This window comes from Streptomyces sp. NPDC096013, assembly GCF_044763565.1.
In the GTDB taxonomy this organism is placed as follows: Bacteria; Actinomycetota; Actinomycetes; order Streptomycetales; family Streptomycetaceae; genus Streptomyces.
The window spans coordinates 56,025-111,949 of the sequence record NZ_JBIWGK010000015.1; the positions used below are offsets into that span (position 1 = coordinate 56,025).

49 protein-coding genes and 4 pseudogenes (2 of these 53 cut by a window edge) are annotated in these 55,925 nt (G+C 68.7%); 18 read left to right on the forward strand and 35 right to left on the reverse strand.

The genetic code is table 11. From position 1 onward, the window contains the following. Both ACIRB1_RS36685 and dctA read left to right on the forward strand, forming a co-directional pair. On the forward strand, nucleotides 1–83 hold the final stretch of the coding sequence (locus ACIRB1_RS36685) for a PrpF domain-containing protein (RefSeq protein ID WP_403468553.1). The gene continues 1,036 nt to the left of window position 1, outside the view; 83 of the gene's 1,119 nt are visible here — the last part of the coding sequence; the start codon falls outside the window, past its left edge; its stop codon occupies nucleotides 81–83. After that, on the forward strand, nucleotides 80–1,513 hold the full coding sequence (gene dctA, locus ACIRB1_RS36690) for a C4-dicarboxylate transporter DctA (protein ID WP_403468554.1): 1,434 nt from the start codon (nucleotides 80–82) through the stop codon (nucleotides 1,511–1,513). The genes ACIRB1_RS36685 and dctA overlap by 4 nt, the downstream gene beginning before the upstream one ends. 610 nt (nucleotides 1,514–2,123) lie before the next feature. Here the strand turns inward: dctA and ACIRB1_RS36695 are convergent. From ACIRB1_RS36695 to ACIRB1_RS36705, 3 genes are all read right to left on the reverse strand, one after another. After that, entirely contained in the window at nucleotides 2,124–2,483 is a 360-nt protein-coding gene (locus ACIRB1_RS36695) for a hypothetical protein (RefSeq protein ID WP_352182761.1), read from the reverse strand. Nucleotides 2,484–2,650: 167 nt separating this feature from the next. Then, a complete protein-coding gene (locus ACIRB1_RS36700; protein WP_352182762.1) occupies nucleotides 2,651–2,800 on the reverse strand; it encodes a hypothetical protein in 150 nt (49 codons plus the stop codon). Nucleotides 2,801–2,851: 51 nt separating this feature from the next. Beyond that, entirely contained in the window at nucleotides 2,852–3,826 is a 975-nt protein-coding gene (locus ACIRB1_RS36705; RefSeq protein WP_403468555.1) for an LLM class flavin-dependent oxidoreductase, read from the reverse strand. Between the two features lie 86 nt (nucleotides 3,827–3,912). Between ACIRB1_RS36705 and ACIRB1_RS36710 the strand changes: the two genes are divergently transcribed. From ACIRB1_RS36710 to ACIRB1_RS36720, 3 genes and pseudogenes are all read left to right on the forward strand, one after another. After that, a complete protein-coding gene (locus ACIRB1_RS36710) occupies nucleotides 3,913–4,719 on the forward strand; it encodes a helix-turn-helix domain-containing protein (RefSeq protein WP_403468556.1) in 807 nt (268 codons plus the stop codon). A gap of 137 nt (nucleotides 4,720–4,856) precedes the next feature. Next, nucleotides 4,857–4,969: pseudogene (locus ACIRB1_RS36715) on the forward strand (IS5/IS1182 family transposase); the annotation flags it as partial. Between the two features lie 761 nt (nucleotides 4,970–5,730). Continuing rightward, nucleotides 5,731–6,069, forward strand: coding sequence for a MerR family transcriptional regulator (locus ACIRB1_RS36720; protein ID WP_352182765.1), 339 nt, complete (start codon nucleotides 5,731–5,733; stop codon nucleotides 6,067–6,069). Nucleotides 6,070–6,298: 229 nt separating this feature from the next. Here the strand turns inward: ACIRB1_RS36720 and ACIRB1_RS36725 are convergent, their stop codons facing one another. The 4 genes from ACIRB1_RS36725 to ACIRB1_RS36740 form a co-directional block, all read right to left on the reverse strand. Next, nucleotides 6,299–8,323 carry a hypothetical protein gene (locus ACIRB1_RS36725; RefSeq protein ID WP_403468557.1) on the reverse strand — a complete coding sequence of 675 codons (2,025 nt, stop codon included), beginning with the start codon at nucleotides 8,321–8,323 and terminating at the stop codon, nucleotides 6,299–6,301. Between the two features lie 71 nt (nucleotides 8,324–8,394). Next, nucleotides 8,395–9,231, reverse strand: coding sequence for a carbohydrate ABC transporter permease (locus ACIRB1_RS36730; protein WP_403468558.1), 837 nt, complete (start codon nucleotides 9,229–9,231; stop codon nucleotides 8,395–8,397). 124 nt (nucleotides 9,232–9,355) lie between these two features. Beyond that, nucleotides 9,356–10,270: a sugar ABC transporter permease gene (locus tag ACIRB1_RS36735; protein ID WP_352182767.1), complete on the reverse strand. Its 915-nt coding sequence runs from the start codon at nucleotides 10,268–10,270 to the stop codon at nucleotides 9,356–9,358. Further along, on the reverse strand, nucleotides 10,267–11,628 hold the full coding sequence (locus ACIRB1_RS36740; RefSeq protein WP_352182768.1) for an ABC transporter substrate-binding protein: 1,362 nt from the start codon (nucleotides 11,626–11,628) through the stop codon (nucleotides 10,267–10,269). Before ACIRB1_RS36740 ends, ACIRB1_RS36735 begins: the two co-directional genes overlap by 4 nt. A 362-nt stretch (nucleotides 11,629–11,990) precedes the next feature. On the opposite strand from ACIRB1_RS36740, the gene ACIRB1_RS36745 reads away from it, so the two are divergent. Continuing rightward, nucleotides 11,991–12,803: a FadR/GntR family transcriptional regulator gene (locus ACIRB1_RS36745; protein WP_403468661.1), complete on the forward strand. Its 813-nt coding sequence runs from the start codon at nucleotides 11,991–11,993 to the stop codon at nucleotides 12,801–12,803. Between the two features lie 189 nt (nucleotides 12,804–12,992). On the opposite strand, the gene ACIRB1_RS36750 is transcribed toward ACIRB1_RS36745, so the two are convergent. After that, on the reverse strand, nucleotides 12,993–13,874 hold the full coding sequence (locus tag ACIRB1_RS36750) for a GNAT family N-acetyltransferase (protein ID WP_403468559.1): 882 nt from the start codon (nucleotides 13,872–13,874) through the stop codon (nucleotides 12,993–12,995). Nucleotides 13,875–14,076: 202 nt separating this feature from the next. Here ACIRB1_RS36750 and ACIRB1_RS36755 point away from each other — a divergent pair, with 202 nt between their 5' ends. Next, nucleotides 14,077–15,267, forward strand: a complete 1,191-nt coding sequence (locus ACIRB1_RS36755; RefSeq protein ID WP_403468560.1) for an expansin EXLX1 family cellulose-binding protein — start codon at nucleotides 14,077–14,079, stop codon at nucleotides 15,265–15,267. Nucleotides 15,268–15,395: 128 nt separating this feature from the next. Here ACIRB1_RS36755 and ACIRB1_RS36760 read toward each other — a convergent pair whose 3' ends face one another. Next, complete coding sequence (locus ACIRB1_RS36760) at nucleotides 15,396–16,097, reverse strand: FadR/GntR family transcriptional regulator (RefSeq protein WP_352182772.1); 702 nt, start codon at nucleotides 16,095–16,097, stop codon at nucleotides 15,396–15,398. A 378-nt stretch (nucleotides 16,098–16,475) separates the two neighbouring features. Between ACIRB1_RS36760 and ACIRB1_RS36765 the strand changes: the two genes are divergently transcribed. Continuing rightward, nucleotides 16,476–18,707 carry an alpha-L-fucosidase gene (locus ACIRB1_RS36765; RefSeq protein ID WP_403468561.1) on the forward strand — a complete coding sequence of 744 codons (2,232 nt, stop codon included), beginning with the start codon at nucleotides 16,476–16,478 and terminating at the stop codon, nucleotides 18,705–18,707. 94 nt (nucleotides 18,708–18,801) lie between these two features. On the opposite strand, the gene ACIRB1_RS36770 is transcribed toward ACIRB1_RS36765, so the two are convergent. The 4 genes from ACIRB1_RS36770 to ACIRB1_RS36785 are packed head-to-tail and all read right to left on the reverse strand — an operon-like array spanning nucleotide 18,802 to nucleotide 22,226. Next, nucleotides 18,802–19,521 carry a FadR/GntR family transcriptional regulator gene (locus ACIRB1_RS36770; protein WP_403468562.1) on the reverse strand — a complete coding sequence of 240 codons (720 nt, stop codon included), beginning with the start codon at nucleotides 19,519–19,521 and terminating at the stop codon, nucleotides 18,802–18,804. Next, the gene (locus ACIRB1_RS36775; protein WP_403468563.1) at nucleotides 19,512–20,543 is read right to left on the reverse strand and encodes an aldo/keto reductase; all 1,032 of its coding nucleotides are present in this window, start codon (nucleotides 20,541–20,543) and stop codon (nucleotides 19,512–19,514) included. The genes ACIRB1_RS36770 and ACIRB1_RS36775 overlap by 10 nt, the downstream gene beginning before the upstream one ends. Before the next feature lie 22 nt (nucleotides 20,544–20,565). Further along, nucleotides 20,566–21,603 carry a sugar kinase gene (locus ACIRB1_RS36780; RefSeq protein WP_403468564.1) on the reverse strand — a complete coding sequence of 346 codons (1,038 nt, stop codon included), beginning with the start codon at nucleotides 21,601–21,603 and terminating at the stop codon, nucleotides 20,566–20,568. After that, nucleotides 21,600–22,226: a bifunctional 4-hydroxy-2-oxoglutarate aldolase/2-dehydro-3-deoxy-phosphogluconate aldolase gene (locus ACIRB1_RS36785; RefSeq protein WP_403468565.1), complete on the reverse strand. Its 627-nt coding sequence runs from the start codon at nucleotides 22,224–22,226 to the stop codon at nucleotides 21,600–21,602. The genes ACIRB1_RS36780 and ACIRB1_RS36785 overlap by 4 nt, the downstream gene beginning before the upstream one ends. Before the next feature lie 11 nt (nucleotides 22,227–22,237). Here ACIRB1_RS36785 and ACIRB1_RS36790 point away from each other — a divergent pair. Then, nucleotides 22,238–22,467, forward strand: a pseudogene (locus ACIRB1_RS36790) (RNA-guided endonuclease TnpB family protein); the annotation flags it as partial. A gap of 33 nt (nucleotides 22,468–22,500) precedes the next feature. On the opposite strand, the gene ACIRB1_RS36795 reads toward ACIRB1_RS36790, so the two are convergent. From ACIRB1_RS36795 to ACIRB1_RS36840, 10 genes and pseudogenes are all read right to left on the reverse strand, one after another. Further along, the gene (locus tag ACIRB1_RS36795; RefSeq protein ID WP_403468566.1) at nucleotides 22,501–23,262 is read right to left on the reverse strand and encodes an SDR family oxidoreductase; all 762 of its coding nucleotides are present in this window, start codon (nucleotides 23,260–23,262) and stop codon (nucleotides 22,501–22,503) included. Next, on the reverse strand, nucleotides 23,259–24,308 hold the full coding sequence (locus tag ACIRB1_RS36800; RefSeq protein WP_403468567.1) for a zinc-binding dehydrogenase: 1,050 nt from the start codon (nucleotides 24,306–24,308) through the stop codon (nucleotides 23,259–23,261). Before ACIRB1_RS36800 ends, ACIRB1_RS36795 begins: the two co-directional genes overlap by 4 nt. Beyond that, on the reverse strand, nucleotides 24,305–24,742 hold the full coding sequence (locus tag ACIRB1_RS36805; protein WP_403468568.1) for an RbsD/FucU domain-containing protein: 438 nt from the start codon (nucleotides 24,740–24,742) through the stop codon (nucleotides 24,305–24,307). The genes ACIRB1_RS36800 and ACIRB1_RS36805 overlap by 4 nt, the downstream gene beginning before the upstream one ends. Nucleotides 24,743–24,754: 12 nt before the next feature. Further along, nucleotides 24,755–25,642, reverse strand: coding sequence for an amidohydrolase family protein (locus tag ACIRB1_RS36810; protein WP_403468569.1), 888 nt, complete (start codon nucleotides 25,640–25,642; stop codon nucleotides 24,755–24,757). After that, on the reverse strand, nucleotides 25,635–26,960 hold the full coding sequence (locus tag ACIRB1_RS36815) for an L-fuconate dehydratase (protein WP_403468570.1): 1,326 nt from the start codon (nucleotides 26,958–26,960) through the stop codon (nucleotides 25,635–25,637). Before ACIRB1_RS36815 ends, ACIRB1_RS36810 begins: the two co-directional genes overlap by 8 nt. A 93-nt stretch (nucleotides 26,961–27,053) precedes the next feature. Then, a complete protein-coding gene (locus tag ACIRB1_RS36820; protein ID WP_352182783.1) occupies nucleotides 27,054–28,094 on the reverse strand; it encodes an ABC transporter permease in 1,041 nt (346 codons plus the stop codon). After that, a complete protein-coding gene (locus ACIRB1_RS36825; RefSeq protein WP_403468571.1) occupies nucleotides 28,087–29,652 on the reverse strand; it encodes a sugar ABC transporter ATP-binding protein in 1,566 nt (521 codons plus the stop codon). Before ACIRB1_RS36825 ends, ACIRB1_RS36820 begins: the two co-directional genes overlap by 8 nt. Before the next feature lie 47 nt (nucleotides 29,653–29,699). Then, a complete protein-coding gene (locus tag ACIRB1_RS36830) occupies nucleotides 29,700–30,761 on the reverse strand; it encodes a sugar ABC transporter substrate-binding protein (protein WP_403468572.1) in 1,062 nt (353 codons plus the stop codon). Nucleotides 30,762–31,723: 962 nt separating this feature from the next. Continuing rightward, a pseudogene (locus ACIRB1_RS36835) lies at nucleotides 31,724–32,788 on the reverse strand (arabinofuranosidase catalytic domain-containing protein); the annotation flags it as partial. Between the two features lie 215 nt (nucleotides 32,789–33,003). Further along, nucleotides 33,004–33,518 (reverse strand): annotated as a pseudogene (locus tag ACIRB1_RS36840) (arabinofuranosidase catalytic domain-containing protein). A gap of 836 nt (nucleotides 33,519–34,354) precedes the next feature. Between ACIRB1_RS36840 and ACIRB1_RS36845 the strand changes: the two are divergent. Beyond that, on the forward strand, nucleotides 34,355–34,900 hold the full coding sequence (locus ACIRB1_RS36845; protein WP_403468573.1) for a TetR/AcrR family transcriptional regulator: 546 nt from the start codon (nucleotides 34,355–34,357) through the stop codon (nucleotides 34,898–34,900). A 4-nt stretch (nucleotides 34,901–34,904) separates the two neighbouring features. On the opposite strand, the gene ACIRB1_RS36850 is transcribed toward ACIRB1_RS36845, so the two are convergent. Next, complete coding sequence (locus ACIRB1_RS36850; protein WP_403468574.1) at nucleotides 34,905–35,474, reverse strand: TetR/AcrR family transcriptional regulator; 570 nt, start codon at nucleotides 35,472–35,474, stop codon at nucleotides 34,905–34,907. 487 nt (nucleotides 35,475–35,961) lie between these two features. Next, nucleotides 35,962–37,461 carry an MFS transporter gene (locus tag ACIRB1_RS36855; RefSeq protein WP_403468662.1) on the reverse strand — a complete coding sequence of 500 codons (1,500 nt, stop codon included), beginning with the start codon at nucleotides 37,459–37,461 and terminating at the stop codon, nucleotides 35,962–35,964. Between the two features lie 436 nt (nucleotides 37,462–37,897). On the opposite strand from ACIRB1_RS36855, the gene ACIRB1_RS36860 reads away from it, so the two are divergent. Next, complete coding sequence (locus ACIRB1_RS36860) at nucleotides 37,898–38,776, forward strand: alpha/beta fold hydrolase (RefSeq protein WP_403468575.1); 879 nt, start codon at nucleotides 37,898–37,900, stop codon at nucleotides 38,774–38,776. A gap of 396 nt (nucleotides 38,777–39,172) precedes the next feature. Here the strand turns inward: ACIRB1_RS36860 and ACIRB1_RS36865 are convergent, their stop codons facing one another. Beyond that, a complete protein-coding gene (locus ACIRB1_RS36865) occupies nucleotides 39,173–39,550 on the reverse strand; it encodes a MerR family transcriptional regulator (protein ID WP_403468576.1) in 378 nt (125 codons plus the stop codon). Between the two features lie 75 nt (nucleotides 39,551–39,625). Here ACIRB1_RS36865 and ACIRB1_RS36870 point away from each other — a divergent pair, with 75 nt between their 5' ends. Next, a complete protein-coding gene (locus ACIRB1_RS36870) occupies nucleotides 39,626–40,375 on the forward strand; it encodes an SDR family oxidoreductase (protein WP_403468577.1) in 750 nt (249 codons plus the stop codon). A gap of 255 nt (nucleotides 40,376–40,630) precedes the next feature. On the opposite strand, the gene ACIRB1_RS36875 is transcribed toward ACIRB1_RS36870, so the two are convergent. Both ACIRB1_RS36875 and ACIRB1_RS36880 read right to left on the reverse strand, forming a co-directional pair. After that, on the reverse strand, nucleotides 40,631–41,389 hold the full coding sequence (locus ACIRB1_RS36875) for a hypothetical protein (protein ID WP_403468578.1): 759 nt from the start codon (nucleotides 41,387–41,389) through the stop codon (nucleotides 40,631–40,633). Nucleotides 41,390–41,474: 85 nt separating this feature from the next. Continuing rightward, a complete protein-coding gene (locus tag ACIRB1_RS36880) occupies nucleotides 41,475–42,140 on the reverse strand; it encodes a TetR/AcrR family transcriptional regulator (protein WP_403468579.1) in 666 nt (221 codons plus the stop codon). Between the two features lie 77 nt (nucleotides 42,141–42,217). Between ACIRB1_RS36880 and ACIRB1_RS36885 the strand changes: the two genes are divergently transcribed. Further along, nucleotides 42,218–43,357, forward strand: coding sequence for a glycosyltransferase (locus ACIRB1_RS36885; protein WP_403468580.1), 1,140 nt, complete (start codon nucleotides 42,218–42,220; stop codon nucleotides 43,355–43,357). Nucleotides 43,358–43,850: 493 nt separating this feature from the next. On the opposite strand, the gene egtA is transcribed toward ACIRB1_RS36885, so the two are convergent. Next, nucleotides 43,851–45,095: an ergothioneine biosynthesis glutamate--cysteine ligase EgtA gene (egtA, locus tag ACIRB1_RS36890; protein WP_403468581.1), complete on the reverse strand. Its 1,245-nt coding sequence runs from the start codon at nucleotides 45,093–45,095 to the stop codon at nucleotides 43,851–43,853. Nucleotides 45,096–45,975: 880 nt separating this feature from the next. Beyond that, nucleotides 45,976–46,722, reverse strand: a complete 747-nt coding sequence (locus tag ACIRB1_RS36895) for an SDR family NAD(P)-dependent oxidoreductase (protein WP_403468582.1) — start codon at nucleotides 46,720–46,722, stop codon at nucleotides 45,976–45,978. Between the two features lie 183 nt (nucleotides 46,723–46,905). On the opposite strand from ACIRB1_RS36895, the gene ACIRB1_RS36900 reads away from it, so the two are divergent. Together ACIRB1_RS36900 and ACIRB1_RS36905 are read left to right on the forward strand one after the other, a co-directional pair. Continuing rightward, nucleotides 46,906–47,814 (forward strand): LysR family transcriptional regulator, encoded by a 909-nt coding sequence (locus ACIRB1_RS36900; RefSeq protein WP_403468583.1) that lies wholly within the window; start codon nucleotides 46,906–46,908, stop codon nucleotides 47,812–47,814. 512 nt (nucleotides 47,815–48,326) lie between these two features. Next, complete coding sequence (locus tag ACIRB1_RS36905) at nucleotides 48,327–48,806, forward strand: hypothetical protein (RefSeq protein WP_403468584.1); 480 nt, start codon at nucleotides 48,327–48,329, stop codon at nucleotides 48,804–48,806. 231 nt (nucleotides 48,807–49,037) lie between these two features. Here the strand turns inward: ACIRB1_RS36905 and ACIRB1_RS36910 are convergent, their stop codons facing one another. The 3 genes from ACIRB1_RS36910 to ACIRB1_RS36920 all read right to left on the reverse strand — a co-directional run bounded on the left by ACIRB1_RS36910 (nucleotide 49,038) and on the right by ACIRB1_RS36920 (nucleotide 51,548). Next, the gene (locus tag ACIRB1_RS36910; protein ID WP_057613992.1) at nucleotides 49,038–49,304 is read right to left on the reverse strand and encodes a metal-sensitive transcriptional regulator; all 267 of its coding nucleotides are present in this window, start codon (nucleotides 49,302–49,304) and stop codon (nucleotides 49,038–49,040) included. A 95-nt stretch (nucleotides 49,305–49,399) separates the two neighbouring features. Next, entirely contained in the window at nucleotides 49,400–50,461 is a 1,062-nt protein-coding gene (locus ACIRB1_RS36915) for an MMPL family transporter (RefSeq protein WP_403468585.1), read from the reverse strand. Then, nucleotides 50,427–51,548 carry an MMPL family transporter gene (locus ACIRB1_RS36920; RefSeq protein ID WP_403468586.1) on the reverse strand — a complete coding sequence of 374 codons (1,122 nt, stop codon included), beginning with the start codon at nucleotides 51,546–51,548 and terminating at the stop codon, nucleotides 50,427–50,429. The genes ACIRB1_RS36915 and ACIRB1_RS36920 overlap by 35 nt, the downstream gene beginning before the upstream one ends. A gap of 109 nt (nucleotides 51,549–51,657) precedes the next feature. Between ACIRB1_RS36920 and ACIRB1_RS36925 the strand changes: the two genes are divergently transcribed. After that, nucleotides 51,658–52,044 carry a DUF302 domain-containing protein gene (locus ACIRB1_RS36925; RefSeq protein ID WP_403468587.1) on the forward strand — a complete coding sequence of 129 codons (387 nt, stop codon included), beginning with the start codon at nucleotides 51,658–51,660 and terminating at the stop codon, nucleotides 52,042–52,044. A 347-nt stretch (nucleotides 52,045–52,391) separates the two neighbouring features. Here the strand turns inward: ACIRB1_RS36925 and ACIRB1_RS36930 are convergent, their stop codons facing one another. Further along, a complete protein-coding gene (locus ACIRB1_RS36930) occupies nucleotides 52,392–53,789 on the reverse strand; it encodes an MFS transporter (protein ID WP_403468588.1) in 1,398 nt (465 codons plus the stop codon). After that, nucleotides 53,786–54,631 carry an alpha/beta hydrolase gene (locus ACIRB1_RS36935; protein ID WP_403468589.1) on the reverse strand — a complete coding sequence of 282 codons (846 nt, stop codon included), beginning with the start codon at nucleotides 54,629–54,631 and terminating at the stop codon, nucleotides 53,786–53,788. The genes ACIRB1_RS36930 and ACIRB1_RS36935 overlap by 4 nt, the downstream gene beginning before the upstream one ends. A gap of 92 nt (nucleotides 54,632–54,723) precedes the next feature. On the opposite strand from ACIRB1_RS36935, the gene ACIRB1_RS36940 reads away from it, so the two are divergent. Both ACIRB1_RS36940 and ACIRB1_RS36945 read left to right on the forward strand, forming a co-directional pair. After that, nucleotides 54,724–55,662, forward strand: coding sequence for a LysR family transcriptional regulator (locus ACIRB1_RS36940; RefSeq protein WP_403468590.1), 939 nt, complete (start codon nucleotides 54,724–54,726; stop codon nucleotides 55,660–55,662). Between the two features lie 156 nt (nucleotides 55,663–55,818). Then, a protein-coding gene (locus ACIRB1_RS36945) for a Chromate resistance protein ChrB (RefSeq protein WP_403468591.1) crosses the window boundary here: on the forward strand, nucleotides 55,819–55,925 show its 5' portion. The gene runs 460 nt beyond the window's last position; the window shows 107 of its 567 coding nt (coding positions 1–107); its start codon is at nucleotides 55,819–55,821; the stop codon falls past the right edge of the window.

Here is a 55,925-nt window from a genome sequence, read left to right on the forward strand (position 1 = left end):
CCACAGTGCTGCTGCACCGCGCCGCCCGCCGCATCGCCCGAGCCGAACTCCTCGTTCCCGTCCTGGAAGGACACCCCGCATGAGCCGCAACGACGCTGCCCCGGGTACCCGCAACGCTCCGCCGAGCCGCCTGCGCAGGCTGCTGTCCCCGCTCTACGTCCAATGCCTGATCGGTGTCCTGGCCGGGGCCGCCGTCGGCTGGCTGTGGCCGTCGTTCGGAGCCGAACTCAAACCCCTGGGCGACGGGTTCATCGCCCTGGTCCGCATGATGATCGCGCCGGTCATCTTCTGTACCGTCGTCCACGGCATCGCCTCCGTGGGCAACGCGCGCGCCGTCGGCCGGGTCGGTCTCAAGGCGCTGATCTACTTCGAGGTCCTGACGACCGTCGCCATGGTGATCGGTCTGGTCGTGGTGAACGTCGTCCAGCCCGGCAGTGGGCTGCATGTCGACCCTTCGACCCTGTCGACCAAGGGGCTGCCGCCTGAGGCGACCGCGAGCCACGACAGCCTTGCGGCTTTCGTCCTCTCCACGATCCCGGACACCCTGCTCAGTGCGCTGACCGGCCACGAGATCCTGCCCGTGCTGCTGGTCTCGGTGCTCTTCGGTTTCGGCCTGAACGCCGCCGGTGACGCGGGCACGGGTATCACCCAGAGCATCCAGCGGCTGTCCAAGGTCCTGTTCACGCTCATCCGCTGGATCATGCGGCTCGCCCCCATCGGCGCCTTCGGTTCCATGGCCTTCACCATCGGCAACTACGGCCTGGACACGCTGCGCCACCTCTTCCTGCTGGTCGGTTCCTTCTGGCTCACCGCTCTGTTCTTCGTCCTGGTCGTGCTCGGCACGGTCATGCGCGTCAACGGCCTGCGCCTGTTGCCCTTCCTCCGCTACATCAAGGAGGAACTGCTGATCGTCCTGGGCACCTCGTCCTCCGAGCCGGTGCTGCCGCGGCTGATGGCCAAGCTCCAGCACGCAGGCGCGTCGAAGACGGTCGTCGGGATCACGCTGCCCGCCGGGTACTCCTTCAACCTCGACGGCACGGCCATCTACCTGACGATGGGCTCGGTCTTCCTCGCCCAGGCCCTCGGCATCGACCTCAGCCTCACCCAGCAGCTGTCCATGCTCGCCGTCATGCTGCTCACCTCCAAGGGCGCGGCCGGTGTCACCGGCTCCGGTTTCATCTCCCTGGCGGCCACCCTCAGCGCCGTACCCCACGTGCCCGTCGCCGCCCTGGCCCTGATCTTCGGCATAGACCGCTTCATGTCCGAGGCCCGCGCTCTGACCAGCGTGGTCGGCAACAGCGTCGCCACTCTCGCGGTGGCCAAGTGGGAGGGACAGCTGGACGAGGAGCGTGCCAAGGCCGTCCTGCGCGGCGACCTCGCGTTCACCGCCGCTCCCGAGGACGATGACACCTCCGCCCCGCAGACTGCCCCGGGCGGCGGAGCCAAGCCCCAAGCGGCCGATCCCGAGGCAGCGTCCGGAAGGGACCGTGAACCGGTTCCCGCCGTCGGCTGACCTCCCTTCTCCGGCCTACGGGACAGGCCTGTGGCGTCCCGGCCGGTCTCGAACCAGCGGAACATCGCGGTCAGGTCCTTGATCAGGGGCACGAAGCGGCCGGTGACGGCTCCCGCGGCGCGGGCGACGGCGGACGGGACGGCCACCTCCTTGATCTTCTTTCCAGCCCGGCGGCCCATGATGTCGGCCACCTCCCGCATGCTGACCGGACGGTCCCAACCGATGTGGATCCGCTCACCGTTGGCTGCCTCGGCGTCGGCGGCGGCAGCCAGGTAGGCCGCGAGGTCGGAGGAATGGACGAAGGTCAGCGGGACGGTGGCCTTGCCGACCCACACCATGCGGCCCTTGACGACCGGGTCGCCCGCCATGGTCGCGACCTGGTCGAGCAACGATGACCACGCTCGACTTCACCCGCGCCCTTCCCCGTGGCCGGACCCCTAGGCATCCTCAGCGCGGTCCGGCAGGCTTCTGCGACGCTCCGCGCGCCCGTACGTGGCTGTTCGAGAGAGCGGGCATGAGTCGACATCTGAACAGCAGTGGGCCCGGCCGGTGGAAGCCGGCCGGGCCCACGCTGCGTTCCCCTACGACGGGTCCGTGTTGCCGTGGTTGGTCAGTGGTCGGAATAGCTGAAGTCGCCCACGGTCCAGGCGCTGACGTCGTCGATCGCCACCCGGTACATCCCGCCCGTCTCCGGGATTCCCACCGGGCCCTGGAGAATCCGGGCGACGTGGAAGTGCAGATGAGTGGGCGGCCCGTCCTCTTTGGTGGGGGCGTCGAAGACGGCGGAGAACTCTCCCAGGCGGGCGGAATCCGTCAGCACCTCCGACACCCTGCGCCTCCACACGGCTTCGGGAGCGAGGCGGCCGGTGATGACAGCACCACCGGTGACCACGGTCAGGGACATCTGGTTGCTCTGCCCGGACTCCACCACGGTGGCGACGTCAATGAGCAGCTGGTCAGGCTTCGACATGGGGAGGATTATATTTGCCGCCCGCCGGGCTGCGTCAGCGGCGGCGTCACCGGACGAGGAGGGCGCTGACGGTCTTGCCGGCGCGGGCAGGGCGGTTGACCGTCGTCGCCCGTGCGAGGCGGTTGACCATGGGTCAGGCGAAGCGGCCCGTGCCGCGGTTCAGGTCGTCAAGTCGTCAGGTCCAGAATGCGGGTGCCGCCGCAGTGACGCAGGGCGTTGGTGACGAGTTCGGACAGCGCCAGCGTCACGGTGTCGGCGTCCTCCGTCACGATCGGCTGGTCGGGATGTTCGAGGAAGTCCCGGACGCTTTCCCGCACGCCGGGTAAGGGCCGTCCCGCAACGATCACTCGGAGCCGGTCAGGCCAAGCTCAGCAGCCTGCCGAGGCAGCGGCGTGATCCGCTGCCTTCTGAACAGCGGGGATCAGGACTGCAAGGCGTTCGAGTTGGTCACGCTGTGAGCGCAGGTCCAGGGCGCCGAGTCGTGCGACGATGTGCCGGACACCGGCGACGACGTACTCTCCCAGGCGCTGGAGCACTTGGTCGGCAGAGCCGGTGACAACGGCCTGTGTCCTCTCCAGTTCTTCCAGGGGCATGCCGTAGGTGGCCCGTGCGTAGGCGTCGAGCGCTCGGCGGCCGCTCTCAATGTCGTCGTCGATCCGTACCGAGACAAACAGCGCGGGTGTGATGTCTTCAGCCGCACGCCCGGCCCCGGCTGCCACTTGGCGGACATTGCGAAGGCCGGACGCGTAGTCGGTGGGGTCGGGCGGATAGGGCAGCCATCCGTCGTACGTCCGGCCGGTGCGGGCCTGCGCTGCGGGGGTCGCGCCACCGAGCCAGATGGGCGGGCCGCCGGCTTGGGACGGCCTGGTCGTGGGCGGGATGTCATCGAACCGGAGGATCTCGCCGTGGAAGGAGTCGGCGCCGTTCCACAGTGCCCGCCACAGCGCGACAGTCTCGTCCAGGCGGGCGAAGCGCCTTTCCCAAGGCAGCTCGGACAGCGTGTAGAGGGGCCGCCCGAAGCGACCGGGGAAGCCGGCGCCGACGGTCACGGTGAGCCGGCCACCGGACAGCACGTCAATCGACCCAAGTGCCTGCGCGGCCTGGATCGGCCGACGCAGGAACGGCATCAGTGCAGCCGTACCCAGGGTCACGGCCTCGGTCGCCGGGGCGAGGGCCGCCAGCATCGTGAGTGCCTCGATGCGCGGGCTGATCAGGGAGTCGTTTACGAAGAGCGAGCGGAAGCCCAGGCGTTCGGCCTGGCGGCCGAAGGCGACCAGCTCGCGAGGGTCGTCAGCCGCGCCCCACTGGGCGGTTCCGGTCGGAAGCAGTACACCGATGTCCATGTCGTTGATGTTCGCGACCGGTGCGAGAGGCGACAATTCCCTGCGGGGAATGGCCTGGGACCCTCCGCCGCCGTTACAACAGGTCCGTGGACTTCCCTCGTGCACTTCGCGAACGGCGTACCCGCCGTCAACTCAGCCAGCTCGACCTGGCCTTTCGGGCGGGCACCACGCAGCGTCATCTCAGCTTCATCGAATCAGGCAGGTCCGTCCCCGGCCGGAACATGGTCGTGCGCCTGGCCGAGTCGCTGGAACTGCCGCTGCGGGAGCGCAACGAGCTGCTGTTGGCAGCCGGGTACGCACCCGCCTACCCCGAGAGCTCACTCGACGACCCGGTTCTGGCTCCCGTGCGTACGGCGATCGATCACATCCTCCGCGGGCATCTGCCGTATCCGGCGTTGGTTGTGGACCGTGGCGGCGACCTGATTGCCGCGAACACCGCATTCGGCCTGATCACCGAAGGGGTTGCCCCCGAGCTGGTGGGCCCGGGCAGGAACGTTTACCGCCTCGCGTTGCATCCCGACGGCCTGGCTCCCCGCATCCGCAACCTCGCCGAATGGGCGCGCCACATCCTGGCCCGCCTCGGACACCTGGAAGAGTTGCGCGCCGAGCTGACTGGGTACGTTCCCCAACTGGATCCGTCTGCCGGGCTGCTCGGTTTCGCAGTTCCGCTCCGCCTGCGGTCCTCGTACGGTGAGCTGCACCTGATGACGACCGTGACCACCTTCGCCACCGCTGTCGACGTGACACTTGCCGAGCTGAAGCTGGAGGCGTTCCTGCCGGCCGACGCGGCGACAGCCGAGGCACTCTCGGCGGCCGCCGGGCACATGGGTGCCTCTGCTGCTGCGGATCAGGCCACCAGGTCCCACTCCGGCCGGCCGTCCCGCATGAGCTGACCGGCACCGGGAGGATGTTGCACGACTCGGCCGTACGGGATGGCCGGCAACGGCTCGCCTGGGTCCTGACGCGCCTGTTCGGCCAGGCGGAATGCCCAGGATGCGAGAGCGTCTTCGGCATCGCAGACGAGTACGGGGACGCCGTGCTGATCGTGGACGGCACTCTGGTCGCGACCCGGGACGCGCAGTGGCCGAGCAGTCGACGAACTATCGGTACTCGACCAACCGCCAGGTCGTCATCGACGCGGACGATGGCGAGGCCGACGCTCATGGTGTTCGTCAGGTATCCCCGGTCTCTGGATCGTTGACCGGTTCCGCCTCCGGAGTCCTCTCGCCCTCTCGCGGTTCCTTCATCAGGCCGGGGTAGCCACCGCCCCTGAGCCCGCCGCTGTTCGAGGCGGATTGCCTCACTGTCGAACGCACGGAAATCTATGTTTGTCGGAGTAGACATTGCCCTTGGGGCGTAGTTATAGTTCTCTCGTAGCCCAGAGAGACAGCAGGGCCCGGCAGACACGAACTGCCGGGCAGCAGTACACGCAGTTTCAGTTCGCAGTACCCAGCAGTGAAGTGAGTGAGCAGCACCTCGGTGAAGGCGTCGGCTGCGGGCGCGCGCACCGGGAAGTTCGGCAGTGGGGTTCCAAGCCAGAGCAGACGCAGGATGGGCGACGGGGCTGGCTGTCGAAGTGCGGTGCTGTCAGAGGCCGCAGAGCAGTCGCATCACCAGCACTACCCGCTAGGTAAGCAGTTGATCCCTGAGGGAAGAACGGAGGAGTGAAGCGCCATCGGGATCGCCCGGGCCGACATCTTGAACCCGGGTACCGCAGGACATCGATAGTGAGGTGGTCTCCGGTCAAGCAACCGCGATCCCAGCACCCCGGCGGCATCTGAGCCGGGGCCGCGGAAACAGAGGGCCGGCGCAGCACGAGGGCCGGCAGATGGTGTAGTAGTTCCTTCGGGGCCTTGGTGCCAGTGGCACCAAGGCCCCTCCACGCGTTCCGCAGAGAGGTGCAGATGACAGCAGATGACTTGTTCGGCCGTATCGACGACGAGGATTACCCCGCCTACACGATGGGCCGGGCCGCCGAACTGCTCGGCACCACGCAGGGCTTCCTCCGCGCCATCGGCGAAGCCCGCCTGATCACTCCGCTCCGTTCCGCCGGCGGCCACCGCCGCTACTCCCGCTACCAGCTGCGCATCGCCGCCCGCGCCCGCGAACTCGTCGATCACGGCACCTCTGTCGAGGCCGCCTGCCGCATCATCGTCCTCGAGGACCAGCTCGAAGAAGCCCAGCGCATCAACGCCGAATACCGCCGCACCGCGGAAGCGGCGAACCCGACGACCACGGCCTGAGACAGGACTGCCCGCGCCGACGGGCGCCGCCGTACGCTCCGGTCCCGGTCTGCGACAGGATCGCTTTCCCCGGCGACGCGGGGAACAGGCACGCAAGGTCTTCGCCGCCTGTCGTGCCCGATACGCTCCATGGCCCACGCTGTTGCCGTGGGCCATTCGCGTCCGGTGCTGCCGGGACCGGGGCGATCATCCGCCCTACCCATGGGAGAGATGGTGTGGGCGATGCGCTTCACTTCTCGACCTCCTCCTCGGGAAGACCGGCGCCGGGCCCTACGGCCGTATCCGTTGTGAACGGCGTGAGGTAACTCGGTGTCCGCGTGCGCAGGCGCATCTTGAGCGTCAGCCGTATGCGGGTGGAGGCGGGCAGGACGACGGTGAGCAGGTTGCTGTCCACGGGTACGTCTGCCTCGGTGACGGTCGGTTCCTCGTGGCCGTAGTCGTACATGTCTCCGGCCCACGAGTCGTCCTCGCAGGCCGTGTGGCGCACCGAGGTGATCGTGTGTTCGGCGAAGGCGCCGGCTTGGACGACGACCGTCCGCGTGCGGTCGGCGGACAGGTTGACGAGCTCGACGACGGTGGCTTCTGGGTCGATGGAGGTGACCAGGGCCGCCACCTCGTGCGGCAGGCCGGCGCGCCGCGCCTCGCCGTCGTAGTAGCGCACCCGTGCTTGTTGCAGACCCCCGTTGTAAAGGACTTGGGGGCCGCCCCATGTCAGTTGTACGAGTGCCTCGGTGACGACGGGGTTCGACTGCTGCCACATGTGGATGTCTTCCTCGGCCACATCCCGATCGCGGTAGCGGTCCATGCGGACGAGGCGGTGGCGGACCTGCGCCTGGGCCGCGGCGAGGATCCTTTCCGGGTAGTCGGGATCGTCGCCGGCGAGGAAGGCGAACCACGCCTCCTCGTGCCCGGACTCCTCCTTGGAGCGGAAGGCGCGCACGTGACGCCAGTCGAATCCGCTGGCCGCGCGCAGCCGTTCCAGCCGGGCCCGGTCGGCCGGAGCGGCCGTGTGATGCCACAGCGCCACAGGTACGGCGGGCGTGACGGGGTTGTGGTCGAACCATCCGGAGTTGTTGCGGCGGAAGGGGATGTGCAGCGTGGGTGTGTGGATGCCCGGACCGAGTTGGGCGAGCCACTTGGAGGGGAGGCTGGAATCGGCGTCGGCGAAGGCCATCACTTTGCCATGGCCGATGAGAGTGTCGAGGCTGGTCCTGACCATGGAGAGGTAGTCGTCGTCACCGGTGACCGTCGCTGCCGCCAGTGCCGCCACGCATGCGGCGTGGCCGACGCTGTGCCAGCCGTGCGGCCAGGACCAGCCGTAGTGGCCGCCGTACCAGCGTCCTTCGAGGAGGCTGCCGACCACGCCGTCCGGGCCGACGTTGTCGGGCAGCAGGCCGCCGTTGGCCATCGTGCGTCCACGCCAGGCGTCGACGTACTCGACGATCCAGTCGCGGTGGCGTGCCTCGCCGGAGAGGATCCAGGCGTTGAGGACCAGTCCGGCCGCGGCGAGGTTGACCGCTGTGTCGCCCCTGCCCATGCGGTCGCGCATCTCACTGCCGAGGCGCGGGTCCTCGGACAGCGGCGGCAGGGGGGCGTCGGCGGGGAGGGCCCAGTCGAGCGGAAAGCCGTACAGCTCGGCTTCCTTGGGCAGCCAGGGGTAGACGTTACTGTCGGACAACCCGCGGCGCTCGGGGTCGCTGCCGTTGTGCGGGCGCGTGATGACACGGTGGTCGGGGTCGTAGTTGCCCTTCGCCGGATCGACGTACAACTCGGCGAAGCGCAGGGCCCGTTGTGACCAGCGTTCGGGGGCCGCCATGCACAGGAAGTACAGCAGCAGCAGGCTCTCGCCCTGGTGGAACCAGTCGTAGCCGCGCTCGAACTCGTCCTGGAGCATGCCCAGTTCGGTCAGCTGCCGGGTGACACCCTCCCAGTGCCGCTCGGCGGCAGGCAGCAGGTCGTCCGCGCCGCCGAGCAGATACAGCTGGGGCCAGTTGAAGAACGTCTCGTAGAAGTCGTCCACTCCGTCACGGGTGGTGAGTCGTCCGTCGTAGTTCAGACGCCCGTCCGGGCCGGTGAAGTTTTGCTCGAAAAGGCGCCAGGCGTGGTCGAGCAGTTCGAACAGTGCGCGCTGTGCCAGCGCCCAGCCGGGGGGTTCCAGCAGGGGCACGCTGGCTCGCACTCCGGCCAAGGACACCGGGCCGCCGGGGGAGGCGGTCTCCCCGTCGGCAGGACGATCGGCGGAACCGAAGGGCATGGAAACGTCTCCGTTCGGGAGGGGAAGGCCGTGGAAGCATGCGGAGGCCGCCGGGACGACGGTCCGCGGCGTCATTCCTTGGTGGCGCCCGCGAGCATTCCGGCGACCAGGAAACGCTGCGAGAAGAGGAAGACGACCAGGACCGGCGTGATCGCCACCAAGGTGGCCAGGGCGAGTTGGGGCCGTTCGATGGCGAGTGATCCGACCGTCGGGTTGAAGGAGGGCACGCTGCTGAGCAGGGTGCCGACGCCCACCTGCACAGGCATCTGGTCGCTCGCGGGCAGCATCACGTAGGGGAGGAAGTAGTTGGTCCAGTTGGCCACGAAGCTGAAGAAGCCGACGAGTGCCACCACGGGCGATGCGAGGGGAAGGGCGATGTGCCGGAAGACCCGGAACTCGCCGCATCCGTCGATGCGGGCGGCCGCCAGGAGATCCCGTGGCACGGCGGTGCTGAAGTAGATGTACGTCAGATACACCCCGAACGGATAGAACGAGTACGGCAGGATGATCGACCACATCGTCCCGATCAGACGTACGGCGTTGAGCTCCAGGAAGAGGGGGACCACCAGCGTCGCGTTCGGCATCAGCATCACGATCAGCGTGGCGACGAGCAGGGTGTGACGTCCACGGAACTCCGTCATCGCCAGCGCGTAACCGGCCGGCACGGCGACGCACAGGGTGATGACCAGGGAAATCCCCGCGTAGATCGCCGAGTTGCGCAGCCACAGCAGGATCGCGTCGTCCTGGAAGGCGGTCAGCGCATGCCAGTTGGCCCTGAGCGCGTGCCAGGAGCCGAAGGACAGCGGGTTGCCGTGCACGAGCTGGTGATCCGTTTTGGTGGCGGCGAGGGCGAGCCAGAACACGGGCAGTACGAAGAACACCGTGAACGCGGCCAGTACGACGGCCACCAGTACCTGGGAGCCGTAGCGCCGGACGGGACGGCGGCTGATGCGGGCAGACCTGCGCGGCGTGGGGCTCGGGCTGACGCCGGTGCTCCCGGGACGTGGACGTACACCGGAGTGTGTGGGGGTCTCATTCGGCATCGAAGAATCCCGACCGTGCGACGAAGAGGGCTGCGGCCGACAGACTGACGACCAGGAGTTCGACGGAGACGGCGGCGGCGCCGTTGACGTTGTTCATCTGGAAGGCGAAGTCGTACGAGAGCTGGTTGAGCGAGTAGTCGCGTCCCGCCACTCCCACGCTGGCCAGGGACAGCAGCTGCGGCTCGACGAAGAGCTGGGCGCCGCCGGCGAAGGCGAGGATCACCATGTAGACGATCCACTTGCGCAGCAGAGGTATCTGCACCCGCCAGGCGGTCTGCCAGGCGCCCGCCCCGTCGATGCGGGCGGCCTCCATGACGTCCTTGGGGATGTTGTTGAGCGCGCCGTAGATGACGACGATCCAGCCGCCCGCGCCGGTCCAGAACGCGATGATCGTGAACAGCAGGGGCAGATGGCCGGGTGCGATGACCTCGCCGAACGTGTGGTAGCCGAGCGCGCCCAGCAGGGAGGTGACCGGGCTGACCGTGGGGTCGAGCATGAACAGCCAGACGAGCACGCTCGCGGCACCGGCCAGGGCGCCGGGAATGTAGAAGAGGAACCTCAGGGTCTTCCCGGCGCCCCGGGAGGCGAGGCGGTGCAGCAGCAGCGCCAGGCCGACCACGATCACCACGAGCGAGACGAGCCAGAACAACAGGTACAGCCCGACGTGCCCGAGGGCCGGCACGAAGCGGAAGTCGCGCATCGTGGTGGCGAAGTTGTCGAAGCCGGTGAAGGTGCCCTGGGCGTTGCTGAAGGCGAAGTAGACCGCGTAGGCGGTCGGCACGACACCGAACGCGATCAGCAGGACGACGTAGGCGGCGACGAAGGCGGCTCCCGCCCTGCTCTGCCGCCGGGTGCCCTGGGGGCGTCGGCGGACCGGAGCGGCGGGGGAGTGGGGCAGGGTCACTGGGAGACCTTGTATCCGTTGGACTTGGCGTACTTGACGATGGAGTCCTGCCAGGTAGGCAGCAGCGAGACGATGGTCTTGCCCTGCGTCAGACCGGGCTTGACCGTCGCGGCCCAGATCGCCTCCTGGCTGAACTGCCCCGACCCCCAGCCCGGCCAGACCTGGGTGGAGGCCTCCTTCAGTGCGTCGATGCTGCCTTCGTAGTAGCCGGAGGCGTTCTGTTGCGTCAGCCAGGTGCTCGCAGCAGGGGCGTAGGCGGGGAAGCCGGGCGCGACCTTGCCCTGGTAGGCGTCGTCCGTCGTGACCCAGGTGAGGAAGTCGGCGGCTGCCTTGATGTGTTCGGAGTGCTGGGACAGCAGCCAGGTACCGCCACCGACGTTGCCGGTGGACGGTGAGGTCTCACCGCTCCACTGGGGTATGGGTGCTGCCGCGATCTGCTTGGCGGGCGTCTTGAAGGTCCCCTCGAACAGGGCGCCGCCGTACCAGGAGGGGCCGGGCATCATCAGTACCTTGTCGGCCTTGTTCTTGCCGAAGTCGGTGCTGAAGACCCCGCTGATGGACATGGACTTCTTCTCGATCAGTACGTCCATGAGCTGGGCCATCTTCGTGCACTGGGCGCTTTTGGTGTTCACGGAGACGGACTTGGCGCCGGTGATGTGGTTGGCGCCGCACTTGCTCGCCCACAGGTAGATCTCCGGAGTGAAGGAGTCACCGGCGTCGCCCACCAGGTAGCCGGGGTGTTCGGCGGCCACCTTCTCACCGAGCTGCTGGTACGCCTCCCAGGTCGTCGGCACCGCGTAGCCGAACTGCTTCATCAGCGGCGCGTTGTACCAGAGCACGGCCTGGGAGAGGTCGTTACGCAGGCAGTAGACCGTGCCGCCCACCGTGCAGACGTCGTTGGCCCCCTCGGCGAACTTTCCGAGGGTTCCCGCCGGGACGAGTCCCTTGTTCAGGGGGGCCGCGAAGTGGGCGTCGACCGCCCAGGTCACCTCGTTGTTCTGCGAGCTGAAGACGACGTCCGGCCAGCCCTTGCCGGTGCGGTTGAAGAGCTGCACCTTCGTCTGTAGATAGTTCGATCCGTTGGCGTCCCCGTCGTAGGTGACGATGTTCAGCTTCACGTCGGGGTGGAGCTTCTGGTAGAGCTTCGCGGCGGCCAGGCGGGTCGAGTCCACCCACACGGTCAGGGCCCCGCTCTTCTGCGCCACTTGGTTGAAGCCGTCCTTGCTGTTCGTGGCCGTGGTGCCGCCGCCGCAGGCCGTGGCCGTCGCGACCAGGGTGGCCACGCACCCCGCGAGGAGAACCGATCGCCTTGTGGCCAGCGCTCGGCTTCGGACAGGGGACTGCTTCATCGCGGTCATGAGTGACTCCATTACGTGGCTGGCGTCCGGGTGAACGGCCTGGGCGAGCGTGGTGGCATCGCGGGCGGCGGCGTCCCACGAGCGGCTTCGTGGACGGTTGTTACGGGTTGCCGCTCAGAATTAGGCGCCTTATCTGCCCACGGGTCAAGGAGATGTACAGTCACAAAATCGGAATTCCTGCCCGATCGGCTGGCGGTTATGTACCTAATAATTCGGTAAATGGCGAATTCGTCATCAAGATCGCCGCTTGCCTGCATCACCTGGAGCAAGATGAGTACGATTCATTTCACGAGGAAGTGTTCAGTAGAGTGACGACGCAGGGACGGGCTCGCTCTGTGGGACCAGCGATGGAGGTAGGACAGATGAACGACACGTCCGCGACCGGGACTTCGTCGGCGTCCGACAGGCTGACGGCTCCGGGCGGAGGGGCGGAGGTGCGGCGCGACTACCGTCCGGGCTATGAGCTCGTCGCTGAGCGCATCCTTGAGTTCATCGCCGAGTCACGTCTGGTCCCCGGCGACCGACTGCCCACGGAAAACGATCTGGCCGCACGGCTGGGCACCAGCAGGGCAGTCGTGCGCGAAGCCGTCAAGATCCTCTCCGCCCTCGGACGAATCCGCGCGCACAAGGGCCGTGGCCTCTTCGTCTCGGACGATGAGGGCATGCTCAGTGCCAGTCGCTGGGGCGGGTTCTTCCGGCCCACAGACCTCGACCACATCTTCATGCTGTTCGAGTTCCGCAGGATCCAGGAGATGGCCGCGGCCGGCATCGCGGCGACGAGTGCCACCCCTGCCGAACTGCGGGCGATGGAGGTGGCCGTGGAGATGTGCCGTCACGGATTCGCCCAAGGGCAGGTCGACGTCTTCAACCGGGCCGACGACGACTTCCATGCCGCGGTCGCCGCGGCCTCCCACAACAGCTTCCTGGTCGACGCCGTGCGCGACGCGCGCCGGTTGCAGAGACAGTCCAGTGCCATCGGCACACTCGACAGGCTCAGCGCTCATTCCGAGGCCGCCATCGAGGAGCATGCGGCCATCTACGAAGCAGTACGGGACGGCCGACCGGAGGCCGCGGCTCAGGCCACCGCCGTACACCTCGACAGGACGCTTGAGGACTACCGTCAGGAAATCCAGCGGAGGGTCTTCGGGCACCGGGAGGACGGACCGGTTGGCTGAGAGCCGCCCGCCGAAGTGAAACACCGCCTCCAGGGAGCGCGTGAGCACGAGCCGCCTGATGGTGCCGGCTCGGCCCCGCGATCAGGACGTGACCAGTCGAGTATCGAAAGTGACGTGACCTGAGTCGAGTATCGAAAGCACGGATGGGCCGGGCCAGGTGATGTCCAGGTCCGGCCCCTCCGTCCGCCGCTACAGGTCGAGTTGGTACTGGTGTGTCGTGTGCGTGGGCGTGTAGCCGAGACCGTCGTTGATCCGCCGCATGTGCGTGTTGCTGTCGGCGGTGTCGGTCAGGAGGCCGCCCAGGTGTGGATAGCGCTCACGGGCGTCTCGGATCGACTCGGACTTCATCCATCGGCCGAGGCCGTGTCCGCGGTGCTCGGGCAACACGCCGGTGCCGTAGTGCTGGCCGTCGCCTCTGCCGTCGCCCGGCACGACCAGTTCGGTGAACCCGGCGATCGAGTCGTCGGAGACGTCGACGGCCACGACCGTGTGCAGGTGGTCGCCACGCTGTTCGACAGCTTTCGCCGCGGCCCGGACACGGTCCACGTCCCAGGTCACCGTGCCGTAGTCGGTGTCGTCCATGGGCATGTCGTCCATGGCACGACGCGAGTCGGCGAACGTCTCGGCGAGGCCGTCGGGCACGGTTCCCTGCCATGACATCAGCCGGTAGCCGGAATGCGGACGCTCGATGATGCGGGCGAGGGCGGTGGTGTCCGCGTCGGCCAGCGGCAGGCGGGAGAACCTCAGGGTGAGGACCTTCTTGAATCCGCGCGCCGGCAGGAAGTAGTCGCCTGGCGATCCGGCCTCGGCCTGTGCGATGACGCAGCGTCGGGCATCGGCCCGGGCAGCGGCCACGACGGCGTCGACAAGCCGGGAACCGACACGCCGGCGTCGCTCCGCGGGATGGACCTGGACGGTCAGTTCGGCCAGGTGCTTCTGTCCGGGACTGTCGAACAGGCGCAGAAAGGCGGTTCCGATGGGGATGGAATCGGCGTCGGTCGCCAGCCAGGCAAGACGCCGGCTGTTCGGGCCGTGAGCGGGGTCGGTCAGTGGGGTGATGCGAAACGACAAGGTGTCTCCGTCGTGAGGAAGCGGGCGGGGTCAGTACGCGGGCTCAACCGCTGGGCACTCCTGCGCATGTGCTCCACACCTCCTCGTCGACAGCACGGTCCCGAACAACATCGGACGGCTCGGAGAACCTAGCTGGCCCATCGGCGCCTCGGCAAAGGGTTAACGAGAGCCGGTGCGGGCGCGCGGGCACAGCCGCTCATCGATGGCCGCGACCGGCACGGGCGGGCTGCCGACTTGTCGTATCAACCTGAGGACCGGCGCGACCCCACATCGGCTTGGTGTCGGCCGCCAGCCTGTCGCCTGCCAGTTGAGCGATCGCCGACCGGGCCGAACGCTCGGCGATCCGCACGAACAGAGCCGGGCGAAAAGATTTCGGCAACCATTTCGCTCCCTGTGGCAACTGAACGACGCACCGTCGATTCGACCCTTTGAACGGACAGGCATGAAGACAGCAAGGCAGGCTGCGCGGCAGCGCCGGCGTAGACACAGGCTGATCGTCGGCATCACGGCGGCGCTGGCCACCGCTGGGGTTGTCGTCTCCCTGGTGGTGGCGTCGCTCTCCGACCATGCGACCGATGCGACGGTGGTCGCGGTCGCCCCGCGAACTCCGACGGAAACACCGGCCACCACAGGCACCCCGGCGCCGACGCCGACGCCCACCGCGACGGCAAAACCCACGTCGACGGGTACTCCGACGCCGACGGCTGCCGCGAGCAAAGCGTCGGCACGGCCGTCGGCCACCAGGACCGACCGCACCACGTCGACTTCCGCGGCCCCGGCAGGACGAATCCGTCCCAGCACGACCTACCAAGGGGTAGCCACCGTCTACCAGGCCGGAAACGGCGACGGAGCATGCTTGTTCGGTGCCAGCGACGACATGATGATCGCGGCGATGAACACCACCGACTACGAATCCTCCCGGGCCTGCGGGGCGTATGTGCTCGTCCGCACGGCGAACGGCGCCTCGGTCACGGTGCGGATCACCAACGAGTGCCCCCTGCCCTGCGCACCCGGACAACTCGACCTCAGCGAGCAGGCTTTCGCCAAGCTGGGAGATCCCAAGCTCGGCAGGATTCCGATCTCCTGGACACTGATCAGCCCCACCACTTCCCAGAAGATCTCCCTGCGGTACAAGGCCGGTTCGAGCCAGTACTGGTGCGCCCTTCAGGTGATCGGTCATCGCAATCCGATCGCCCGCCTGGACATCCGCGTCGGAGTCGGCTGGCGGCAACTGCCTCGGACCGACTACAACTACTTCCTCTCATCCGACGGTGGCGGCTGCGGCGGCGCTGTCAGGATCACCGACATCTACGGGGAACGTCTGACGGTCGGAGGCATGGCGATACGACCGGATGTCGTGCAGGCGACGGGGGTTCAGTTCGCCCGGCACTGAGCGATGACGTAGGTGTGCGGGTGGTACCGGCCGGGTCGGTACCACCGACGCAGGGTCGGCGGTACCGGACGGGGTGGCGTTCCGTGAAGCGCCCCGATCGGCAACGGGGCCACGGTTGCTGGGAGTCGCTACGCCGGACCGGCGTTCGACCGCAGGTGCTCCCGCAGCCAGTGCTCGGTGTTGCTGACGTGCAGCAGAGCCGCGGCCTGACTCACCGCGGAGTCGCGGGTGAGGAGGGCGTTGTAGATGGCCTCGTGCTCGGCGAGCGTGCGCCCGGAGGACTGGTCGTCCAGTTGGCCGCGCCAGATCCGGGCGCGCAGGGTGCGGCCCGAGATGCCTTCGAGCAGGGCGAGCAGGCTCTCGTTGCCGGTGGCCGCCACGACGGAGCGGTGGAAGGCGGCGTCGTGGGCGTTGAGCCGCTCGACGTCGTCGCTCGCCGACCGCATCGCGTCCAAGTGGCCCTTGACCTCCGCCAGTTGGTCGTCGCTGATCCTCGTGGCGGCGAGTCCGGTGGCGAGTGGTTCGAGCAGTCGCCGGACCTCCATCAGATCCAGCAGGGCACCCGTGTCGCTCTGGAGAAGCTCCACCGCGCCGCCGAGCCCGTCCAGCAGCAGGCTGGGCTGGAGACTGGTCACATACGTGCCGTCGCCCCGGCGTACCTCAAGCACCCGGGCCACGGCCAGCGCCTTGACCGCCTCGCGGGCGAGGTTGCGGGAGAGGCCGAGCTGCGCGGCGAGTTCCGGCTCCGGGGGCAGTTTCGCGCCAGGCGCCAACGCGCCGGAGCGGATGAGCTCACGGATCTGCCCGATGGCCCTGTCGGTGAGGGACAACGTGAGCTCCTTCCGTGAGGGGGCGTGCCGTCTGGTGGCGGATGGCCGGGTCGGCGTGCCAGGGGTGGCGCTGATCATACCGGGGAGGCGTCGGGGTCCGCCGTCGGTGCGCTGCCCCTCCGGGTGCGGCGTCATGGGATGTCACCAGCATGGCTCCAGACCCCCAAGACATTCTATGTTTGCTGGTGAACAAAAAACATCAAATGCCTAATTGCCGGACAAATTGCCAGGTGAGAGGCTCTTTTCATCCCTGCACGCCCGTTGACATGGTGGCGACATATGGCGGACCTTCTTCCGTAACAACCGGCGCGGCGCGTGGTGACTGTCGCTCCGGTCCCGCCTCTTCCGTCTGCCTCCGTCCGACACAGGGATGCCCCCATGCCCAGTTCGATCAACAGACGTCAGTTCCTCGCCGGCGCCACCTGCGTGGCCGCGGCGGCCGTCGCGGGGGGAGTGTTCGGCGCTGGCACCGCGCAGGCCGCTCCCAGCACCTACACGCCCGCATGGAGTTCGGTGAACCAGCACCCGCCCGCCCCGGAGTGGTTCCAGGACGCCAAGTTCGGCATCTACTTCCACTGGGGCGTCTTCAGCGTCCCCGCGTACGACAGCGAGTGGTATCCCCGCAACATGTACATCGGCGGGAGCAACGCCAACACGCATCACATCGCGACCTACGGCGACCCCTCGGTATGGCCGTACCACAACTTCATCAACGGAGCGAACGACAAGGCGGGCCACTTCACCCAGTTCGCGCCCAAACTCAAGTCCGCCGGGGGGAACTTCGACCCCGACGAGTGGGCCCAGCTCTTCGTCGACGCCGGAGCGAAGTTCGCGGGACCCGTCGCGGAGCACCACGACGGGTTCTCCATGTGGGACTCGCAGGTCAACGAGTGGAACTCGGTCGCCAAGGGCCCCAAGCTCGACCTGCTGAAGCTGTTCACCACGGCGATCCGCGCCAAGAACCTGAAGCTGCTGGTGGCGATGCACCACGCCTACAACTTCAACGGCTACTACGACCACGTGCCCGCCCAGACCGACCCCAGCCTCAAGAAGCTCTACGGGCAACTGGGCTCCACCGCCGAGAACCAGCTCTGGTACGACAAGCTCAAGGAGGTCATCGACCGCGCCCAGCCGGACATCCTCTGGGAGGACTTCGACCTGCCCAAGGTCGACGAGACACAGCGCCTGAACTTCCTGTCGTACTACTACAACCAGGCCAACTCCTGGGGCAAAGAGGTCGTCGCCACCTACAAGGACGGCTACAACGGCCACGGCGAGGTCTTCGACTACGAGCGCGGCGGCCCCGCCGACCGGACCGCGCCCTACTGGCTCACCGACGACAGCATCTCCAGCTCCAGCTGGTGCTACACCCAGGGCATCGGCTACTACAGCACCCAGCAGATGCTGCACTCCCTGATAGACCGGGTCAGCAAGAACGGCAACATGCTGCTGAACATCGCGCCGATGGCCGACGGCACGATCCCCCAGGGACAGAAGGACGTGCTGCTCGGCATCGGCGACTACCTGAAGCGCTTTGGGGAGTCGATGTACGCGACCCGCGCCTGGACGCAGTACGGCGAAGGCCCGACCCGGATGGGCGGGGGCGCGTTCACCGCACCGCTCGTCGGCACCGCGCAGGACATCCGCTTCACCCGCAACAAGGGCAACACGGTGCTGTACGCCACCGTGCTGGGCTGGCCCGGTAGTTCACTCAAGATCAAGACGCTGAGCTCGGACCGCATCAACGTCTCCTCGCTCACCTCGGTGAAGCTGCTGGACTCGACCGCCGGCACCTACATCAACCTCGCCGCGCCGACGCAGGACTCCTCCGGGCTGACCGTGGCGCTGCCCTCCTCGGCGCCGTACAGCGCGGGCGCCTACGTCCTCAAGCTCAGCTTCTCCGGCCCGATCCCCCCGCTGCGGCCGGCGGTCGGCGCCGTGGTCCACCAGGACGTCAACTACTCCGGGAACTACGCGGTGCTCGACCCCGGCACCTACACGGCAGAGCAGCTGCAACTGGCCGGGGTGGACCCGCAGAGCATCTCCTCCCTGAGACTGGCCGGCGGGAACCAGATCGTCGCCTACAGCGGCGACAACTTCACCGGTACCTCCTGGACCTTCACCGCCGACAGCCCCGATCTCAGGGTCACCGGCCAGAACGACCAGATCACCTCCCTGAGGGTGCAGTTCAATCCGGCCGCCTATTTCCGCATCACCAACGTCACCGACGGCCTTGCCCTGGACAGCGGTGGGAACGTCGCCTCGGGGTCCAATCTGAAGCAGTACACCTGGGACGGCAGCCCCAACCTCCAGTGGCAGCTCGTCGAGGTCGGCGGCGGCTACTACAAGCTGGTCAACCGGAACAACGGAATGGTCGCCGACGGCTGGGGCGCCACGTCCAACGGCTCCCCGGCCCAGCAGGCGGCGTGGAACGGCAGCAACAACCAGCAGTGGACGGTCACCCACCGGGGCGAAGGCATGTGCGCCATCGCCAACCGGGCCACCGGACTCGTCCTGGACGGCGGCGGGAACGTGGCCTCCGGCTCCGTCACCAAGCAGTGGACCGACGGCAGCAGCACCAACCTGCTGTGGACCCTCACCGCCCAGTGACATAGGCGCGCGCGGTCAATCGAGTGGATGCCCGGACGCACGGCCGTCCGGGCATCCACTCGCTCTCCGTCGAGGCGGGACGGGTTTCTCCTTCTCACGCACGGGATTTCGTCACGGGCGAGACCTCCGCGGACTTCAGGTGTTCCCGCAGCCACTGTTCGGTGCTGTGCACGTGCACCAGTGCCGCGGCATGGCTCAGCGAAGCGTCCCGCTCAGCCAGCGCCGCGTAGATCGCCTCGTGCTCCGCGAGAGTGCGGGCCGCCGCGCGGGAGTCGACCAGACCACGCCAGATCCGCACACGCAGAGTGCGGCCCGAGATGCCCTCCAGCAGCGCGATCAGCGTTTCGTTGCCCGTGACGTCGACGATCGCCCGGTGGAACGCCACATCGTGCGCGTTGAGCCGCTCGACGTCGTCGCGCGCCTCACGCATGGCGTCCAGATGCCGCTTCACCTCGGCCAGTCCGTCGTCCGACAACCGGGTGACGGCCAGGGCGGTGGCGGCGGGCTCCAGCAGGCGCCGCACCTCCATGAGGTCCAGTACGGCACCGGGGTCGCCTTGCAGCAGCTCCACCGCTCCGCCGAGGCCTTCGAGGAGCAGGCTCGGCTGGAGGCTGGTGACGTAGGTGCCGTCGCCCCGCCTGATCTCCAGGACCCGCGCCATGGACAGTGCCTTCACCGCCTCACGCGCGAGATTGCGGGAGAGCCCGAGCTGGGCGGCGAGTTCCTGCTCCGGGGGCAGCTTCGCCCCCGGAGGAAGGGCCCCGGAGGCGATGAGCTCGCGAATCTGTGTGATCGCCTTGTCGGTCAGGGACACCCGGCGCCCCGCTCACCCGGTGCGGAGACGCCGGCCTCGTCAGCGAGGGGGGTGTCGGGCCGGAGAAGTCCTCGGGAGCGCAGGTCGTACCAGAGATCCTGCGGGAGGTCCTGCCGGTGCAGCCCCGCATTGCGCCGGACCTGTACTGGGTCGCGCATGCCGACGGTGACGTTGACGACGCCGGGATGAGTGAGGGGGAAGGCGATGGCGGCGGCGGGCAGGGTGGTGCCATGCGCCTCGCAGACATCGGCGATGGCACGCGCACGGTCGACGAACTCGGACGGTGCCGCCCGGTAGTCGTACTTCATGCCTTCGACGGGCCGATCGCGCGAGAGCAGGCCGGAGTTGAAGACACCGACCGCGACAACGCTCTTGCCATGTTCCTGAGCGGCGGGCAGGACGTCGTCCAGGGCCGACTGGTCGAGCAGGGTGTAGCGGCCGGCCAGCATGACCATGTCGGCGGCGGTCTCGCGCAGGAAGCGGGCGAGCATGGCGGACTGGTTCATGCCCGCGCCGATCGCACCGATGACGCCTTGGTCGCGCAGCGCGGCGAGGGCGGGCATGGCTTCGTCGGTGGCCTGTCGCCAGTGGTCGTCGGGGTCGTGGAGGTAGACGATGTCGAGCCGGTCCAGGCCGGTGCGGGTGAGAGTGTCGTCGATCGAGCGCAGGATGCCGTCACGGCTGAAGTCCCACTGGCGGCGCAGGTCGTCACGCACGACGAAACCCTCGGTGTCGACTCCTTGCGGGTGCTCGTTGGGCACCAGGAGGCGGCCGGCCTTGGAGGAGACGACGTACTGGTCGCGGGGGTGGTCGCGCAAGGCGGCGCCCAGGCGACGTTCGGACAGGCCCAGGCCGTAATGGGGAGCGGTGTCGTAGTAGCGGATGCCCGCGTCCCACGCTGTGTCGACGGCGCCGGCGGCCTCCTCGGCGGTGGTGACGCGGTAGAGGTTGCCGATGACGGAGGCGCCGAAGCCGAGCTCGGTCAGCTCGACGGCGGTGTGGGGGATCTTTCGGCGGCGCAAGGAGGGCTCCTCAAAGGGTCGTTCAGCGTCGGATGTGTGCCGTGGCGCTCGCGAGGAGCGCTTCGACCTCGGCGAGCGTGGCCATGGAGACATCACCGGGCGTGGTCATGGTGAGGGCGCCGTGCGCGGTGCCGTAGGCGAGGGCGCGTTCCAGGCCGGTACCGGTGAGCAGCCCGTAGATGAGGCCCGCGGCGAAGCCGTCACCGGAGCCGATGCGGTCCAAGACGTGCAGGCCGGGCATGTGAGGGCCGCTCACCACGCCGGTCTCGGGGGACCAGGCGAGCGAGGACCAGTCGTTGACCCCGGCCGAGGGCACCTCGCGCAGGGTGGTGGCCAGCACCGTCGCCCGCGGCAGCTGGGAGGCGATCGCGGCGAGGGCGTCGGGTACCTCCTCGTCGGCCAACCGCACGGCGCCCGGCCGCGGACCCGTGAGCCCGAGCGCACCCACGACGACGTCGGCGTGCCGGGCCAGGCGCAGGTCGATCTCGCGGGCGCGGTCGGCGCCGCCCCGGCCGTCCCAGAGGCTGGGCCGGTAGTTGGGATCGTAGGAGACCGTGACACCGTGGCGGCGGGCGGCCGCCATGGCCTCGTCGGCGACGTCGACGGTGGTGTCGGAGAGTCCCGCGAAGATTCCGCCCGTGTGGAACCAGCGCACCCCGGCGGAGAACACCGCGTCCCAGTCGACGTCCCCCTTGCACAACCGGGAGACAGCGGTGTTTGCACGGTCGCTGACGCCCAGCGCGCCGCGGATGCCGAAGCCGCGCTCGACGAAGTTCAGGCCGTTGCGGGCCGTGCGTCCCATACCGTCGGCCTCGACCCAGCGGATGTGCGAGGGGTCGACGCCGCCCTGGAGGATCAGGTCCTCGACGAGACGGCCGACCGCGTTGTCGGCGAGGGCCGTGACGACGGCGGTGCGCAGGCCGAAGCAGCGGCGCAGTCCGCGGACGACGTTGTACTCCCCGCCGCCTTCCCAGACCTGGAAACTCCGGGCGGTGCGAATCCGGCCCTCGCCGGGGTCCAGGCGCAGCATCACCTCGCCCAGGGCGATCACGTCGGTCATGTTGTCCTCCCCACTGCCTCGGCGGTCAGCCGGCGGATCTCGTCGTACTCTCCGCGTTCGAGATGGCCGGGGGTGGCGATCCAGCTGCCGCCCACGGCGAGGACGGAGGGGTGGCCGAGGTAGGCGGGCAGGTGGCCGGGGCCGATGCCGCCGGTCGGCACGAAGCGAACCCGGGGGAAGGGCGCCGCGAGCGCGCGGAGCATCGCCATGCCGCCGAGCGGTTCTGCGGGGAACAGCTTGACCGTGTCGACGCCCGCCTTCAACGCACGCATCAACTCGGTCGCCGTCGCCACGCCCGGCACGACCGGCACCCCCAACTCGCGTGCCGCGCCGATGACTTCGTCGTCGAAGCCGGGCGAGACGAGGAAGCGGGCCCCGGCCGCCACGGCCTGTTCCGCCTGCTTCGCGGTGAGCACGGTCCCGGCGCCGACGGTCAGAGCACCGTGCGCCGCCATCGCCTTCACCACACGCTCGGCGTCCGACGTGCGGAAGGTGACCTCCGCACAGCGGGCGCCGCCGGCCGCGAGCGCGTCGGCCAGGTGGCCGGCACTCGCGACGGACGGCACAGTGAGCACGGGCAGGAGGCGCGAGCCCGCCAGCACGGTGGCGAAGTTGGTGGTCATGGGGTTCTCCCGCCATCGGCGACGCGGCCAGGTCGGAGGTGCGGAGCATGCACGAGGACAGGGCGCGGTGGTACGGCCGCGCGGTGATCGCGGTCGACCGCCGGTTCCGGGACATGAACGCGGCGAAGAACATCCTGGTTGTCGGGCTGACGGCGTCTGTCTGTGGAGCTGGCGTACGACCTCAACGGAGCACTCCGGGCGGGCAGTCGGCGATGAAGGGGAACACCTGCGGCGCGAGCCGCGGGAATCCCCCTCCATCAGGAGAGGGGGGGAGTCAGCGGCCGAGCCATCCGCCGTCGACGGGCAGGATCGTGCCGTGGATGTAGTCGGAGGCGGGGGATGCGAGGAAGACGGTGGCGCCGGCGAGGTCGTCGGCGGTGCCCCAGCGTCCGGCGGGAATGCGTTCCAGGATGGCCTTGCTGCGCACGGGATCGTCCTGGAGGGCTTGGGTGTTGTCGGTGGCGATGTAGCCGGGCGCGAGGGCGTTGACGTTCACGCCGTGGGGGGCCCACTCGTTGGCCAGTGCCTTGGTCAGTCCGGCGACGCCGTGCTTGGCGGCGGTGTAGCCGGGGACGTTGATGCCGCCCTGGTAGCTGAGCAGCGAGGCGGTAAAGATGATCTTTCCTCGGCCGCGGGCCGCCATCGTGGCGCCCACGGCCCGGGTGAGCGTGAACTGGGCGCTGAGGTTGACCTGTAGCACCAACTCCCAGTCCGCGTCACTGTGTTGCGCGGCAGGATCGCGGCGGATGGTGCCCGCGTTGTTGACGAGGATGTCCACCGGGCGTTCGCGTCCGGCGAGGTCCTCGCCCAGGGCGTGGACGGCGGCCGGGTCGGCGAAGTCGGTGCGGATCGCCTCGAAGGAGCGCCCGGCGGCCAGGACGTCCTTCTCCACCTGGCTGCCGGACTCCTCCAGGGTGGCGCTGACGCCGATCACGTCCGCGCCGGCCTGAGCGAGCGCGCGGGCCATCGCCCGGCCGATGCCACGGCGGGCGCCGGTGACGACCGCGAGCCTGCCGGTCAGGTCGAAGATGCTCATACGGCGGCCTCCTGTGCTTCGCCGGTTGCGGTGCAGTCGACGAGGATCTTCATCACGTCGGCGCCGCTCTCCAAAGCCTCGAAGGCGGCCGACGCCTCGGTCAGCGGCACGACCTTGCTGATCAGCCGGTCGGCGGGGATGGTGCCGTCGGCGACCAGGGTCACGGCCCGTTCGAAATCGCCGCGCTCGTACAACCGGGCGCCGACCAGGGTGAGTTCACGCCAGAAGAAGCGGTGCAGGTTGACCTCGCGGGGCCGTGGGTGGATGGCGACCAGGCACAACCGACCGCGCACGCCGAGGACATCGACCGCGGTCTCGACGCCTGCCGCGGCGCCGGATACCTCGAAGGCTACGTCCGCGCCGGCCCCGCCCGTCCACTGCTGGACGAGTTCGGTGATGTCGTCGGCGGCCGGGTCCCATGTGCTGAGGCCCAACTCCTCGGCGAGCAGGCGGCGGTGGGCGTTGAGTTCCACCACCCGCACCTCGGCGCCGGCGGCGCGGGCGACCAGGGCGATGAGGATGCCTACGGGTCCGCCGCCGACCACCACGGCCTTCTCGCCGTCCCGTACTCCGGCGCGGCCCACGTCGTGCACCGCGACCGCGGTCGGCTCCACGAGAGCGGCCCGGTCCAGGGGCAGGCCCCCGGGCAGCCGGACGAGGGTGGAGGCGGGCACGGTCCAGCGCTGCTGCATCGCGCCGGGCGAGTCGATTCCGATGAAGTCCAGGTGCTGGCAGACGTGTTGGTGGCCGGCGCGACAGGCCGGGCAGGTCCCGTCCCAGCGCAGCGGCATCACGGTCACTGCGTCCCCGGGCCGCCAGCCCTCGACGCCGGGTCCGACGCGGACAATCCTGCCCGCCATCTCGTGTCCCAGTACGGCGGGCGTGGCGACCCGGGCGTCCATGTCCCCGTGGAATATGTGCAGGTCGGTGCCGCAGATGCCGACGAAGGCGGGGGCCAGTTCCACCTCGCCGGGGCCGGGAGACGAGCCGGCCGCGGGCGCGGTGTCGAGGGTACGTGCCGAGGTGTAGCGAACAGCGAGAGTCATCGTGGGGTCAGGGTCCCTTCCGCGCGGACGCCGATGGTCAGCAGCAGGTTGGCGTAGGTACGGGTGTCGCCGGTGACGACGGCGAGGGCCAGGTCGGGGGAGCGGGCGGCGTCGTAGAACGCGAAGCGGCTGAGCGTGTCGACGGGGACCGGTGCCAGTCGGGAGCGGTGGTCGGCGATGGCCGGTGGCTCCGGCTCGCCCTCGGGCGGCACCATCACCTGCGCCGATTCCACGGGCAGGGCGCGCAGCAGGACGTCCAGGACGGTGGTGACGTCGAGGGTGCCGGGTGCCAGGTTGAGGTGGACGGTTCTGGCCCGTTCACCGACGGCGGTGCTGGCGGGGTAGTGGCCGTCGGCGAGCAGGACACGGGCGCCGTGCCCGGCGCCGGCGAGTGCTTCGAGGATGCCGGGGTGCAGGAGTTCCGTCAGGAGCACGCGGTCTTCTCCTTACTTCTCGTTCTGGTGGTCGGTCAGCCGGTAGAAGGCGGTCGCGGTGTCGTGGAGCACTGCCTGCTTCTCGTGCGCAGAGCAGTCGTCCAGGAGGTGTTCGACCGCTTCGGCCCAGCGCGCCCAGCCTCCGGCGAGGACGCAGACGGGCCAGTCGGAGCCGAACATCAGCCGTTCGGGGCCGAAGGCCGCCAGCAGGGTGTCCCAGACGGGACGGATGTCGTCGAGGGACCATGTGCGGTGGTCGGCTTCGGTGATGAGCCCGGAGACCTTGCACCGCACCTGGGGGTGGGCCGCGAGTGCGCGCACCCCGTGGCTCCAGTCGGAGAGCGCCTGGTGTCCGATGGGTGGTTTGCCCGCGTGGTCAAGGACGAGCGGGAGGTCCGGGAAGCGCTCGGCGAGGCGGATCGCCTGGGGGAACTGATGGCTGCGGATCAGCACGTCGTAGCCGAGGCCCCGGTGCTGTGCGGCGCGCAGGCCCCGCTCGACGGACGGCTGTTGCAGCCACTCGGGGTCGGTCTCGCCCTGCACGAGGTGGCGCAGGGCCCGCAGGTACCCGCCGCCGGGGGCGGATCGCAGTGCGTCGAGTACGTCGCCGATCGCCGGGGAGGTCAGGTCCGCCCAGCCGACCACCGCGGCGACCAGGGGTTCCTGGCCGGCGAGGGCGAGCAGTTCCGTCGTTTCCTCCGTGGAGGCGACGCACTGCACGACCACCGTGCCGGTCAGCCGTCGCCCCGCCAGGGGCCGGTCGGCGGCTCGCCGCAGGTCCTCGATGCCGTGGCTGCGGCGGATCGCCTCGTGGCCGGTGTCGTCGAGCCAGGGCTGGGGGCGCTGGTCCAGGTCCCAGACATGATGGTGGGCGTCGACCAGGGGGAGGAGGTCAGACACGGGCGGACCAGACCGGGCCGTCGGGGTAGCTGTACTCCTTGAGTGAGGCGGGGTGCATCTGCGCGCTCAGTCCGGGCTGTGCCGGGGCGAGGTAGTGACCGTCGACGACGCGTACCGGGTCGACGAAGTGTTCGTGCAGGTGGTCGACGTACTCGATGACCCGGTCCTCGGTGGTGCCGGAGACGGCGATGTAGTCGAACATCGACAGGTGCTGCACCATCTCGCACAGGCCGACGCCGCCCGCGTGCGGGCAGACCGGCACGCCGAACTTCGCGGCCAGCAGCAGGATGGCGATGTTCTCGTTGACGCCGCCGACGCGGGCCGAGTCGATCTGGACGATGTCGACCGCGCCGGCCTGAAGGAGCTGCTTGAACACCACGCGGTTGGCGATGTGTTCGCCGGTGGCGACCTTGATGGGACTGAGCGCCTCGCGGATGGCGGCGTGGCCAAGAATGTCGTCGGGAGAGGTGGGCTCCTCGATCCAGTACGGGTCGTAGGGGGCCAGGGCCCGCATCCAGTCGATGGCGGGCTGCACGTCCCATCTCTGGTTGGCGTCGACGGCGATGCGGATGTCCGGGCCGACGGTCTCGCGGGCCGTGCGCAGCCGCCGTATGTCGTCCTGAAGGTCGGCTCCGACCTTCAGCTTGATCTGGGTGAAGCCGTCCGCGACGGCCTCACGGGAGAGACGGGCCAGCTTCTCGTCGGAGTAACCGAGCCAGCCGGGGGTGGTGGTGTAGGCGGGGTAGCCGCGTTCCAGCAGATGGGCGCTGCGCTCCTGGCGTCCGGCCTCGGCGCGGCGCAGGATCTGAAGCGCCTCCTCGGGGGTGAGGGCGTCGGACAGCCAGCGGAAGTCCACCTGCGCGACCAGCTCCTCGGACGACATCTCACCGAGGAAGCGCCACACAGGCTTGCCCGCGCGTTTGGCGGCGAGGTCCCAGGCGGCGTTGATGACCGCGCCGATCGCCATGTGGATGGCGCCCTTCTCCGGTCCCAGCCACCGCAGTTGGGGGTCGTGGACCAGGGAGCGGGAGAACGTGCCGAGGTCGGAGCAGACCTGTTCCACCGGCAGGCCGACCACATGCGGGGCGAGGGTGGCGATGGCGGCGGCCTGGGCGTCGTTGCCGCGTCCGGTGGTGAAGGCCAGGGCGTGGCCCTCCAGTCCGTCGCCCGCATCGGTGCGCAGGACCACGTAGGCGGCGGAGTAGTCGGGCTCGGGGTTCATGGCGTCCGAGCCGTCGAGGTGTTCGGAGGTGGGGAACCGCACGTCCAGGACGTCCAGAGCGATGATGCGGGCGGATGAGGGCACGGGGGAGGACATGGCGGCAACTCCTGTGAGGGGCAAGGGAGATCGGTCCCCTTGCGACGAGACGTGAACGCGACGGAGGTCGAGCGGCCGGTAAGGCCGCCCGGGTCACTCCTGGACCTTGCCGCCGGTGATGCGGGAGATGGCGAGGGCGACCAGGATGATCAGGCCGTTGAGGGCGCCGATCCACTGGGCGGGGATGCCGGCCAGCGTGAGCACGTTCTGGATCATGAAGAGGAGCAGGATGCCGCAGAACGCGCCGAACATCGTGCCCTTGCCGCCGTTGAGGCTGATGCCTCCGATGACGGCGGCGGCGAAGACCGTGAAGATGTAGCCGTTGCCCTGTGCGGAGGCGACCGAGGCCAGCCGCCCGGAGAGCATCAGCCCGGCGAGGGCGGCGAGGACACTGCCGGTGACGATGACGATCCACAGCACCCGGTCGGTACGGATACCGGCCGCCTTCGCGGCGTCGACGTTGCCGCCGATGGCGTACAGGGAGCGGCCGAAGCTCGTCCAGCCGAGCACCACGATGGCGATCGCGAACAGGGCCAGACAGATCCAGATGGAGGCGGGCATGCCGAACCATTCGGCGGTGCCGATGTAGAGCATCGACTGGGGCAGCTGGAAGAAGGTCTGGCCGCCGGAGATGCCGGTGAGGAGGCCGCGCAGCACGATCAGCATGCCGAGCGTGACGATGAAGCCGTTGAGGCCGAAGCGGATGATCAGCAGCGAGTTGATCACGCCGACGAGCGCGCCCACGGCGAGGGTGATGGGGATCGACCAGGCGCCGGAGAGCAGGCCGAGTCCGTGGCCGGCACCGGCCGGGACGACCAGCCAGGCCGCGACACCGGGCGCCAGACCCATGGTGGACTCGAGGGAGAGGTCCATCTTCTTGACGATCAGGATCATCGTCTGGGCGAGGACCAGCAGAGCCATCTCGGACATGGTTTGCAGGACATTGATGAGGTTGTCCGTCTGGAGGAAGACCGGGTTGACGATCTGGCCGACGATCGCGATGACGACGATCGCCGGGACGAGCGCCAGATCACGCAGCCGGGCCAGCGGGATCCGGCCGCCGAGCAGTGCGGTGCGCTTCTGTCCGGGTTCCACGGCCTGGGCGGCGGTGTCCGCGAGGACGGTGTCAGGCATTGAGGTCCACTCCTTCCATCGCGGCCACGAGGTCGTGGTCGTGCCAGCCGCGGGCTATCTCGGTGGTGACCCGGCCCTGGAACATCACCAGGATCCGGTCGCACATGCGGAGGTCATCGAGTTCGTCGGAGGCGATGAGCACTCCGGTTCCCGACTCGGCGGTCTCCTCGACCTTGCCGAGGAGGAACTCCTTGGAGCGCACGTCCACCCCGGCGGTCGGGTTGATCAGGACCAGCAGGCGGGGATCGTTGGCCAGAGCGCGGGCCATGACGACCTTCTGCTGGTTGCCGCCGGACAGGCTGGAGACGGGCAGGTCGGGTCCCGGCGTCTTGATGGCCAGGTTCTCGATCATGCCGCCGGCGAGCCGGTCGCGGCGGGCGCGGCTGAGGAAGCCGTTCTTCCCGATCCGTTTCGGTACGGACAGGGTGGCGTTGTCGGCGATCGACATGTCGGGGACGAATCCCTGGTGGTGCCGGTCCTGAGGGACGAACCCGGCGCCGGCCGTGAGCGCGGCGGGCACGCTGCCCGGGCGGGGCCGGTGTCCGGCGATCTCCAGGTTCCCGGTCGCCGCTGCCCGCAGTCCTACGACGGTCTCGGCGACCTCGGTGCGTCCGCTGGCGGCGGCTCCCGCGAGGCCGACGATCTCACCGGCACCCACCTGGAAAGTGACTCCGGTGTACGTGTCGTCACTGCCCAGCGCGTTCACGGACAGTGCGGGTGCGGTGCTCCGGTCCAGGGTGGTGGAGCGCTCCTGCCGCAGGCCGGCGGCGGCCTCGCCGGTCATGGCGGCGACCAGTTCGGCACGGGGCAGGTCGGCGACCGGGGCGGTCACGATGTGCCGGGCGTCGCGGAACACCGTCACCATGTCGCAGATCTCGTAGACCTCCTGGAGGTGGTGACTGATGAAGAGAAAGGTGACGCCCTGGCGTTGCAGATCGCGGATCCGGTCGAAGAGTCGGCTGATCGCCGCCGCGTCGAGCTGCGCGGTCGGCTCGTCGAGGATGATGAACCGCGCCCCGAAGGACAGTGCCCGGGCGATCTCCACGAACTGCCGCTGCTCGACGTCGAGTTCACCGGCGAGTGTCTGCGGGTCGACGTCCACCGACCAGGTCGACAGCAGTTCCTGTGCCCGGCGGCGGACGCCGCCCCAGCTGATGAGCCGGCTGGGGCCGTGGTGGTGCCGGTTCAGGAAGAGGTTCTCGGCGACGGACAGCGTGGGGATGATCGTCGACTTCTGGTAGACGCAGGCCACGCGCTGTCGCCAGGCGTCACGGTCGCTGAGTCGTGGTGCGGGCTCGCCTCCGAAGGTGACCGTTCCCTCATCGGGGGCGTGCAGGCCGGTCAGGACGGACACGAGGGTCGACTTGCCGGCGCCGTTGCGGCCGACGAGCGCGTGGGTCTCGCCGGGATTGATGGTGATCCGGACGCCGTTGAGGGCCACCGTGGGGCCGAATCGTTTGACTATGCCCGCCGCCTCGACGACGGGCACGACCGCGGGGGCCCGCCCGTCGCCCGCCGGGGCGGGTGCGGGGTTGGCTTCTCGCTCCCCGTCGCTCATCTCAACCGCCTAGTGATGGTTAGCCGTTGGGTCTCTGAGGGGGCGGGTCAGCCGAGGTTGTTGCCCCACAGCGAGGGGTCGTCGCTCTTGACGCTGGCAACACCGCCGTAGGCAGCCCCGTCGGCGGTGACCAAGGGGGCGGAGAGCTGGTCCTCCAGCAGTCCGTCGCGGACCTGGATGATCGTGCTGTCGTGGTCCGTCTTGCCCGGCTTGAACGTCTTCCCGTCGATCGCGGCCTTGACGTAGTAGAGGGCGTACTTGGCGTACAGGTCGGCCGGCTGGGAGACGGTGGCGTCGATCTTGCCGGCGGCCATGTCCTTGAGCTCCTCGGGGATGCCGTCGTTGGACACGACGAAGACGTGCTTCTTGTCCTTCGGCCCGACCAGCAGCCCCTTCTGCTTGAGCACCTGAAGGGTGCCGGACAGGGCGAAGCTGGACTCCATGTAGACGCCCTTGATGTCCGGGTGCGCGGTCAGGTCCGTCTGCAGTTTCTGCGCGGCCACCGCCCCGTCCCAGTTGGTGGCCTCGCCGAACACCTTGATGCCGGGGTAGTTCTTCTTTATGCAGTCGTTGAACGCCTCGGTGCGGTCACGGCCGTTGATCGAGTCGAGGCCGCCCTCCAGCATGACGACCTTGCCCTTGCCGCCGAGCTTCGTACCGAGGAACCGGCATGCCTTCTCGCCGTACGCGCGGTTGTCGGCCCGCACCACCATGAACACCTTGCCGCTGTCGGGTCGGGTGTCGACCGTGACGACCGGGATCTTCTTCGCATTGAGCTGCGCCAGGGTCGGCGCGATGGCGGCGGTGTCCTGCGGGGCCATCGCCACACCCTTGACGCCCTGGCTGATGAACGTCTGCACGTTGGCGGTGAGCTTGGCGACGTCGTTCTGGGAGTTCGTGGTCTTCAGGGACAGGCCCAGCTGCTTCGCGGAGTCGGGCGTGTACTTGATGTACGAGTTCCAGAAGTCGGTGTCGGACCGCGGGTAGTCGACGCCCACGAGCGGCTTGCCCCCCGACGAAGAGGTGGCGGAGCCGCTGTCGCAGGCGCTGAGCAGGGTCAGTGCGCAGATGACGGACGCGGTGGAGCTGAGTGCGGTTCTGAGTCTCATGGCTACTTCCTCGCGCTGGTCCCGGAGCGGGGTTGTTACGCCGATGCGACAGGTGGATGTCGCTGACGGAGAGATGGGATGTTTATAGGTCGGACTCGACCGGATGTCCAGGGGGTGCGTTGAAACTTCTGGAAGGTGCGCCAAGACCGTGCAGGTGGTGGGTTTTAGTGGAAGCGGAGGGGGGATCCATCCCATGGATGTTGCCTATCCGTGATGGGATGTCTCTCGTGTCTGAATCCCGCGTGTCGCGCACGCGGTCCTTGCCGAGGTATCCGATGGGGGTACGGGAGCCGATAGGGGTGATACGCCGCAGGTGGGATGGCGTCATGTGGACGGAGAACATGACGACTCCTAGCCGGGGGCAGTCCTGCCGCGGCTGCGTAGCCGCGCGGCGGCCGCCAGGCCGTCGGTGTCCCGGGACCTGCACTCGCCAAGTGGGAGCCGATCATCGGCGCTGCCTCGGCGGCCCAGCCGATCTCGACCGACGTCACGACCGCCGAGCACCACGCAGCCACCGACTACGGCACACAGGTCACGATGCGCTGGTAGGCCAGGACCGGCCCCTCAGCTGGTCCGGCGGTGCTGTTCTTCCCGGGACGCCTACGCCGCTGGCGCCGGCTACACGAACACGCCGACGAACTAGGCATCGACCGGGGCCGCATCGCAGTGATGGGCGTGAGCGTCGGGGTGGACCGGCCGCGGCTCTGTCGATCCACCCCCGAGAACGCGGTGGTCCGGCAAGCACCCGGCAGGTCCTGCTCATGCCGAAGGGGCGCCGGTCGGGCTGAGTTTGGTCGCATAGGCGAGCCGGGTCCGTGCGGGGTGTGGACTCCTGGTGTGCCGCGCAGGGCCGCGTCTCCGTTCTGCGGGACCCGGAAGTCGTCGGTCGAGCGGATCGCGGCTCGTGGGCGAACGAGCCGCGATCGCAGGGGAGTTGTCTGACCCGTGCGGTTCTACCTTCCGTAGCCGGCCGCTGTGATGCTGGTCTGTACCGCGTTCTCGGTGGCGTCCGACGGGTAGCCGGACGTCATCACGCCCTCGTAGAAGGTGCCGACCGCACCGTGACTGTTGTCGCCGCCGATCCCGAGGATGATGGCTCCCTCCTTCTTCATCGGGTTGTAGCCCGCGACGTTGGGGCGGACTCCGTTGTAGAACGTGGAGAGGCCCCCAGACTGGGCGTTGCCCCCGCGAATGGCCCAGCGATTGGTGCCGCCCTTGATGATCGCGGTGAGGTATCGGTTGCTGATCGAGGGGTCGTTGGCGTTGTAGTGCTGGTTGACTCCGGAGAACAGGCCGTTCTCCAGGTCGGCCATGATCCAGGGGCCGTTGCCGCTGCCGTAGCCCCAGACCTTGATGTTGCCGAAGTAGATGGCCTCCATGGTGCCGTTGCCGTTGTCCCGGCTGTTGGTCTCGGCGTTGCCGTAGTCGAAGCAGCAGCCGCCGTTGTAGTGCGTGCCGTCGAGGACGGCGTACATCCCTTCCGCCTGGTCGCCCTTGGCGACACCGTTGGTGTTGTTGTTGCGGTATCCGGTGCCGGAGGCCACGTAGACGCCGTACGCCTTGTGTCCGGCGACCGTGGTGGGTGCCGCGGTCGCGTTGGCGAGGTTGTCGTAGCCACCGGCGGCCGGGCCGGAGAATCCGCCGGGGGGTGCCTGGGTGAGGCGGTTGTTCCGGCCCGACTGGTCGTAGATGACGGTGATGAGACACGTGGTGCCCGCGCAGAACGAGTCCTGCGTGGCGGCGTTGGCGACGCCGCCCGCGTTGAGGACGCCGATGTCCCGGGTGGCGTTGTCGGAGGCGCGGCGCACCTGGTACAGGGGGCCGTTGTAGGAGGCGTACAGGGCGCGGGTCGTGCTGTGCGCGGCCACGCAAGGTGTGCCGCCGGCGGCGTAGAGATCGCAGGGCAGTGAGGTGGCGGCGCGTGCGGCGGGTGCTGTTCCGGTGAGCAGACCGGCACTGAGCGCGGCGGTGGCTCCTGTGGCGAGCAGCGCGTTGCGGAGGGTCCGCGGGTGTTTGCGGAGGGACATGGGTGAACTCCTTTGGAGGTGGGGGGTGGGGATGTTGCTCGTGCTCAGCCCGGTTGCCCGAGAGGTCTCAGTAGTGCGGGAAGCACGTCCAGACCTCGCCTGGCCCTCAGGTCTTGGTGCCGCTGGCACCGCCTGCACCGTCCTGTGGCGCGGCGATGCGGCCCTCGTCGAACGCGGCTCATTCGGCGGGGTGTCCGGCGGAGCATCGTGAGGAGCTAGTGCGGCGGTGGGCCTGTGGGCACGTCCGGTGGCACGTCCGTGAGGAGGCCGTCACGCCAGTAGTTGGTCTTGGCGTTGATGTGCAGGTACTGGCGCTTCCCGCCTCCGGCTGTGTGTGGCTCACGGGTGGCCGTCGCGGCCGTGCTGGATCCGCCGGCTTCGGTCGGCCCCTGGTGGCCTGGGCTGTGGCCGTGTCCGGACTTGTCGCGGACCCGGGTGATGACACAGGCCGTAGCAGCGCAGAAGGAGTCTTGAGCGGCTTCGTCGGCGGCCCCGCCCGGGCCACGACGCCGATGTTCTTGGTCGTGTTGTCCGACGAGCGCCCGATCCGGCAGGGGGTGCTGGTGCAGGAGGCGTAGTGGACGCCGGTCGTACTGTGCGCGGCCGCGCCAGGTGTGCCGCCCGCGGCGTACAGGTCGCAGGGCGCCGCGTCGGCCGCCGACGCGGAGGCGGGCTGGGCCGGAGCCGTCGGCCCCAGGGGCGGCAGGAGCGGCAGGGTCACGGTGAACACCAGCCCGTCCGACGTCCGGTGAGGGGCAAACCGGCGGGGGAGCGGACGCGGGTTGTGTATTTAGACATGCGCATGACATGTCAGTGGGCATGCTGAACTCCTGGCGGGGTCAGGTGCTTTTCCTGCGCGCCGACGGTTGCTGGTCGCTCCCGTTGGCATGCAGTACGGGCCGTGCCGATCGCGTACAGCGGAGTGGCTGTGATGCGGGCGGTGTCGCGTGCGGAGCCGGGTCGGTCGAGGCGTCCGATATTCCGAACGGCACTCGGAGTTTCGGACATTGAGGATGATAGGAAAATCACCCCAATCGTCAATGCCTGGCGCGCGATTCGATGAAAGATCGACGTAGGGCATCCCTTGAGGCGTCGAATCGGGTGAATGTGTCCATCACCCACGCGATCACCGAGTGATCGTCGCGTCGCTGTCCCGGGTGGCACGGTCTCGCCGGTTGCCGGCCCGACGTGGCGCGCATCGATGCCGTCGCTGTGCAGGATCACCCGACGGCAGGGCAGGGCAGAGCCGTTACGGCATCCGCGCCGCTTCTTCGTGTCACCGGGGTTGGCGCCGGGGCCGGTAACGGGGACGCGGACTTCGCCGTAACCGGGGGTGGGGTCGGGTGCCTCGCCCGGCCGGAGCGCGAGCGCTTCGACGGCTGGGTCCTGCTGGTCGTATGCCGACGCGAGCGGGGTCGGTCCTACCGGTCACGGATGGGGGCTTGGGGCGGGGCTGCTCGTCTGGTCCTCGCGGGTAGTCGCCCCGCGGTCGCCTGAAACTCGTCGGCTTCCGCTACGGTAAACCGATCAGTTTCCGTGGGTGAGTTCAAGCAAGGGAGTGCCGGGATGGGCAGGATCGAGGCGCAGGAGAGGCGGGAGAGTGTCATCCGGGCGGCGGTCGCCGAGTTCGCGCGCACTGGCTATCGCGGCACGTCCACGGCGGCCATAGCCCGGCGGGTCGGAGTCACGCAGCCGTACCTCTTCCGGCTCTTCCCGGACAAGAGGTCGATCTTCGTCGCCGCACTGGTGCGGAGCATGGATGACACCCGCCTGGTTTTCGAAAAGGCGGCCGACGGAATGGAGGGCGGCGAGCGGGCTCTTCAGGCCATGACGAACGCGTACATGCAGCTGATCTCGACACGTCCCGAAACGCTCCTGATGCAGATGCAGGGATACATCACCGTGGCCGCCGCCGAGGCGCAGGGCGATGACCTGATCGGCGAGGTCGTCCGGGCCGGCTGGATGAGGATCTGGGAAACCGTACAGCTGTCGCTGGGCGCCGACGCCGACGAGACCGCGGGACTCTTCGCCTGCGGCATGCTCGGCAACACCCTTACGGCTATTGGGCTTTCCCCGGTTGCCGGGCGGCGAGGCGGTGTTCCGGGCGGGTGATGCGTCAGCGCACGCCTGCCGTGTCGAGGAGGGTGGTCACTGTGGGTGCGATGAGACCGGTCAGGCTGTCCGCCTGGATTCCCGCACGGGCGCTGGCGCCGTCGAAGACCAGGATCAGCTGCCGGGCCAGCAGGTCCGGGTCACTCGCCCCTCCCCGCTCGGCCTCGGAGCGGAAGAAGGCTGTCAGGTTTGCCTTGACCCGGTACGCCACCTGGCTCGCGGGGTGGCTCTGGTCCTTGAGCTCGATCTGTGCGACGAGGTACCGGCAGCCCTGGAAGTCGGGTGCACCGGCCTCTGACTCCATCCGTTCGAAGACGTGCAGGATTCGCTCGCGGGGCGAGCGGTCGTCGTCCGCCGCTGGCAGAAGCGTTGCCACATGGGCGGAGGAGGGTTCCGCCAGGCTCGCCGCCAGCAGGTCGTCCTTGCTCTCGAAGAGCTGGTACATGGAGCGCTTCGACACTCCCGCTGCCTTGCACAGCGCGTCGACGCCGATATGGACGCCTTCTCGGTAGGTGAGCGTGGCCGCTGCATCCAGCAGCCGCTCGCGGGAGCTCGGCTTCGCGTCGGTGGTCATATTGCGAGGTTAACGCGATCCCGACCCTTTGGAAACCGATCGGTTTGCAGTGGTCGAGCTTCTCGGGCTTCGTTGCCGCGGGGAAGTGGTGCAGCCCATGGGGATCATGCCGACGCGTCATCCGGAAGCCGAGGGGTGTGGCCGGAAAGAAGCCGGCCGCCATCATCATCCAGCGGGTGGCGCCTGGACATCGCCACCGCCTTCGCGGTGTCCGGAAGTGGTGCGCTCGCCCTCGGCCGGGTTCGGTGTGCCAGCAGTGCTCGCTTGCCGCTGTGCTGTGACGGCACTCGGTAGCCCCCCACTGGCCGGCGTGTCCGCAGGCCTGGCAAATCCAGCCCGCGTCGTGGGGGCTCTCTGCCCGTGATGACCGGTTCGCTGAAGACGGAATGCAGCGGGACCACGGCAATCGGCCCTGCGCTCCTGCGCTGGTAGGTGCCCGGAGAACACCTACCAGCGCAGGGCATTTCTCGCTGCGGGGGATTCAGGCTCAGTGGGCGATCACAGGCTCGCCCTCCGACGGCGCCAGGGCAGAATTCGGCATCAGGAAGGCCGTGAGCACCGCACCGACCACGAAGATCCCGGCGCCCCACGCCAGGGTGGCCGTGTAGCTCTCGACTCCGGCCTGGGCCACGGTCAGTGCGCCCGGCTTGTGCGAGGACAGGTAGTCGGTCGCGGCCGATGAGGCAACGGTGGTCAGCAGCGCCGTACTGATCGAACCGCCCACCTGCTGGCTGGTGTTGATCAGCGCCGAGGCGACGCCCGCGTCCTCGTGGTGCACGCCTGCGGTCGCACCCTGGAACGCGGTGGTCATCACACCGCCAATGCCAAGGCCCAACAAGATCATGCCCGGCATGATGTTGGCGACGTAGGTGCTGTCCAGTGTGAGCCGGGTCAGCAGGGCCATGCCGGAAGCGGAGACAAGGAAGCTGACACTGACCACGATCTTCGGGCCGACCCTCGGCAGCAGCAGCGAAGGCACCGTGGTCGACGAGGCGACGATGGCACTGACCATGGGCAGGAAGGACAGACCCGCCTTGATCGGCGAGTAGCCGATGCTGGCCTCCAGGTAATACGTCAGGAACAGGAAGATCGAGAACATCCCCATGCCCAGGACGAACACGGCCAGGAACGAACCACCCCGGGTCCGGTTCAGCACGACTCGCAGCGGCAGCAGAGGATGCGCCACCCTGAGCTCCAGCCAGGCGAACACCGCGAGCAGCACCACGCCGCTGATCATGGAGCCGAGGGCGACGGGGTCGGTCCAGCTGGTCGACTCGACGTGGGCGAATCCGTAGACGATGCCGAACAACGCGGCGCTCACCACGACGGTGCCAGGAATGTCGATTTTGGGTCGTTCGGTGACCACGGGCTTGGCCAGCAACAGCAGCGCGCCGACCAGCGCGACGCCCGCGAATACGACGTTCACGTACATCACCCAGCGCCACGACGCCCATTCGGTGAGCATGCCGCCGAGCAGGAGCCCGACTGCGGCGCCCGCGCCGGCCAACGCACTGAAGATGCCGAAGGCTTTCGGCCTCTCGGCGGGCTCGGTGAAGGTAACGCTGAGCAGGGAGAGCGCCGCGGGAGCGAGCAGCGCGGCAAAGAGGCCCTGGGCCACACGTGCCCCGACGAGTATCTCGAAGCTGCCGGCAGCTCCGCCGACGACGGACGCGGCCGCGAAGCCGACCAGGCCGGTCACGAAGGTCGTACGTCGGCCGAACAGATCCCCGAGACGGCCTCCGAGCAGCAGCAGGCTGCCGAACGCCAGGGCGTACCCCGTGATGACCCACTGTCGACTGCCGTCACTGAAACCGAGGTCATGCTGCGCCGCGGGCAGTGCGATGTTCACGACGGTCGCGTCCAGCGTGACCATCAGCTGCGCCACGCCCAGCACGACGAGAACCCACCAGCGCACGGCGTGCGAGCCGCGGCGGCCTGGGTCCGTTTTCCCGGAGGAGGGTGCTCCGCGGTCGAAGGTAGTACTCACTTTTCCCCTTAGTCGCTGGTCATGGGCTTCACGCCGGTGGGAAACCGATCTGTTTCCGCTCAGGAAAACAGATCGGTTTCCTCGGTGCAAGTGCGGCGATCGCCTCCGGCTCGGCAGTGATCCGGCGGGATCTGGGTCCGCGTAAGGCGGTGGCCCTGCCTCGACGGCGCGGCCCCGACGTGCTCTGCGGCACCTTCGGGGGAGCGGTCTCGAGCTCCGACTCGGCCTGGGTGGCCTCGGGATCGACTGGGGGGTGTTTAGGGCTGGCGCGTAGGGCCGACGCGTTGGGCTTGCGCCCGGAAACCGATCCGTTTACCGTGGCGGAAACCGATCTGTTTTCTCGTTGTGCGACGGCCGTCATCGTCCTCGCCGGCGACATGGTCGGCCTCTACGCCCAGCCGGCCGAGTAAGCCCCAGCACACAGAGAGACGGCGACATGCCCACCCAGGACCCGCGTCCCACCATCCACATTCCGGGGACCACCAGCCACACCCTCGCCCCTCGCGCAGGCCTCGGTCGCGAGGGAACCCTGCGCTACCTCAAGGCGGGCACCGGAGCCCCCCTGGTTCTCCTGCACACCGTGCGCACCCAGGCCGAGCACTTCCGCCACCTCGTCCCGTTGATCGCGGATCACTACACCGTCTACGCCCTCGACCTGCCGGGGATGGGCTACTCCGAGATCGTCCCCGGAGCCTCCTACGACGAGCCGGCCATGCGCGCGGGCGTCGAGCGGCTCCTCACCGAACTCGACCTCCACGACGTGACATTGGTCGGTGAGTCGATGGGGGCGGTGCTCGCACTGACCACCGCGGCCGATCTGCCGGAGCGGGTACGGCGCGTCGTGGCGGTCAACGCGTACGACTTCCCCGGCGGGATCTCGCGTTCAAGCCTCCTCGCCCGCGTGGTAGTCAGTGGCGTCCTGATGCCCGGAGTGGGCCCGGTGATCGCCGGCGTGGAACCCAAGCCCGCCCTTCGCGCGATCCTGCGCGGCGGCCTCGGCGACAAGAGCGCGCTTCAGGCGGACTACGTGGACGAACTCCTCCAGGTGGGCGGACGCCCCCGGTACCCGACAGTGGCCCGAGCCGTGTACCAGGCACTGCCCAGCCTCATCGCGGCCCGCTCGCGCTACCCCGAGGTCAAGGCGCCCATCCACTTGGTCTACGGCGAGAAGGACTGGTCCCGCCTCTCCGACCGAGAGGCCAACAGACAACTGCTCCCCGCCGCCGACTTCGCGCAGGTCCCGAAGGCCGGCCACTTCATCGCCCTGGAACGGCCCGACGTACTGGCCGGGCTGTTGAATGCGGCGGCGGCCTGACCGGCCCGGCAGTCCCGTGGCATGTCTTCATGGTGGGCATCCAGGACACCTGTGGCCGGTTTGCCTACGAGGGTCAGTGGGGCCGTGGGCGTACGAGGTGAGCGATCGGGTACGACACCGCACCGCGTGCTGGGGCCGGCGCCCTTCCGCACGCGAACGTCTCCGTCGGCATGATCCGCGTCAGCTACTTCGGCGACACGGAGTGGTTGGCGGCACTGTCCAAGCCCGCCGGAGCCGAAGGGAATCGCCCCGATGACCACGTAGTCCGTCGGGACGACAGACAGTGGACGCGCGGCGATGCGGTCGAGTTCGGCATCACCGCGCCGTGGACCCTCACGTGGGCGCCGACACCCTGAGGCGTCGGCATGGCGCCAACTCTGTCGTGCTCGTGGGCGCCTACGGGTGCGTGTCCGTGATCGCGATGACCTTGTCTAGACGGTCCAGGGCAGCCTGCAAGTCGTCCATCTTGGCCTGAATGCGATCGCGCTCGGCACGCAGCATGGCTCGTTGCTCGGAGTCGGTGTGCCCGGAGTCCCAGCATGGAAGGAGTTCCGTGATCTTTCGGCTGGTCAGGCCTGCGGCGAACATCTGCTGGAAGAAGGTGACAAGGGAAATGGCGTCCTGCCGGTAGAGCCGCTGGCCGGACGGGCTGCGCTCCGCGACGAGCAGTCCCTGCTGCTCGTAGTAGCGCACAGCGCGTACCGAGACGCCGGCACCCCGCGCCACCTCGCCGATGCGGATCAGCCGCTCGGTTGAGGCCTCTGAAACGGTCATGGCGATTCCTCTCCCCCCGGCCGTGAAGACCAGCACTTGCCTCTGACGTCAACGTCAGGTTTTAGCGTACCGGGCATGGACATCAACAACTCAGTTGCCCTTGTCACCGGAGCCAACCGCGGCCTGGGCCGCGCCTTCGCCCAGCGCCTGCTCGACCGGGGCGCCCGCAAGGTCTACGCGACGGCCCGCCGACCCGAGACCGTGGACCTGCCCGGAGTCGAGGTGCTGCCCCTCGACATCGCCGACCCCGCATCCGTGAGGGCCGCGGCCGAGGCCGCCCCGGACGTCTCGCTGCTCATCAACAACGCGGGCATCCAGACGGGGACCGACCTCGTGACCGGTTCGCTGGACGCGGTACGGCGCGAGATGGAGACCAACATGTTCGGCCACCTGGGAATGATCCGGGAGTTCGCGCCGTCGCTCGCCAGGAACGGCGGGGGCGCGATCGTCAACGTCCTCTCCGCCATGTCGTGGTTCGGGGGCAAGGGCGCCAATGCCTACCACCTGACCAAGGCAGCCGCCTGGGCCATGACCAACGGCGTCCGCCTGGAACTCGCCGAGCAGGGCACGCTCGTGACAGCGGTGCACCTGGGCTTGGCCGACACCGACATGGCCGCGGGCTGGCCCGTGGACAAGATCGCCCCCTCGGACCTGGCCGACGCGGTACTGAACGGTGTCGAGACGGGCTCCGCCGAGGTCCTAGCCGACCAGTGGAGTCGAGACGTCAAGTCCCGGCTGCCGCTGACGCCGGAAGAATTCAACACCGCGATGGACCAGGCCCTGGCCGCGCTAACGGCGGACCGAGGAGCCCTCGGGGCGCACTGACGTCGGCGGTCGGTTGCCTCTGAAATCGGCCTACCAATACCCCATCCGGAGTTGTGAATCCTCATCTTGCGGCCTCGCATCGGCGGCAGTGGCAGTGGGAGCCGCGGATGCGAGGCCTGGAGTCGACCACGCCATGACGGCGGCCGGTCCAGGAGCAGGGGATGGTCGCGTTGGTCGTTTGGGGATGCGGCGGGCAGGGCGAGGAGTCGTTGCAGTTGAGGGCGATGAGCCGGACAGGAGTCGTTCTGCGCACGGTCATGCGGGCACGCCACGTGGTGCGTAGTGGCGCAGGTAGTCACGCATCTGAGGCTCGAGTCCGGTCAGGTCATTGTTGTGGAGGGCACGCCAGAGACGGTTCTCGATCCAGAACCGACTGGCGAACTCCTCGAAGGAGGGTGCACACCAGAAGATGGCGGCCCTTTGCTCCTCCGGATCGTCGAGATCGGTCTCCGTCTCCTCCCCGTCGCGCTGTGCCTCGTACTCGTATTCGTAGTCGAGGTAGGAGTGCACCACGAACGCCTCACCCACAGGACGGAGGTAGAGGTACCAGATGACGCAGTCCTGTTGATCCCGCAGAATTCGTACGAGGAAGGCGCCAGGCTCGACCGGACTGGGAAGTGGCTCCGAGATATCGGTCCAGCAGCCGGTCACCGAGACCGCGTCCAGCGAGTGGCGCAGCTTCGAGTCCGCCTGGAAGGTGGCGAAGTCCCGAGGCAGCGTCAAGCCCTTGGCCGCTAGGGTTTCTGCCAAGCGATCGAGCGCCGTGACCTGTTCGGAGTCCCTTTCGCCGGTACCACCCAGCCTTTGAAAGGTTCCCGTGAACTCGGTGGGGTCGAGAGGCGGCAGGCTTTCGTAGGGGTAGTGCTCGTAGGTATAGCGGCAGGGTCGGTATTCACCCAAGTCAGTGGCACACCATGCAGCCTCGAAGCCGACCGAGGACAAGTCGGACCCAGATCCGTCGCCAGGCATCGGTCCTCCAATGATCACCGTGAGCGGAGTGGTCGGCGCCAGCATCTCACCGCCTACTGACAACCCCCCGCGACAGGTAGGGCAGGGTGGCTGTCTCTGGCGAGGGCGAACATTGCCTGATGCGGCTGCGTCACTGGCCTGTCTCGCCGGGCGTGTCCCCGCGCGCGAGCAGAACGGCGGGCAGTGTCTCGTTGAGCCAGGCCTCGGACTCGTCCAGTGTCCAGCCGAGGTCGTCCGTGCGGATGAAGTAGGCGGCATTGCACAGATGGATCCACAGCACGTCGGTGGCCCGCGATGCGTCGATATCCGCGCGAAGCGCGCCCATCGCGGCGAGTCGGCCTGCGGTCAGAGCGAGCCCGCCACGCAGTCCTTGGTGCGCGATCAGCTGGATTTCCCGCACCCTCGGCTCCTGCGGCGCGGCGGCGGCGACCTGCCGCATCAGGCCGGACCACTCCTCGAACTTGCCTCGGCTGGCCTGCACGATGAAATGGATCAGCTCGCGCGGCTCGGTGAACGATTCGATCCGGGCGAGTATTTCCGGGATGTCGTCGGCGGTGGTGCCGGACTCCACCAGCGTGCGCAGCAACCCGTTCTTCCCGCCGCCGACCGCATACACGGTGGCCGGCGCGACCCGGGCGGCCCGGGCGATCTCCTCCACCTTCGTGCCGAAGTAGCCCTTTTGAACGAACAACTCACGGGCCGCGTCGAGGATGGCACGGCGAGTGGCCTGGGCGTATTCGGCTCTCCTGCCGATATCGGCAGCGTCTTTTCGTGCGTCTGACACGCCGTTGATCATACCTGTTACTGTTCATCAGAGTTGGCTCTGATGAACAGAGCATGCTCTGTCATTGCTGAAGGGACACCCCTGCCGTCATGAAAGCGCTCTTCACCACCTTCCCGGCGTACGGTCATCTGCTGCCGATGCTCCCGCTGGCCAGGGCCGCCGCCGCGGCCGGGGACCAAGTGGTCGTAGCAGCATCGGAGGACCTGCACCGGACCGCCGACGACCTGACGATGCGTGCCCTGGGTCCCTCGCTTCCGGAATTGCTCGCAGAGACGAACAGCCGTTTCGGGGAGGACGTTCTCGGCTATCGCAGCGACAGTTCCCAGCTGCTCGATGCGACCGTCGCCCTGTTCACGACGATCCGCGCGGACATGGCTTTCGACGCGCTGCGCGCACAGGTCGTCGACGAGCGCCCGGACGTCATCGTCGCGGAGATGTGGGACTACGTCGCGCCGCTGGTCGCGCGACAGCTCGACATCCCGTTGGTGACCTTCGTGCACAGCCCGGCCACCGCGATCGACGAGGTGCTGGATGCCGGCCTGGTGCGAGCCCTGACGCAGCGCGGACTCACGATGCCTGCCCCGGTGGCTGCCGTCCAGCTGTGGCCGAATTGGCTCGAGACCGAGCCGAATGCTCCCGGCGGCGAGGCCTCGTTGGCGCTCCGGGCGGCGCCCTACGACACCACCGAGGTGGTCGATATACCGGCCTTCGATGGTGCGCGCCCGGTTGTGCTGGTGACCCTCGGCACGGTTGTGGAGGACCTGACGCTGCTCAATGCCGCCGTCCGGGGTGTGCTCGACGCCGGTGCCGACGCGTTGGTCACGACCGGATTCACCGCGACACCGGAGGCTGTCGCGGGTGACCCGGACCGAGTGCGCGCCGTCCCGTTCGCTCCCATCGGGCAGTTGCTTGACCGGGTCCAGGCGGTGGTCGCCGCCGGCGGTTCGGGCACCACGCTCGCCGCGCTTTCCCGTGGCCTGCCCATGGCGTTTGTGCCGCGCATCGCGAACCAGCCGATCGTGGCCGCCGCGGTCGCGGACTTCGGAGCCGGTGTCGTCTCCGGCGAGGACTCGGCTGCCGTGACGTCGGCCGTACGAGCGTTGCTGCACGAGCCGCGCCTACGAGATCGGGCGCAGGCCGCCTCCGAACGGCTGAGCCAGCGCCCTTCGCCGGGCGAGGTGTGGGTCGCACTGCGGGATCGCGTCCCGCACACATCTACTGTGCGCTAGTACTTCAGCAACGGTTCAGTTCACTACCTGGCCTGGTCAAAGGGCATCGTCGGGGGCACAGTCGGCTGATGTTCCATAAGAGGCGGTCGTGTTGGAGTGCCCTCGAACGACTGGTGCAGGCGCCGGTAGTGGCCATGCCTGGCGACGTCCATCGGGCGGCTGCCTCGGAGTGTGGACCTTTGGGTAGGTCCAGCCGCGGGCCCGTTCGAACAACTACCGTTGCCGCTCGTCGCTTGCTGCTGTCGGACGGCCCATGGAGGGCCCAGCGCCGGGAGTGCCTCAGCCATGGACTGACCCGGGCTGAGGCAGTAGGTGCTCGCCCTCGCCGGGGCCGAAGTCTGTTCGGTACGGTTGGCCTGTGGCGGTCCCCGGCGAGGATGCCTTGCTCCTCCGGCTGGCGCCTTCTCATCGGAGGCGGACATCGGGCACGGTGTTGTGGAAGCGGGGAAGTCGGGGACCGATCACATGAGCCAGCCCTTTCTTCCCGCTGGGTTCAGGTGCGGCGGAGCGCATCCAGATGGTCATGGGCGGGGGAACGACCGCGCTCGGTGTAGCGCTCGGCGAAATCGGTCACGACATGCCGTAGGACCGCCGGGGTGCCGGAAGTTGCGAGGGCGCTGTCGGCAACGGCGAAGCAGGCGCGGGCGGCCTTGGCCAGGTCCTGGTCATCGAGTCCCGTGCGGGCTGCCCGCAGCCAGACGTCGTCGGAGGGTACGGGTCGCTTTGGGTCCGGGCAGAGTTGCTCGGTCGCCGCATAGGCGGCATCGGCCGCCACCGGGTTGTTCAGGAGCGTCGTCGCCAGCACGGTCGGCACGACCCAGTCGTCGCCGTCCTGCGCGTCGATCATCCGCAACTCGAGCCAGCCGCGAGGTCTGACCGGCGGGAACAGAGTGCCGAGGTGGTAGTCCAGGTCGGCCAGGGTCGGCGGCCGCAGTCCGGGTACGCCCCGCAGCCAGGCGCGGAAGGTCAGGCCCGAGGGCGCGGACCAGTCCCCGTCGAGGTCGCCCGGTATGCACATCATCTGCGCGTCGAGGGCATAGCGGGTCCAGGCCAGACGGGGGTCGGAGTGATAGCGGGGCGGACGAGTACGACCGGCATCCATCCGGGACCAGACGGCCTGCCGGCTGGACATCCACCCGGTGGGCCACCCGTCCTGTATCGGGGAGTTGGCGAAGGCGGCGACGAGCACGGGGCCGATACGGTGGGTGAGTTCCCAGCGGGAGCGGTAGCCGCCGACGCCGGGGGAGTCCTCGCCGGAGTCCAGGTTGATCTGTATGGATGCGGTGCGGCGCATCATGTCGCGGCCCCAGGGGCCCTCGCGGTCGAAGTAACTCTCCATGGCCCGGTAGCGGGGGTGGTCGAGCACGCGAGGCGGTTCACGGTAGGGGTCGAGGCCCCGGCCGACGAGTGCGAGATCGGCCTGCTCTACTGCCGTGCGCAGTACGGCGAGATCCATTGCCATCATCTCGACGCACGCGCCGAGTGCGAGGGCCGGTGGGGAACTCAGCTCCAGCTGGCCGCCCGGCTCACATGTGAGCTTGCTGCCCCCGGGCAGGGCGTCTGTTGCCTTGATCGGCGCGAGGGCGGTGTTGAGCCGGTCGACCGATATCGGCAGCCCAGGGTTGTGGCGGTCCTGGACCAGCCACTCCATCTCCACACCGACCCGCTCAGGGGGGCCGGTCTTGAAGGACACACCGAGCACATGCGCTTCCGCCTCTTCCAGGGTCAGTTCGGTCATCTCTGTGCTCCTCTCGCACCATCAGTTGTGGGTCAGGTGGGTGTGGGGCTGGGCGCAGGGGTGGAGCGGCGCGGCGAGGGGGAAACCGCTTCATCCGTTCACGGAGCTGTCTGTTGGCGACGGCGCGGGAGGTGATCTCAACGTGTTCGGGACGGAGAATGTGTTCTGGACCGAAGGGGACGCGGCCGGTGGTCCCCTGCCCACGGCCTCGAACGGCTCCTCGCCGCCGTCATCGACTCGCAGTCGATCAAGGCCGCCGAGACCGTCGGCAGGGACTTCCGCGGCTACGACGACGCGGGTAAGGCGTCCATGGTCGCGAGCGGCCTCTGGCCGTGGACACCGGGTGCTTGCCGCCGTTGGTCGTTGTCGCCCGGGCCGACCTGCCAGACCTGACAGCAACGCGGTCAAGGAAGTGCCGTTCCGGCTGCGGCTGGTGAACCCTGACATCGGACTTCGCCTGGGCCTACTCCGCCCATGCCGGGCAGCGCGTGACCTGACTCGGAATCGCTCATTACTTGGGCCGCGATCAGCCGTATGACCAGGCGCACGACCTGTCGAAGCTCCCCGCGTGGGCGGATGCGGGCTTCCGCCAGGCTCAACACCGCTGAGGGTCTCGGCACTGACGTCAGCAGTCCCACCGAGAGATCATCAGGCCCTCGATCCGGCCAGATCGTCGGACCAACACGACGGCTCCAGCGGGTAGTTTGCCATGACCGGCGCAACAAACAGGCGCTCAGGATGTGGGCCGTGCCCGGAAAGGCTGAGGCGGGTGCGTCGTCGGCCCTACCGGTGGTCGCCGTCGTGACCCGGTTCGGTCTCCGGCCGGCCGTGCACGATGGCCGGCCGGAGACCTTCGCGGTTGCGGTGATCGCCGTGTCGTTCAGACGGCGAGGCGACCACCGTCGGCCACGATGACCTGGCCGGTGACGAAGCTTGCGCGCTCGCTCGCCACGAACGCGATGACCTCGGCGAGTTCCTCCGGCGTGGCATTGCGCTTGAGCGGGTTGACCTCGGACCAGGTCGTGAACTGGTCGGCGCCGATGAAGTCCACCACGTTGTCGCTATTCACGTTCCCCGGAGCCACCGCATTGACGCGTATGCCGTGGTGGCCCCACTCCGCGGCCCAACTGCGGGTGAAGGACTCGACGGCCGCCTTCTGCGCTCCGTACGTCGCCATGTGCGGCATGGCGATCGCGGCGGCGATACTGCTGATGTTGATGATGTTGCCGCCGCCCCGCTCGATCATCCCCCGGACGAGTCGTGTGCTGAGGACGAAGGTGGCGCGCACGTTGGTGTCCCAGGTCTCCGCGTTCGCTTCGGTGTCCTGGTCGAGGGACGGCTTGATGCTGGCCCTGTAGCTCGCCGCGTTGTTGACCAGCACGTCGATTTCACCCGCTTCCTTGGCCAACCGCTCGACGTCGGCGAGATCACTCAGATCGGCGAGGATGAACCGGGCCTTTCCTCCGGCGGCGGTGATGTCGTCCACCACCTCGGCCCCGCGCTCGGCGTTGCGTCCGGTGATCACCACCGATGCTCCGTCGCGTGCGAAGGCGTGTGCCGTGGCGGCGCCGATGCCTCCTCGCGAACCCGCACCTGTAATCAGAACGCTCTTGCCCTCGAATTCCATTGGGTTCTCCTCGAAAAGAAAAAAATGTGTGACAGCGCGCGCCGAGATCGGGCTCCAACTGTCCGGCCCTGTCGGCCGCGCTGGGCGTGCACCACGGTAGGACTGGCCCTGACATAGAGGCAAATAGTGGCAACGTATACTCTGCATTGACATCTTCTATGTCATGTCGAAGGTTGGATTCGAATGAACCTGCGCCAATACGAATACGCCCTGGCCGTCGCCGATGAGGGCTCCATGACAGCGGCAGCAGAACGTCTGGGGGTCACTCAGCCCTCCCTGTCGCAGCAGGTCGGCGCCTTGGAGAAGCATCTCGGGGTGCAGCTGTTCACCCGCACCCCGAGCGGAGTGTCGGTGACGGTGGCCGGGCGGGCTTTTCTCGCGGAGGCGAAGATCGCGACGACCGCATCGCGGCGTGCCATCGCGGCCGCCCGGGCCGCCGACGGGGAACTGGCAGGCGAACTCATCATGGCCGTGCACATGGGCCTGGGGGCACGCCAACTTCCGCAGGTGTTGGGGGAGTTGCGCAGCCGTCACCCGAAGCTCCAGGTGACTCTCCACGAGGAGCCCGATCCCGCGGACATAGAACGACTGGTCCGCCAGGGAACCCTCGACATGATCCTCGTGCACAACATCCCCGCCGGGTGCACCTTCGATACTCACCCTCTGGGCGAAGAGGCCTATGTCGCAGTCCTGCCGAAGGGGCATCCGTTCCTTTCGGACGGTGCCGCCCTGCGCCTGGAAGACCTGGCGTCAGAGGGCTGGGTCCGGTTCCGGCGCGGCAGCCTGCTCGACGACTACCTCGCCCGCCTGCTCGGCGACGCGGGCCTCAGCCCGCACACGGTGGCCCGAGCGTCCCAGATCTCCACTGCGGTGCGGCTCGTGGCGCAGGGCTTGGGTGTCACGGTGGTTCCGGCCTCGGCCATCCCCGAAGGCTTCGAAGAACTGGCCTGCCCGCTCCTGCCCTCCCTGGCCGAGCCCGTCCTCGTCGGCGTACGGCGCAACCCGGGCTCAGCCGAGATGGTCATGCTGGACCACCTCAGCCGGCAGAACTGGTGCGGCACAGACCTCTTCTGTCAGCCCGCAACTCATTGAGCGGCTGTTTTCGACGTTGCACCGATATGGAACGGCCTCGGGCTCCGAAGCGCCATTCATGAAGCCATGCTGTCTCCGCCGCGCAGCCTTTTGACCTGCCGGCGCGAAGTTCAGATCCGGTGAATTCCCAGGTGGGTGCCCTCGTTCGGGAGGCCGTGAAAGTCTGGAATATCGGCGGCAGTTGGGATGCATCATCCCGATCCTGCGGTACCAAGTACGAGGTCCTGGCATCGATCGCCGAGGCATCTGTCACGCTCACCCCGCGCCTCACCACATGGGCAATGCTGACTGTCTGCGCTGGCCGACAACCACCTGGCCCTGGCCGGTCCGCGATGTTCCTGCCCGGCTCCGAGCCCCCGCCATGTCAGGGGAACTGCTCCACCGAATACGGCTGCTCGGCCTCACCCGCGACGCTCGTCAGGAGGACCCTCACTGGCCCGGCCACCGCTACTGATCCACATGCCTGGCGAAAACACTGGTGCCTGCGCACCGACTTCGACAAGCTGCGGCACATGGACTGGACGCCCCTGCTCTCCACACTGACCGGTGCTGTCATCGGCATCGCAGCCACTCTGATCGCCGACCGCAACCGGTGGCGGCGGGAGGAAGCCAGGCATGCTCTGGAAGTACGGCGCGACGTCTACACCGAGTATGTTTCCGCCCTCAAAGCCGCGGGTGAGGAGATACGGGCCGTCGCCTTGGGCGACCACATGTCCGAGTCGGCACGCGATGCGGCGGTGCGGGAGGCCGTGCGCGGCACCGGTATCTACACGGCGAGCGAACGCCTCTGGCTCGTGGGCCCCTCGCGGGTCGTGGAGGCGGGGAACGAGGCCTTCCACTGCCTGCGCGCGATCCGCGACGCGTACGCCCGTGGGGTGGCTGTCGGCTCGGCGGACGACGCGCCCCTGATAGAGCGGCGGCGCAAGGCTATGGCGCAGATGCGTTGCCTCATGCGTGAGGACCTGGGTATCGGACCCCTCGGAACCGAGTGACGTGTCAGCAGCCATGCACTCGTCCCGGCCTCGCGAGGTCTCCGCCACCGCGCCGGTCACCGTCATTCATTGGTGGCGCAGGCCGGGATGAGGCCTGGCTCTGCGGGCGCCGGGCGGTGCGACCAACGGATCACCCGCGCGCCGAGCGCATCACGCCACGGCACCATCGACAGTCGGCTCTGCGCAGCCTACGAACTGATGCTGATGGTCGTAGTGGGCGGCCGGGATGTGTCAGGCGAGGGCAAGGAAGAGCTTCTCAAGTTCCGCTTCGCTCATCGGGGGTGTGTCCTCGTCGGCGGCGGTCATGCACTGTCGCATGCCGCTGGCGACGATTTTGAATCCGGCGCGGTCCAAGGCGCGGGAGACCGCGGCGAGCTGAGTGACGACGTCCTTGCAGTCGCGGCCTGCCTCGATCATGGCGATGACGCCGGCGAGCTGCCCCTGTGCGCGACGGAGGCGGTTGAGAACGGCGGTGCTGGCTTCCTCGTCGACTTTCACGCGCGGCTCCATCCGAGTGAGTTCCTTGCGGTCGATGGTACCCCCTGGGGTATCGGTGGCCCGGGCGGGACCGGGGCCACCGATGGAGGGAGCGGTCAGTCGTGGGAGAAGCGGATAGTGGGCAGAACCTTCCGCAGCCACGCGGGGCTCCACCACGCGGCACGGCCGGTGACCCGGAGCAGGGCGGGGAGCAGGACGAGTCGGATGAGGAAGGCGTCGAGAAGAACGGCGGTCCCGAGGACGATGCCCATCTCCTTGGGCGGGAGCGGCTTGGCGAGGGCGAAGGTGAAGAAGACGGCGACCATGACGCCCGCTGCCGCGAAGATGACGCGGCCGGAATGAGCGAGGGCGGAGGTCATGGCCGTACGGGGGTCGCCCGTGCGCTCGAAGTGCTCCTTGGCGGAGGAGAGTAGGAAGACGGTGTAGTCCATGGCGATCGCGAAGATCATCGCGAAGAAGAAGACCGGGCCCCAGCCGTCCAGGAATCCCTGCGGGTCGAAGCCGAGCAGCCCGGAGCCGTGACCGTCCTGGAAGATCAGGCGGGCGACGCCGAAGGCGGCGGCGGTGGCGAGGAGATTGGTGAGCACCCCGAGGGCCGCGATCAGCGGGGCCTGGAGGGCGATGAGCAGTAGGACGAAGCCGAGGGTCAGGATGACGCCGATGACCAGCGGGGCCTTGTCGTCCAGGGCTTGCTTGAGGTCGAGGTTCTCCACGGCCGCACCGCCGACCAGCGCCTGGCTGGGGAGTTCGGCCCGGAGGATCTTGACGGTGTTCCGCAGTGACCCGTCGGAGGGGTCGACCGATGGCATGGCCTGGATCAGGCTCCAGTGCGAGCCGTCGGCGGCCGACTGGGCGGGCAGGACGGCGGCGATACCGTCGGCGGAGGCGAGGGTGCGGGCTGTGGCCTGCGCCTGGGCGGTGGGCGTGACGATCTGGAGCATGCCGGGGGCGCCCTTGCCGAGGGCCTGCTGCACCATCTCGTAGCCCTGCCGTGAACTGTCGGCAGCGGGGACGACAGTGATGGACGGCATCGCGGTCTTCAGCCCGAGCACCGGGACGGCGAGCGCGACCAGGACCAGCACCGCGGGCACCCCGTAGCGCAGCGGATGACGCCACAGCCGCTCACCCCAGGCGTCGAAGCGGGGGGGAGACGACATGGTCGGTGCGGCTGCGGGGCAGGGCGAGCTTGTTGACGCGCGGGCCCAGCTTGCCGAGGACGGCGGGCAGCAGGGTCAGGGTCGCGGCGAGCACGAAGACGACGGAGAGCATGATGCCGACGGCCATGGTGCGGACGGCCGGGGCGGGCACGAGCATCACGGCGGACAGGCTGACGAGCACGGTCAGTCCGGACAGCAGCACGGCCTTGCCTGCGGTGTCCATGGTCTCCTCCACCGCGCGGCGTGGGTCGCCGTGGCGGGCGAGGGCGCCGCGGAAGCGGATGACGAGGAAGAGCGCGTAGTCGATACCGAGTGCTAGGGCGAACATCAGGGCGAAGTCCATGGCCCAGATGGAGATCGGCGTGACATGGCTGAGCAGGACCAACGAGCCTACGGAGGCGGCCAGCCCGGCCATGGTGAGCAGCAGGGGCAGGCCTGCGGCGACGAGTGAGCCGAAGGCGATCACGAGCACGATCAGGGTGACCGGCCAGGACAAGATCTCGGCGTGGATCATCGCGTCCAGGTTGGCGGTGTTGAAGTCGCTCCACATGACCGACGCCCCGGTGGCCCGCACGGCGATGCCGTCGGTGGACAGCGCGCGCAGCGGATTCTTGAGGTCGTCGGAGGCCCGCACCATGTCGTCCGGGTTGGCCTTGGCGCCGCCCAGCAGCACGGCGGTCCTGCCGTCCTGGCTGATCGTCGCCCCCGCCCGGGGCTGGACGACCTCCGATATCCGGTCGTTGGCGGTCAGCAGCTTGGTCGCCTTGGCCAGCACGGTCTGTACGGCGGGGTCGGTGACGGGCCGGTCGGCGTGGACGACGACCTGGATCGCGGTGGAGCCGGTGCCGCCGAAGTGCTGCTGGGCCAGTTCACGGACCGCCACCGACTCCGATCCGTTGCTCTGCCAGCCCGCACCGGACAGCGCGGTGGTCACCTGCGGCGCGAAGACACCGAGCACGGCGACCACGATCACCCACCCCGCAAGGACGGTCCTGAAGTGGCTCGCCGTCCAGTCGCCGAGGCGCCCCAGTGGGCCGGGTGCGGAGGGTGGGGCTCCGGTCTTCGGGGCGTGGTCGACGAACGTCATGGAATCCTCCTGAGATACCCCGGGGGGTAATGGCTGTGGTGAGCGTACACGATACCCAGGGGGGTATTATTGTGGACATTCGCATGGCTGCCCATCACTGGAGAAACTCGTGAGCTACGCCCGCACTGTCAGCTTGACCAGCGACTTCGCCACCACCGTCGACGCCGTACGCGAAGCCCTCGCCGCCCAGGGCTTCGGCGTCCTCACCGAGATCGACGTCAGGGCCACCCTCAAGGCCAAGCTCGGCCACGAGATGGAGGACTACCTGATTCTCGGCGCCTGCAACCCGCCCCTGGCCCACCGTGCCATCGAAGCCGACCGAACCATCGGTCTGCTGCTGCCGTGCAATGTCGTCGTACGCCGAGAGGGCGACCACACTCTTGTCCAAGCCCTGGACCCGAACACCATGGTCACTCTCACAGGTCTGCCTGCGTTGCAGCCTGTCGCACAGGAGGCCGCCGCCCGCCTGGATGATGCCCTTGCCTCGCTCGGCTGACTGCGGGTGAGATCCCTGCCGAGATCGGGTTGGCGACAAGCCTGCCTCACTCGTCAGGAGGCGTTTGAGGGATGCTTCGTTGTGAGCCGGTCCGCCGCCTCCAGCAGATGCGCGGTTGGTGAAGGCCACCGAACCGGGTCCGAGCGGTCGGCGCGAGTCGACCCAGGGGGCGCCCGACGCAGGTCCACCGGGTGCGGCGGCGTGTGTAACGTGATCAGCGGGTCCGGCCGGCGCGATGCACTACGGCGATGGCACCAGACTCTCCCTCTCCCTCGCTCTCCGGGTGCCGCCTGATGGACTACCGCAGAAACGGCCGCGCGGCATGAGCTGTGTGACCTCACGCGACCTCACATACGTGCCCCTCCCTTGTGACTGCTCTGGCCGTGCACAGGCTCGGTGCCAGGCCGGTCGCGGAGCCGGAGGCTGATCAGCGCGGTGATGGTGAAGGCGGCGGTTTGGTAGAGCATGGCGTGCCGGAACGCGGTGCCCGCGTTGGCGGCGGGGGCGTAGTAAGCGAGTCCGGCCGCCGTCACTCCGATGGATCCGCCGAGCTGCTGTGCTGTGGGCAGCAGTCCGGAGACCGAACCGGCGGCGGGGCCGTTCACCTCGGCCAGGACCAGGGTGAACACCGAGGCGGTGAAGGCGCCGAACGCGGCTCCGCCGAGGGCCAGCACGGGCAGCGCGGCCTGGCGTCCCGCTGCCGAGCCGATGAGCGGGCCCAGGGCCAGGCACATCCCGGCCAGTACAAGGGATGCGACGGTGAGCACAGTCGGTCCGTGTCGGCGGGTGAGAGCGGGCGCGGCTCTGCTGCCGACGGCGGCAGCGGCGGCGAACGGTGCTGACGTCAGCGCGGCCGCAAGGGCCGAGTACCCGACGGCGGACTGAAGGTGGAGGAAGAGCAGGTAGGTGAAGGAGGGGACGCCCGTGTTGAACACGAACACCAGCAGGGTGCCCCGGCGTGCCGACCGGTCACGCAGCACCGCGGGATGGATCAGCGGGTCGGGTCGGTGCGGGAGGCTGTGGATGAAGTAGCCGAGGGAGGCAACAGCCACGGCGAAGCCGGCCCATGTCCACCAGGGCCAGCCTGCTTCCCGGCCCAGCGCCAGCGGCAGGACCAGCGCGCCGGCTCCTACGGTGACCAGCAACGCCCCCAGCTTGTCGACGCGGAGTCCGGCAGCCCCGCGGGTGCGGGGCAGCGCGGTCGCTCCGACCAGCGAGGCGAGCGCCACCGGCACGGTGAGGAGCATCACCGGCCGCCAGCCGAGGCCGAAGAGATCGGCACTGAGTACGAGGCCGCCGATCAGGGGTCCGGCCAGTGACGCGACGGCCATGGTGGCGCCGTACAGGCCCAGGGCGCGCGGCCGACGGGTCGCCGGGGTGGCGGCCTGGATGAGGGACAGGACCTGGGGAGCGACCAGGCCGCTGCCCGCGCCCTGCACCAGCCGGGCCGTGATCAGTGATACGGCGTCGGGGGCACACGCGCCGGCCACCGAGCCCACGGTGAAGACCACGGTGCCCGTCACGAACAGGCGGCGGTAGCCGTAGCGGTCGCCGAGCCGTGCGGCGGGGATGAGCAGGCAGGCGTACGTCAAGGTGTATCCGGCGAGTACCAGTTGTATGGCGCCCGGACCGGCGCCCAGGCCGGCCTGTATCGCAGGCGCAGCGACCTGGGCGACAGTGACGTTGAGCAGCTGCACGAAGGTGGCGCTGAGCACCACGGGCAGCACGAGGCGTCCGTCGCTCACGGCAGCAGCGCCGCGGCGAGCTCATGGGGCCGGGCGGCGAACGGGCTGTGGCTGCCCGGGAGGGTGCGCACGGTGAACGGCTCGCCGGGCATGGCCCGGTCGGCTTCCGCGATCATCAGATCCTGTACGGCCGTCGGCAGTGCCCGGTCGTCCGCGCAGCGCAGGAAGGTCCGCGGGATACGCCCCCACCGGTCCGGGGTCACCATGACCGGGGTGGTGGGGATCGCCAGAGGCAGATCGGGACTCAGTGCCGAGCGCCAGCGGTCGAAGCGGTCCAGGGGGGTGTCGTGGTAGTGAGTGTGCCGCAGTTCCTCGATGTAGGCGGGGTCCTGCGAGAGCGGGTTGATCCGCACGGCGCCCAGTTCCCCGGGGTCGCCGAGGTTCAGACTCCGGCCTCGTGCCGTGGTGTTCTCGGGCGAACCGAGGTAGTCGAAGAACCGGGGCCGTGCGGCGGGTACGAAGGCTGAGAGGTAGACGATCTCGTCGACGAGTTCGGGTGCGCGCTCGGCGGCCAGTGACGCGGGGCCGCCGCCCGCGCTGTGTGCGACGAGCACGACACGACGGTGGCGCCGGGCCTGGCGCAGTGTGTCCAGCACGGCCTCGGCGCTGTCGTCCATCGTCACGCCGGCGAGCGCGGACTTCTCGGTCGACAGGCCCGGCTGGCCCGGCTGGAGGTATCCGCTGGGCAGCGGCGCGTCGAAGCCGTGCCCCGGCAGGTCGATGGCCATGCTCGCGGCGCCGAGTGCGGCGAGTGCGCGCTGCGTCGGCGCCCACTGCCCGGAGCCGTGCCAGGCCCCGTGCACGAAGACGAAGACGGTATCTGTGGAGGAAAAAGCAGTCATGACCGCATTCCACTCGACCCGACTCCGGCCATCCATCGAAAGATCTGACAAGCTGACCGGCGATACATATGAGATATGAATGGGAGGCTGACATGGAGGCGCGGCATCTGCGCTACGCGCTGACCCTCGCCGAGCATGCACACTTCGGCCGGGCGGCCGGGGCGCTGGGCATCGCGCAGCCTCCGCTGTCCAAGCAGATCGCCGACCTCGAACGGGAAGTGGGCGCCCGCTTGTTCGACCGCACCCGTCAGGGGGTGTTCCCGACAGCTGCGGGTGCGGCCTTCCTCGCGCGGGCCCGCAGGGCGCTCGACGAGATCACGGCGGCCTCGGTCGACGCGGCCAGGGCGGCACGCGGTGAGACGGGACGGCTGCGCCTGGGGTTCATCGCCTCGGCGCTGCTCGAACCCCTGCCGGACGTCCTCGGCCGGTTCGGCCGCGAACGCCCCGACGTGCGGCTGGAACTGCACGAGATGGCGACCAACCGCAGCACGGCGGCTCTCGTCGCCGGCGAACTCGACGTGGCGATCGGCCTCGGCCGTCCACGAGGCGTCGGGGCCGAGCAGTTGGTGTCGGTCCCGATCGGACACGACCACCTGGTCGCGGTCGTGAGCAGCACGCATCCGTACGCCGGGCAGTCGTCGGTGGACGTGGACCAACTGCGGCGACAGCCACTGATCGTGGCCCCGGGCGAGGACGAGCCCGTCGTCGTCACCGGCCTGCGGACCCTCCTGGGCGAGGACTCCCCGGCGCTCTCCGGCGCGACCGTCGCGAGGGACATCCACACCATCATCGGCCTCGCTGCCTGCGGGGTGGGCGTCGGTCTGGGACCCTCCCGCATGCTGACGGCCCCGCGACAGGGCACGTGGTTCTGCGAGGTCACCCCGCGCACGCCTCTGCCCGATCTGGTCATGTCCTTCCAGGCCCGGGACCGCTCCCCGGCACTGAACGCCTTCCTCGACATCATCCGCCAGAACTGCCCCGACGTCGGTGCCGCGCTCGACCACCGGCTTGGTCCACTCGCACCACAATGAACAAGGCGACGGCGCCTCGACCTCCACCCGGCCTTCCCGCACCGGGCGCCTACTGGATCGCTGTCGGTGTCGGCCTCCTGACCACCGGGGCGCTCAACGCCTGACGACCGGCCGACTGAACGACAGGCGGATGTAACGCCTGCTACATTCAGGAGCGTGTCGAACGCTGAACCGGGGGGCCGCTGGCTCGTCCTCCTGATCAAACTGCCCGCGGAGCCGACCCGGCATCGGGTCGCGGTCTGGCGGGAACTGCGCAAGGCCGG

What these genes read in the sequence shown, in the direction of transcription:
- dctA (WP_403468554.1), top strand. Translation starts at nt 80, where the DNA reads ATGAGCCGCAACGACGCTGCCCCGGGTACCCGCAACGCTCCGCCGAGC.
- ACIRB1_RS36695 (WP_352182761.1), bottom strand. Translation starts at nt 2,483, where the DNA reads ATGTCGAAGCCTGACCAGCTGCTCATTGACGTCGCCACCGTGGTGGAG.
- ACIRB1_RS36705 (WP_403468555.1), bottom strand. Translation starts at nt 3,826, where the DNA reads ATGGACATCGGTGTACTGCTTCCGACCGGAACCGCCCAGTGGGGCGCG.
- ACIRB1_RS36720 (WP_352182765.1), top strand. Translation starts at nt 5,731, where the DNA reads ATGACAGCAGATGACTTGTTCGGCCGTATCGACGACGAGGATTACCCC.
- ACIRB1_RS36725 (WP_403468557.1), bottom strand. Translation starts at nt 8,323, where the DNA reads ATGCCCTTCGGTTCCGCCGATCGTCCTGCCGACGGGGAGACCGCCTCC.
- ACIRB1_RS36740 (WP_352182768.1), bottom strand. Translation starts at nt 11,628, where the DNA reads ATGACCGCGATGAAGCAGTCCCCTGTCCGAAGCCGAGCGCTGGCCACA.
- ACIRB1_RS36745 (WP_403468661.1), top strand. Translation starts at nt 11,991, where the DNA reads ATGAACGACACGTCCGCGACCGGGACTTCGTCGGCGTCCGACAGGCTG.
- ACIRB1_RS36755 (WP_403468560.1), top strand. Translation starts at nt 14,077, where the DNA reads ATGGCCGCGACCGGCACGGGCGGGCTGCCGACTTGTCGTATCAACCTG.
- ACIRB1_RS36765 (WP_403468561.1), top strand. Translation starts at nt 16,476, where the DNA reads ATGCCCAGTTCGATCAACAGACGTCAGTTCCTCGCCGGCGCCACCTGC.
- ACIRB1_RS36780 (WP_403468564.1), bottom strand. Translation starts at nt 21,603, where the DNA reads ATGACCGACGTGATCGCCCTGGGCGAGGTGATGCTGCGCCTGGACCCC.
- ACIRB1_RS36785 (WP_403468565.1), bottom strand. Translation starts at nt 22,226, where the DNA reads ATGACCACCAACTTCGCCACCGTGCTGGCGGGCTCGCGCCTCCTGCCC.
- ACIRB1_RS36795 (WP_403468566.1), bottom strand. Translation starts at nt 23,262, where the DNA reads ATGAGCATCTTCGACCTGACCGGCAGGCTCGCGGTCGTCACCGGCGCC.
- ACIRB1_RS36800 (WP_403468567.1), bottom strand. Translation starts at nt 24,308, where the DNA reads ATGACTCTCGCTGTTCGCTACACCTCGGCACGTACCCTCGACACCGCG.
- ACIRB1_RS36815 (WP_403468570.1), bottom strand. Translation starts at nt 26,960, where the DNA reads ATGTCCTCCCCCGTGCCCTCATCCGCCCGCATCATCGCTCTGGACGTC.
- ACIRB1_RS36820 (WP_352182783.1), bottom strand. Translation starts at nt 28,094, where the DNA reads ATGCCTGACACCGTCCTCGCGGACACCGCCGCCCAGGCCGTGGAACCC.
- ACIRB1_RS36825 (WP_403468571.1), bottom strand. Translation starts at nt 29,652, where the DNA reads ATGAGCGACGGGGAGCGAGAAGCCAACCCCGCACCCGCCCCGGCGGGC.
- ACIRB1_RS36830 (WP_403468572.1), bottom strand. Translation starts at nt 30,761, where the DNA reads ATGAGACTCAGAACCGCACTCAGCTCCACCGCGTCCGTCATCTGCGCA.
- ACIRB1_RS36845 (WP_403468573.1), top strand. Translation starts at nt 34,355, where the DNA reads ATGGGCAGGATCGAGGCGCAGGAGAGGCGGGAGAGTGTCATCCGGGCG.
- ACIRB1_RS36850 (WP_403468574.1), bottom strand. Translation starts at nt 35,474, where the DNA reads ATGACCACCGACGCGAAGCCGAGCTCCCGCGAGCGGCTGCTGGATGCA.
- ACIRB1_RS36860 (WP_403468575.1), top strand. Translation starts at nt 37,898, where the DNA reads ATGCCCACCCAGGACCCGCGTCCCACCATCCACATTCCGGGGACCACC.
- ACIRB1_RS36865 (WP_403468576.1), bottom strand. Translation starts at nt 39,550, where the DNA reads ATGACCGTTTCAGAGGCCTCAACCGAGCGGCTGATCCGCATCGGCGAG.
- ACIRB1_RS36870 (WP_403468577.1), top strand. Translation starts at nt 39,626, where the DNA reads ATGGACATCAACAACTCAGTTGCCCTTGTCACCGGAGCCAACCGCGGC.
- ACIRB1_RS36875 (WP_403468578.1), bottom strand. Translation starts at nt 41,389, where the DNA reads ATGCTGGCGCCGACCACTCCGCTCACGGTGATCATTGGAGGACCGATG.
- ACIRB1_RS36880 (WP_403468579.1), bottom strand. Translation starts at nt 42,140, where the DNA reads ATGATCAACGGCGTGTCAGACGCACGAAAAGACGCTGCCGATATCGGC.
- ACIRB1_RS36885 (WP_403468580.1), top strand. Translation starts at nt 42,218, where the DNA reads ATGAAAGCGCTCTTCACCACCTTCCCGGCGTACGGTCATCTGCTGCCG.
- egtA (WP_403468581.1), bottom strand. Translation starts at nt 45,095, where the DNA reads ATGACCGAACTGACCCTGGAAGAGGCGGAAGCGCATGTGCTCGGTGTG.
- ACIRB1_RS36895 (WP_403468582.1), bottom strand. Translation starts at nt 46,722, where the DNA reads ATGGAATTCGAGGGCAAGAGCGTTCTGATTACAGGTGCGGGTTCGCGA.
- ACIRB1_RS36900 (WP_403468583.1), top strand. Translation starts at nt 46,906, where the DNA reads ATGAACCTGCGCCAATACGAATACGCCCTGGCCGTCGCCGATGAGGGC.
- ACIRB1_RS36905 (WP_403468584.1), top strand. Translation starts at nt 48,327, where the DNA reads ATGGACTGGACGCCCCTGCTCTCCACACTGACCGGTGCTGTCATCGGC.
- ACIRB1_RS36915 (WP_403468585.1), bottom strand. Translation starts at nt 50,461, where the DNA reads ATGTCGTCTCCCCCCCGCTTCGACGCCTGGGGTGAGCGGCTGTGGCGT.
- ACIRB1_RS36920 (WP_403468586.1), bottom strand. Translation starts at nt 51,548, where the DNA reads ATGACGTTCGTCGACCACGCCCCGAAGACCGGAGCCCCACCCTCCGCA.
- ACIRB1_RS36935 (WP_403468589.1), bottom strand. Translation starts at nt 54,631, where the DNA reads ATGACTGCTTTTTCCTCCACAGATACCGTCTTCGTCTTCGTGCACGGG.
- ACIRB1_RS36940 (WP_403468590.1), top strand. Translation starts at nt 54,724, where the DNA reads ATGGAGGCGCGGCATCTGCGCTACGCGCTGACCCTCGCCGAGCATGCA.